General features: G+C 70.6%; 57 protein-coding genes and 1 pseudogene (2 of these 58 only partly in view). 29 read left to right on the top strand and 29 right to left on the bottom strand.

The genetic code is table 11. The features are described from left to right. On the top strand, positions 1-235 hold the final stretch of the coding sequence (gene prfH, locus AB0I38_RS03900; protein WP_358461421.1) for a peptide chain release factor H. The gene continues 422 nt to the left of window position 1, outside the view; the window shows 235 of its 657 coding nt (coding positions 423-657); its start codon lies off the left edge, out of view; it ends in the stop codon at positions 233-235. A gap of 94 nt (positions 236-329) precedes the next feature. After that, the gene (locus AB0I38_RS03905; protein ID WP_358461424.1) at positions 330-605 is read left to right on the top strand and encodes a hypothetical protein; all 276 of its coding nucleotides are present in this window, start codon (positions 330-332) and stop codon (positions 603-605) included. Positions 606-649: 44 nt separating this feature from the next. Here AB0I38_RS03905 and AB0I38_RS03910 read toward each other — a convergent pair whose 3' ends face one another. After that, positions 650-2,215, bottom strand: coding sequence for a cobyric acid synthase (locus AB0I38_RS03910; RefSeq protein ID WP_358461428.1), 1,566 nt, complete (start codon positions 2,213-2,215; stop codon positions 650-652). A 170-nt stretch (positions 2,216-2,385) separates the two neighbouring features. Between AB0I38_RS03910 and AB0I38_RS03915 the strand changes: the two genes are divergently transcribed. Both AB0I38_RS03915 and AB0I38_RS03920 read left to right on the top strand, forming a co-directional pair. After that, entirely contained in the window at positions 2,386-2,829 is a 444-nt protein-coding gene (locus AB0I38_RS03915; protein ID WP_358462272.1) for a helix-turn-helix transcriptional regulator, read from the top strand. A gap of 10 nt (positions 2,830-2,839) precedes the next feature. Then, positions 2,840-3,253, top strand: a complete 414-nt coding sequence (locus tag AB0I38_RS03920) for a VOC family protein (protein WP_358461431.1) — start codon at positions 2,840-2,842, stop codon at positions 3,251-3,253. Positions 3,254-3,305: 52 nt separating this feature from the next. On the opposite strand, the gene AB0I38_RS03925 is transcribed toward AB0I38_RS03920, so the two are convergent. From AB0I38_RS03925 to AB0I38_RS03940, 4 genes are all read right to left on the bottom strand, one after another. After that, positions 3,306-3,797, bottom strand: a complete 492-nt coding sequence (locus AB0I38_RS03925; protein WP_358461434.1) for a (2Fe-2S)-binding protein — start codon at positions 3,795-3,797, stop codon at positions 3,306-3,308. 15 nt (positions 3,798-3,812) lie between these two features. Continuing rightward, positions 3,813-6,131 carry a molybdopterin cofactor-binding domain-containing protein gene (locus AB0I38_RS03930; RefSeq protein WP_358461437.1) on the bottom strand — a complete coding sequence of 773 codons (2,319 nt, stop codon included), beginning with the start codon at positions 6,129-6,131 and terminating at the stop codon, positions 3,813-3,815. Beyond that, on the bottom strand, positions 6,128-7,351 hold the full coding sequence (locus AB0I38_RS03935) for an oxygenase MpaB family protein (protein ID WP_358461440.1): 1,224 nt from the start codon (positions 7,349-7,351) through the stop codon (positions 6,128-6,130). Before AB0I38_RS03935 ends, AB0I38_RS03930 begins: the two co-directional genes overlap by 4 nt. A 175-nt stretch (positions 7,352-7,526) precedes the next feature. Further along, positions 7,527-8,750 carry an oxygenase MpaB family protein gene (locus AB0I38_RS03940; RefSeq protein ID WP_358461443.1) on the bottom strand — a complete coding sequence of 408 codons (1,224 nt, stop codon included), beginning with the start codon at positions 8,748-8,750 and terminating at the stop codon, positions 7,527-7,529. Between the two features lie 164 nt (positions 8,751-8,914). On the opposite strand from AB0I38_RS03940, the gene AB0I38_RS03945 reads away from it, so the two are divergent. Beyond that, the gene (locus tag AB0I38_RS03945; protein WP_358461446.1) at positions 8,915-9,595 is read left to right on the top strand and encodes a TetR/AcrR family transcriptional regulator; all 681 of its coding nucleotides are present in this window, start codon (positions 8,915-8,917) and stop codon (positions 9,593-9,595) included. A gap of 60 nt (positions 9,596-9,655) precedes the next feature. Here the strand turns inward: AB0I38_RS03945 and AB0I38_RS03950 are convergent, their stop codons facing one another. Together AB0I38_RS03950 and AB0I38_RS03955 are read right to left on the bottom strand one after the other, a co-directional pair. Then, complete coding sequence (locus tag AB0I38_RS03950) at positions 9,656-10,291, bottom strand: transcriptional regulator (RefSeq protein WP_358461449.1); 636 nt, start codon at positions 10,289-10,291, stop codon at positions 9,656-9,658. Further along, the gene (locus tag AB0I38_RS03955) at positions 10,288-10,683 is read right to left on the bottom strand and encodes a DNA-binding protein (protein ID WP_358461452.1); all 396 of its coding nucleotides are present in this window, start codon (positions 10,681-10,683) and stop codon (positions 10,288-10,290) included. Before AB0I38_RS03955 ends, AB0I38_RS03950 begins: the two co-directional genes overlap by 4 nt. Before the next feature lie 56 nt (positions 10,684-10,739). On the opposite strand from AB0I38_RS03955, the gene AB0I38_RS03960 reads away from it, so the two are divergent. The 3 genes from AB0I38_RS03960 to AB0I38_RS03970 all read left to right on the top strand — a co-directional run bounded on the left by AB0I38_RS03960 (position 10,740) and on the right by AB0I38_RS03970 (position 13,861). Then, positions 10,740-11,990 carry a PEP/pyruvate-binding domain-containing protein gene (locus AB0I38_RS03960; protein WP_358461454.1) on the top strand — a complete coding sequence of 417 codons (1,251 nt, stop codon included), beginning with the start codon at positions 10,740-10,742 and terminating at the stop codon, positions 11,988-11,990. A gap of 38 nt (positions 11,991-12,028) precedes the next feature. After that, a complete protein-coding gene (locus AB0I38_RS03965; RefSeq protein ID WP_358461457.1) occupies positions 12,029-12,643 on the top strand; it encodes a histidine phosphatase family protein in 615 nt (204 codons plus the stop codon). A gap of 78 nt (positions 12,644-12,721) precedes the next feature. Next, complete coding sequence (locus AB0I38_RS03970) at positions 12,722-13,861, top strand: epoxide hydrolase family protein (protein ID WP_358461460.1); 1,140 nt, start codon at positions 12,722-12,724, stop codon at positions 13,859-13,861. 1,295 nt (positions 13,862-15,156) lie between these two features. Here the strand turns inward: AB0I38_RS03970 and AB0I38_RS03975 are convergent. Next, positions 15,157-15,303: pseudogene (locus AB0I38_RS03975) on the bottom strand (PLP-dependent aminotransferase family protein); the annotation flags it as partial. 71 nt (positions 15,304-15,374) lie between these two features. On the opposite strand from AB0I38_RS03975, the gene AB0I38_RS03980 reads away from it, so the two are divergent. Further along, the gene (locus AB0I38_RS03980; RefSeq protein WP_358461463.1) at positions 15,375-15,998 is read left to right on the top strand and encodes a LysE family translocator; all 624 of its coding nucleotides are present in this window, start codon (positions 15,375-15,377) and stop codon (positions 15,996-15,998) included. A 201-nt stretch (positions 15,999-16,199) separates the two neighbouring features. Here the strand turns inward: AB0I38_RS03980 and AB0I38_RS03985 are convergent, their stop codons facing one another. Then, positions 16,200-16,547, bottom strand: coding sequence for a histone-like nucleoid-structuring protein Lsr2 (locus AB0I38_RS03985; protein ID WP_358461466.1), 348 nt, complete (start codon positions 16,545-16,547; stop codon positions 16,200-16,202). Between the two features lie 906 nt (positions 16,548-17,453). Here AB0I38_RS03985 and AB0I38_RS03990 point away from each other — a divergent pair. After that, complete coding sequence (locus AB0I38_RS03990) at positions 17,454-17,789, top strand: YciI family protein (RefSeq protein ID WP_358461469.1); 336 nt, start codon at positions 17,454-17,456, stop codon at positions 17,787-17,789. A gap of 168 nt (positions 17,790-17,957) precedes the next feature. Here AB0I38_RS03990 and AB0I38_RS03995 read toward each other — a convergent pair whose 3' ends face one another. The 7 genes from AB0I38_RS03995 to AB0I38_RS04025 all read right to left on the bottom strand — a co-directional run bounded on the left by AB0I38_RS03995 (position 17,958) and on the right by AB0I38_RS04025 (position 24,741). Then, positions 17,958-20,453, bottom strand: coding sequence for an ABC transporter permease (locus AB0I38_RS03995; protein ID WP_358461472.1), 2,496 nt, complete (start codon positions 20,451-20,453; stop codon positions 17,958-17,960). Continuing rightward, positions 20,453-21,142, bottom strand: coding sequence for an ABC transporter ATP-binding protein (locus AB0I38_RS04000; protein WP_358461475.1), 690 nt, complete (start codon positions 21,140-21,142; stop codon positions 20,453-20,455). Before AB0I38_RS04000 ends, AB0I38_RS03995 begins: the two co-directional genes overlap by 1 nt. Continuing rightward, positions 21,139-21,648, bottom strand: coding sequence for a PadR family transcriptional regulator (locus AB0I38_RS04005; RefSeq protein WP_358461478.1), 510 nt, complete (start codon positions 21,646-21,648; stop codon positions 21,139-21,141). The genes AB0I38_RS04000 and AB0I38_RS04005 overlap by 4 nt, the downstream gene beginning before the upstream one ends. A gap of 145 nt (positions 21,649-21,793) precedes the next feature. Continuing rightward, positions 21,794-22,777: a CU044_5270 family protein gene (locus tag AB0I38_RS04010; RefSeq protein WP_358461481.1), complete on the bottom strand. Its 984-nt coding sequence runs from the start codon at positions 22,775-22,777 to the stop codon at positions 21,794-21,796. After that, positions 22,777-23,352 carry an RNA polymerase sigma factor gene (locus AB0I38_RS04015; protein WP_358461484.1) on the bottom strand — a complete coding sequence of 192 codons (576 nt, stop codon included), beginning with the start codon at positions 23,350-23,352 and terminating at the stop codon, positions 22,777-22,779. The genes AB0I38_RS04010 and AB0I38_RS04015 overlap by 1 nt, the downstream gene beginning before the upstream one ends. A 343-nt stretch (positions 23,353-23,695) precedes the next feature. Beyond that, positions 23,696-24,157: a VOC family protein gene (locus tag AB0I38_RS04020; protein ID WP_358461488.1), complete on the bottom strand. Its 462-nt coding sequence runs from the start codon at positions 24,155-24,157 to the stop codon at positions 23,696-23,698. After that, on the bottom strand, positions 24,154-24,741 hold the full coding sequence (locus tag AB0I38_RS04025) for a DinB family protein (RefSeq protein ID WP_358461491.1): 588 nt from the start codon (positions 24,739-24,741) through the stop codon (positions 24,154-24,156). The genes AB0I38_RS04020 and AB0I38_RS04025 overlap by 4 nt, the downstream gene beginning before the upstream one ends. 62 nt (positions 24,742-24,803) lie before the next feature. Between AB0I38_RS04025 and AB0I38_RS04030 the strand changes: the two genes are divergently transcribed. The 4 genes from AB0I38_RS04030 (at position 24,804) to AB0I38_RS04045 (ending at position 27,774) form a co-directional block, all read left to right on the top strand. Beyond that, positions 24,804-25,805 (top strand): helix-turn-helix transcriptional regulator, encoded by a 1,002-nt coding sequence (locus tag AB0I38_RS04030; protein ID WP_358461494.1) that lies wholly within the window; start codon positions 24,804-24,806, stop codon positions 25,803-25,805. 130 nt (positions 25,806-25,935) lie between these two features. Further along, positions 25,936-26,481 (top strand): YciI family protein, encoded by a 546-nt coding sequence (locus AB0I38_RS04035; RefSeq protein ID WP_358461497.1) that lies wholly within the window; start codon positions 25,936-25,938, stop codon positions 26,479-26,481. Between the two features lie 39 nt (positions 26,482-26,520). Continuing rightward, positions 26,521-27,063: a GNAT family N-acetyltransferase gene (locus AB0I38_RS04040; protein WP_358461499.1), complete on the top strand. Its 543-nt coding sequence runs from the start codon at positions 26,521-26,523 to the stop codon at positions 27,061-27,063. A gap of 216 nt (positions 27,064-27,279) precedes the next feature. Beyond that, positions 27,280-27,774, top strand: a complete 495-nt coding sequence (locus AB0I38_RS04045; protein ID WP_358461501.1) for a hemerythrin domain-containing protein — start codon at positions 27,280-27,282, stop codon at positions 27,772-27,774. A 63-nt stretch (positions 27,775-27,837) separates the two neighbouring features. Here AB0I38_RS04045 and AB0I38_RS04050 read toward each other — a convergent pair whose 3' ends face one another. After that, complete coding sequence (locus AB0I38_RS04050; protein ID WP_358461504.1) at positions 27,838-28,665, bottom strand: SDR family oxidoreductase; 828 nt, start codon at positions 28,663-28,665, stop codon at positions 27,838-27,840. A 9-nt stretch (positions 28,666-28,674) separates the two neighbouring features. Next, a complete protein-coding gene (locus tag AB0I38_RS04055; protein WP_358461507.1) occupies positions 28,675-29,295 on the bottom strand; it encodes a TetR/AcrR family transcriptional regulator in 621 nt (206 codons plus the stop codon). A gap of 61 nt (positions 29,296-29,356) precedes the next feature. On the opposite strand from AB0I38_RS04055, the gene AB0I38_RS04060 reads away from it, so the two are divergent. Then, positions 29,357-30,511 carry an NADH:flavin oxidoreductase gene (locus tag AB0I38_RS04060; RefSeq protein ID WP_358461510.1) on the top strand — a complete coding sequence of 385 codons (1,155 nt, stop codon included), beginning with the start codon at positions 29,357-29,359 and terminating at the stop codon, positions 30,509-30,511. Between the two features lie 53 nt (positions 30,512-30,564). Here AB0I38_RS04060 and AB0I38_RS04065 read toward each other — a convergent pair whose 3' ends face one another. Next, a complete protein-coding gene (locus tag AB0I38_RS04065) occupies positions 30,565-31,596 on the bottom strand; it encodes a saccharopine dehydrogenase family protein (RefSeq protein WP_358461513.1) in 1,032 nt (343 codons plus the stop codon). Between the two features lie 97 nt (positions 31,597-31,693). Between AB0I38_RS04065 and AB0I38_RS04070 the strand changes: the two genes are divergently transcribed. Further along, the gene (locus tag AB0I38_RS04070) at positions 31,694-32,641 is read left to right on the top strand and encodes a helix-turn-helix domain-containing protein (protein ID WP_358461516.1); all 948 of its coding nucleotides are present in this window, start codon (positions 31,694-31,696) and stop codon (positions 32,639-32,641) included. 62 nt (positions 32,642-32,703) lie between these two features. Next, positions 32,704-33,186 carry a hypothetical protein gene (locus AB0I38_RS04075; RefSeq protein WP_358461518.1) on the top strand — a complete coding sequence of 161 codons (483 nt, stop codon included), beginning with the start codon at positions 32,704-32,706 and terminating at the stop codon, positions 33,184-33,186. Here AB0I38_RS04075 and AB0I38_RS04080 read toward each other — a convergent pair. Further along, entirely contained in the window at positions 33,176-33,391 is a 216-nt protein-coding gene (locus AB0I38_RS04080) for a hypothetical protein (protein ID WP_358461521.1), read from the bottom strand. The two genes, AB0I38_RS04075 and AB0I38_RS04080, sit on opposite strands and share 11 nt — an antisense overlap. A 224-nt stretch (positions 33,392-33,615) precedes the next feature. On the opposite strand from AB0I38_RS04080, the gene modA reads away from it, so the two are divergent. Genes modA through AB0I38_RS04095 form a run of 3 tightly spaced genes read left to right on the top strand, consistent with a single transcriptional unit; the run spans position 33,616 to position 36,311 of the window. Next, entirely contained in the window at positions 33,616-34,413 is a 798-nt protein-coding gene (gene modA / locus AB0I38_RS04085) for a molybdate ABC transporter substrate-binding protein (RefSeq protein WP_358461524.1), read from the top strand. Between the two features lie 6 nt (positions 34,414-34,419). Then, positions 34,420-35,283 carry an ABC transporter permease gene (locus AB0I38_RS04090; RefSeq protein ID WP_436838713.1) on the top strand — a complete coding sequence of 288 codons (864 nt, stop codon included), beginning with the start codon at positions 34,420-34,422 and terminating at the stop codon, positions 35,281-35,283. Continuing rightward, complete coding sequence (locus AB0I38_RS04095) at positions 35,280-36,311, top strand: ABC transporter ATP-binding protein (RefSeq protein WP_358461527.1); 1,032 nt, start codon at positions 35,280-35,282, stop codon at positions 36,309-36,311. Before AB0I38_RS04090 ends, AB0I38_RS04095 begins: the two co-directional genes overlap by 4 nt. Before the next feature lie 21 nt (positions 36,312-36,332). Here the strand turns inward: AB0I38_RS04095 and AB0I38_RS04100 are convergent, their stop codons facing one another. The 5 genes from AB0I38_RS04100 to AB0I38_RS04120 all read right to left on the bottom strand — a co-directional run bounded on the left by AB0I38_RS04100 (position 36,333) and on the right by AB0I38_RS04120 (position 42,626). Further along, positions 36,333-38,297, bottom strand: coding sequence for a hypothetical protein (locus tag AB0I38_RS04100; protein WP_358461530.1), 1,965 nt, complete (start codon positions 38,295-38,297; stop codon positions 36,333-36,335). 264 nt (positions 38,298-38,561) lie between these two features. Further along, the gene (locus tag AB0I38_RS04105; RefSeq protein WP_358461532.1) at positions 38,562-39,053 is read right to left on the bottom strand and encodes a hypothetical protein; all 492 of its coding nucleotides are present in this window, start codon (positions 39,051-39,053) and stop codon (positions 38,562-38,564) included. A 69-nt stretch (positions 39,054-39,122) separates the two neighbouring features. Then, complete coding sequence (locus AB0I38_RS04110; protein ID WP_358461535.1) at positions 39,123-40,202, bottom strand: lipase family protein; 1,080 nt, start codon at positions 40,200-40,202, stop codon at positions 39,123-39,125. A gap of 73 nt (positions 40,203-40,275) precedes the next feature. Beyond that, positions 40,276-41,724, bottom strand: coding sequence for an MFS transporter (locus tag AB0I38_RS04115; protein WP_358461538.1), 1,449 nt, complete (start codon positions 41,722-41,724; stop codon positions 40,276-40,278). A 104-nt stretch (positions 41,725-41,828) separates the two neighbouring features. Continuing rightward, on the bottom strand, positions 41,829-42,626 hold the full coding sequence (locus AB0I38_RS04120) for a class I SAM-dependent methyltransferase (RefSeq protein ID WP_358461541.1): 798 nt from the start codon (positions 42,624-42,626) through the stop codon (positions 41,829-41,831). Between the two features lie 474 nt (positions 42,627-43,100). Between AB0I38_RS04120 and AB0I38_RS04125 the strand changes: the two genes are divergently transcribed. The 3 genes from AB0I38_RS04125 (at position 43,101) to AB0I38_RS04135 (ending at position 45,234) form a co-directional block, all read left to right on the top strand. Continuing rightward, positions 43,101-43,538 carry a cupin domain-containing protein gene (locus AB0I38_RS04125; RefSeq protein ID WP_358461543.1) on the top strand — a complete coding sequence of 146 codons (438 nt, stop codon included), beginning with the start codon at positions 43,101-43,103 and terminating at the stop codon, positions 43,536-43,538. Positions 43,539-43,676: 138 nt separating this feature from the next. Beyond that, entirely contained in the window at positions 43,677-44,444 is a 768-nt protein-coding gene (locus AB0I38_RS04130) for an alpha/beta fold hydrolase (protein WP_358461546.1), read from the top strand. Next, a complete protein-coding gene (locus AB0I38_RS04135; RefSeq protein WP_358461549.1) occupies positions 44,425-45,234 on the top strand; it encodes a MerR family transcriptional regulator in 810 nt (269 codons plus the stop codon). Before AB0I38_RS04130 ends, AB0I38_RS04135 begins: the two co-directional genes overlap by 20 nt. A gap of 12 nt (positions 45,235-45,246) precedes the next feature. Here the strand turns inward: AB0I38_RS04135 and AB0I38_RS04140 are convergent, their stop codons facing one another. Then, complete coding sequence (locus tag AB0I38_RS04140) at positions 45,247-46,635, bottom strand: MFS transporter (RefSeq protein ID WP_358461552.1); 1,389 nt, start codon at positions 46,633-46,635, stop codon at positions 45,247-45,249. 90 nt (positions 46,636-46,725) lie between these two features. Between AB0I38_RS04140 and AB0I38_RS04145 the strand changes: the two genes are divergently transcribed. The 3 genes from AB0I38_RS04145 (at position 46,726) to AB0I38_RS04155 (ending at position 51,487) form a co-directional block, all read left to right on the top strand. Next, the gene (locus AB0I38_RS04145; protein ID WP_358461555.1) at positions 46,726-47,304 is read left to right on the top strand and encodes a TetR/AcrR family transcriptional regulator; all 579 of its coding nucleotides are present in this window, start codon (positions 46,726-46,728) and stop codon (positions 47,302-47,304) included. 130 nt (positions 47,305-47,434) lie between these two features. Next, the gene (locus AB0I38_RS04150; protein ID WP_358461558.1) at positions 47,435-47,863 is read left to right on the top strand and encodes a hypothetical protein; all 429 of its coding nucleotides are present in this window, start codon (positions 47,435-47,437) and stop codon (positions 47,861-47,863) included. A 177-nt stretch (positions 47,864-48,040) separates the two neighbouring features. Continuing rightward, complete coding sequence (locus tag AB0I38_RS04155; protein ID WP_358461561.1) at positions 48,041-51,487, top strand: ATP-binding protein; 3,447 nt, start codon at positions 48,041-48,043, stop codon at positions 51,485-51,487. Here AB0I38_RS04155 and AB0I38_RS04160 read toward each other — a convergent pair. The 3 genes from AB0I38_RS04160 to AB0I38_RS04170 all read right to left on the bottom strand — a co-directional run bounded on the left by AB0I38_RS04160 (position 51,471) and on the right by AB0I38_RS04170 (position 53,969). Further along, entirely contained in the window at positions 51,471-52,142 is a 672-nt protein-coding gene (locus AB0I38_RS04160) for a Crp/Fnr family transcriptional regulator (RefSeq protein WP_358461564.1), read from the bottom strand. The two genes, AB0I38_RS04155 and AB0I38_RS04160, sit on opposite strands and share 17 nt — an antisense overlap. Before the next feature lie 125 nt (positions 52,143-52,267). Further along, entirely contained in the window at positions 52,268-53,413 is a 1,146-nt protein-coding gene (locus AB0I38_RS04165) for a serine hydrolase domain-containing protein (protein WP_358461567.1), read from the bottom strand. A gap of 61 nt (positions 53,414-53,474) precedes the next feature. Beyond that, positions 53,475-53,969 (bottom strand): FBP domain-containing protein, encoded by a 495-nt coding sequence (locus tag AB0I38_RS04170; protein ID WP_358461569.1) that lies wholly within the window; start codon positions 53,967-53,969, stop codon positions 53,475-53,477. A 71-nt stretch (positions 53,970-54,040) separates the two neighbouring features. Here AB0I38_RS04170 and AB0I38_RS04175 point away from each other — a divergent pair, with 71 nt between their 5' ends. The 3 genes from AB0I38_RS04175 to AB0I38_RS04185 form a co-directional block, all read left to right on the top strand. Next, positions 54,041-54,631 (top strand): TetR/AcrR family transcriptional regulator, encoded by a 591-nt coding sequence (locus AB0I38_RS04175; protein ID WP_358461572.1) that lies wholly within the window; start codon positions 54,041-54,043, stop codon positions 54,629-54,631. A 45-nt stretch (positions 54,632-54,676) separates the two neighbouring features. Continuing rightward, on the top strand, positions 54,677-55,180 hold the full coding sequence (locus AB0I38_RS04180; protein WP_358461575.1) for a nuclear transport factor 2 family protein: 504 nt from the start codon (positions 54,677-54,679) through the stop codon (positions 55,178-55,180). A gap of 75 nt (positions 55,181-55,255) precedes the next feature. Further along, positions 55,256-55,288, top strand: the beginning of a protein-coding gene (locus AB0I38_RS04185; protein WP_358461578.1) for a hypothetical protein. The gene runs 1,146 nt beyond the window's last position; 33 of the gene's 1,179 nt are visible here — the first part of the coding sequence; the start codon lies at positions 55,256-55,258; its stop codon lies off the right edge, out of view.

Genomic DNA, 55,288 nt, shown 5'->3' on the forward strand with positions numbered 1-55,288 from the left:
CTCCGGGATCGTCGTCGTGGTCGACACCGAGCGGCAGTTCAGCCTCAATCGCCGCCTCGCCCTGCGGCTGCTGCGGCAGCGCATCGAGGACGGCGACGAGGCGGCGGGCCGCGCCGTCACCACCGCCCGCTGGCGCATCCACGATGAGCTCGTACGCGGCGATCCCACCCGTATCGAACGTCCGGAAGAGCCGAGGCAGGACCCGGCCCCGAAGAGGGGCTCCAGGTCGGTGTAGGCGAAGTCCGGCCGGTGCGGGGAAGGTGCTCAGGGACAGACTCACCTCAAGATGATCCGTCGCGCCCGGGCGAGGTTGGCACCCCCACGGGTGCATGGGCGTCCAGGGCGCCCTGGCCTCCGGCGACTCCGGGCGTGGAGTCCGTGACCTTCTCGTCGCCTGGCGTGACAACGGCTGCTCCCGCGTGCGAGAGCGGTTCCAGCGGGCCGTCGACGAAGGCGAACTTCCTCCGGAGACCAATCCGGGGCTGCTGGCCCGATACGTCACCACCTTGGCATTCGGCATCGCCGTGCAAGCAGCGAGCGGTGTCGGCCGCGACGAACTTCAGGAGGTGGCCGACGCCGCTCTACGCAACTGGCCGCTCCCCTGAGAACCGCCCGGCGTTCGTCTTCGCGAGCACTTGTTGCGGGTCTCTCACGCGTTCCCAAGAGAGGGACCCGCTCCGGGACCCAGCAGGGGAAGCCTCGCCGGAGCGCCCCGCTGGATCAGCCGGGCCAGGCCCTCGGTGTCGGCGTGCCGCTCGACCAGGTCGCCGAGCGCATCCAGCCGGGCCTCGCGGAGCGCGGCGAACGAGGTGTCCGGCACGGGGGTGAAGGCCCGTCCGGCGGTCGCCGCCACCTCCGTGAGAAACGCCCTGCGGAAGTCGTCGTTCTCCAGGGCGCCGTGCCAGGTCGTTCCCCACACGGCTCCCAGACGACAGCCGTCGAGAAAGGGCTCCGCCCCATCTCCGCCGACCCCGCCCGCACCGACCGGCCCGTGGCCGGGCCGGTCGACGGTCACGGTCCCGTGGTGGATCTCGTAGCCGGTCACGCGGCAGCCGTACGCCTCCCCCACCGGACGCCCGAGCCGCTTGTCCGCCGCGAACTCCACGAACGCGGGCAGCAACCCAAGCCCCTCCACCAAGCCGGCGCCCGACTCGACGTCGTCCCTGATCGTCCTGGCCAGCATCTGGTAGCCGCCGCAGATGCCCAGCACCGGCCCGCCCCGAGCCGCCCGCTCCCGTACGGCCCGAGCCAGCCCCGTCGACCTGAGCCATGTCAGATCGGCGACCGTGGCCCGCGAGCCGGGGATGACCACCAGGTCGGCGTCGTCCAGCTCCGCGGCCGAGGTGACGAACCGCACGATCACCCCCGGCTCGCTCGCCAGCGCGTCCATGTCGGTGAAGTTCGAGATCCGCGGCAGCCTGACGACCGCGACCCGCAGGCTCGGCCCGCCCCCCATCGGCACCGGCGCCGGGCGATTGTCCAGCGCGAGCGAGTCCTCCACGTCCATCCAGAGTCCGTCGAGCCACGGCAACACGCCGTAGACCTCCCGGCCCGTCAGCGCGCGCAGCATGTCGAGCCCCGGTTCCAGCAGCTCACGCGCACCCCGGAACTTGTTCACCAGGAAACCGGCGATGAGCGCCTGGTCGGCCGCGTCCAACAGGGCGAGCGTGCCGTACATCGAGGCGAAGACACCGCCGCGGTCGATGTCGCCGACGACGATGACGGGGAGCCCGGCGGCCTGGGCCAGGCCCATGTTGGCGATGTCACCCGCGCGCAGGTTGATCTCGGCCGGGCTGCCCGCGCCCTCGCAGATCACCACGTCGTACTGTGACCGCAACCGCTCAAGCGCCTCCACCGCGACGGCTCGTAAGTGGTCCCTGAGCGCGCCGTACTCCATGGCGTCCACGTCGGCCGTCGGACGGCCCATGACGATGACCTGGCTACGCCGGTCACTGCCCGGTTTGAGGAGGATCGGGTTCATGTCGGCGGTCGGCCGCAGGCCGCAAGCCGCCGCCTGCACCACCTGCGCGCGGCCGATCTCGGCGCCATCGGCGGTCACGAACGAGTTGAGCGACATGTTCTGCGCCTTGAACGGCGCCACCCGCACGCCCTGCCTGGCCAGCCACCGGCAGATTCCCGCCGTTACGACGCTCTTGCCCGCGTCCGACGTGGTCCCCGCGACCAGCAACGCCCCCCGCACCGTTTCCTCCCGCATCCCAAAAGGATGCTCACCCTACCGGGGTGGCCGGGTGTGCGGCTCGGCCCTGCCATCCTGTCGCACCGCCCGAACTCCTGACCGTCATGCGGTCCGAGTGAGCCCGGACATTCATGGTGGCGACGCACCTGTCGCCCGCGCGGCAGGCGCGACGTGGAACGATGGCGCGTATGGGCCTTGGGCGTCTGGAGGCGCGACGTTTGCGCGACATCGCCGTGATCCGCCGTGTCCGGGACCGGATTGATCGTGAGTACGCCAAGCCGCTGAGCCTCGACGCACTGGCCCGTGCGGCGCACATGTCGGTCGGGCACCTGAGTCGAGAGTTCCGCCGCGTCTACGGTGAGTCTCCGTACTCATATCTGATGACCCGGCGCATCGAACGGGCGATGACGCTGCTGCGCCGCGGAGACCTCAGCGTCACGGAAGTGTGTTTCGAGGTGGGCTTCTCCTCGCTGGGCACGTTCAGCACCAGGTTCACCGATCTGGTCGGCGTGCCGCCGAGCGTCTACCGACGCGACCACTCCCAGGCCGCGGCGGGCATTCCGCCGTGTCTGAGCAAGCAGGTGACCAGACCGGTCAAGAATCGAGAAGCCCGGCCGGGTAGTCATGCATAGCGTGATGGGCATGAACATCACCATTCATCAGGCCTTCCTCCCGCACACCGACCCCGAGGCCGCTCTGGGCTTCTATCGTGACACCCTGGGCTTCGAGGTCCGGGCCGATCACGGCTACGAGGACATGCGGTGGATCACCGTCGGACCGGCCGGCCAGCCCGGCACCTCAATCGTGCTGCACCCGCCGGCGGCCGATCCGGGCGTCACCGATGACGAGCGCCGCACCATCTTGGAACTCATCACCAAGGGCGCCTACACCGGCATCACGCTGGCCACCCACGACCTCGACGGGCTTTTCGACCGCCTCCAGGCCGCAGGTGCCGATGTCGTCCAAGAGCCCATCGACCAGGACTACGGAGTCCGCGACTGCGCCTTCCGCGATCCCGCCGGCAACCTCATCCGGATAACCGGCTCACCTGAGTGAGCCGGCCCGCGAATCACCACACCCGCCCGGACGTAGGTCTGACCCCACCGGCCTAAACAGGCCCGCCTCCCATGTTGCCGGCGCCGGCCTTGATCGCCGCGCGGATGCGGGAGTAGGTGCCACAGCGGCAGATGTTGCGCAGGCCGTCGAGGTCGGCCTCGGTGATCGCGCGGCCTTCGGCGGCGGCCCGGCGAACCAGCGCCACGGCGGCCATGATCTGGCCGGGCTGACAGTAGCCGCACTGGGCGACATCGTGGTCGAGCCAGGCCTGCTGCATCGGGTGCAGGTCCCTGCCGACCGTGGCCGGGAGCCCTTCGATGGTGGTGACCTCGTCGGTCGGCTGAAGATCTTCGACGGGGATCGCGCACGGGTTGACCGCTTTGCCGTTGAGGTGGCTGGTGCACGCCTTGCAGACGTTGATGCCGCAGCCGTACTTCGGCCCGGTGATGCCGAGGACGTCGCGCAAGACCCACAGCAGGCGCACATCGCCGGCGACGTCGACGGTGACCTGCTCGCCGTTGACGCGGAAGGTGTACTCAGGCACTCGCAACTCCTTGCTTCAGCGGGCGTGGTCCACGCCGTCGGTGGGGGACGGCGGGACGGGCGGGACGGTCGGCTTGGGAGTGAAGGAGAGCGTGCCGTGGTTGATCGGGAAGCGGGTGGGCATCGTCCCGGTCGCGCGGCCGTAGGCGCAGGCGACCGCGGCCATCGACGCGGAGACGCCCAGCTCGCCGGCGCCGCCGGGCGTCTCGGAAGTGCTCGGCATGACGATGATCCGGAGTTCGGGCGGGGTGTTCCACTGCCTGGTGTAGAAGTAGTTGTCCCAGCTCGCTTCGAGGAAGTAGCCGTCGCGCAGATGCAGGCTGGAGGTCAGGGCCAGTGCGATGCCGTCCATGACGCCGCCCATCATCTGCGCCTCCAGGCCGCGCGGGTTGACGGCGAGACCTACGTCCACCACGAAGACGACCTTGGTGACGCGGGGCCCGCTCACGCCGTCGCGAACGGAACGGTTGACGGTCTCGGGCCGGCAGTCGATCTCCACCAGCGCGGCGCTGACGGCTTTGTACTCGGCGTGGAACGCGATGCCCTGCGCGGTACCGGCCGCCATCGGCCGCCCCCAGCCGCCCGCTTCGGCCGCCTTGGCGAGGACCGCCCGGGAGCGGTCGTCGCGCAGGAAGCCGTGCCGGAACCGGTAGGGATCCTTGCCCATCCTTCCGGCGAGCTGGTCGACGATCAGTTCGCGGGCGCAGGTGACATCGGGCGAGTAGACGTTGCGCATGCTGCCGGTATTGAAGCTCTTGTCCGTCTCGCTGAGCAACTGGCTACTCGCGCCGAAGTCGTAGGACATCGCCTGGCTGAGATGGAAGAACGTCTGGGAGAAACCGATGTCGCCCACCGGGAGCCGCGCGGCCATGGCGGTGATGATCTCGCCGAGCCCGTGGCCGAGGTCGGTGGAGACGCTGGTGTGCCGCTGTTTGTAGCTCAGCACGGTGTCGCCGAGGTAGGCGACCCGTACCCGCGAGGTGGCCATGGGGTGGGTGCGGCCCTGGCGGGCGTCGTCGGCGCGGTGCCACATGAGCTTGACCGGTTTGCCGATCTTCTGGGACACCTCGGCCGCTTCCAGCGCGGCGTCGAAGAACAGCTTGCGCCCGAAGGAGCCGCCGCCTTCGATGACATGCACGGCGACCCTGCTGGGCGCCAGCTTCAGCTTGGTGGCGATGGCCTGCTGGGCGACGATGGGCGATTTCAGCGCCGACCAGATCTCGGCACGGTCGGCCCGCACGTCGGCGATCGCGCAGTTGGGTTCCAGCGCGCTGTTGCTGCGGAAGTAGAAGGTGAACTTGCCTTCGACGGTCGGGGTCGGCGGCCTGAGCCCGAGAGGTAGTTCCGCGGCTTCCAGTTGCCGCAGCACGCTGTCGTCGGATTTGCCCGCCGCGGTGCCGGCTTTCCAGGTGACCTTCAGGGCGCGTACGGCGTCGACGCACTGGCCGAAGGTCTCGGCGCGCACCGCCACCCCGGTGGAGATCACCACGACATCGGTGACGCCCGGCATGGTGCGGACCTCGGCGAGGTTGGCCACCGAGCCGACCTTGCCGTTGATGGTCGGCGGGCGGCACACCATGGTCGGCTTCGCGTTCGGGACGTCGAGGTCCATCGTGAACTTCTTGCGCCCGGTGACCGCGTCCAGAGCGTCGACCCGGTTGTGCGGTTTGCCGATGACGGTGAAGTTCTCGCGTGACGTGAGCTCCACGGACACCTGCCGGGTCCGGGTGCTCGCGGCCTTCTCGGCGAGCGCGCCGATGTCGATGCCGCGACCCGAGCGATCGGTGATCACACCGGCCTTCAGCGTCAGGTCGGTGACCGCCGAGCCCAGTTCGGCTGCCGCGGCCTCCAGCAGCCGGAGCCGGGCGACGGCGGCGGCGACCCGGATCGGGGTGTAGGTCGCGAAGGTCGTGTTCGATCCGCCGGTGAGCTGGTTGAACACGAGCTCAGGCCGGGCGTCGGCCAGCGTGACGCGCACCCGGTCCAGCGGCACGGCCATTTCCTCGGCGATCAGCATGGCCGTCGAGGTGGTGATGCCCTGCCCCACCTCGGCCCGCGGCAACGCGAACGACACCGTGCCGTCCGGCCTGACCTCGACCGAGATGAGGCCCGAGGTGGGCAGCGCCGCCGCGGTCATCAGGTCGTTGAGGTCGAGCAGTTGCGTGAGTTCCGGCGAAGGCAACGGGGCGGCGGCCGCCGATGCCGCGGCCGATGTCGTGGCCGATGCCGCGGGTGTGAGTTCGGCGGCGGCCACCAGGGTCGGACCCGCCAGCACGTACCCGAGGAACCGCCGCCGCCCGATGGCCTCGTCGAGCCCGCCGTTCGATCCGGTCATGAGCCGGGACGGTTGGTCGTCGGGATTTCGATCTTGGTTTCCTTGCCCTTGGTGAGAAAGAACAGGATGTACTGCCGCACGGCCTCATCGATGACCCAGGCGACACTGGGCACCAGGGGCAGCGGGATGAGCCCCTCGCGAAACTTCACCAGCTTCGGCCAGGCGGAGCTGATCAGCGGGCCCCACACCGGTTCGCGTCTGATGCCGTCCCAGTCGGCCACCTGGTCACCGACCAGGTAACGGGCGAGGGCGTTGCACAGGGGACGGCTGATGCTGCCGGGACTGGTCTGCTCGGCGAGCTGGCCCAGCAGGATGTCGGTCAGTTCCACACCCTCGGGCGTCGGGCCCATGTTGCGGGGCAGGATCTGGTCCGACTGGGCGTTGGCCGCGGCCCAGGTGGCGGGGAGGTATTCGTCCTTGATGCCGAGCATGTGCGCGGTCACCTGCCACACGTGCAGGTACGCCTCGGAGTCGGCGGGATTGATCGGGACCTGCCATTCGAGCATCTTGCGCATGGCGAAGGTCGGCAGGGTGTGCCAGGTGACCAGCATGTCCTCCTGGCTGATCGGGATGTCCCCGCCCCAGTGGGGAGACTGCTGCAGCAGGTGGCGCACCGCGGCGTGCACCAGCCGGGTCTTCACGGACTCGACCACGCAGGAGCCGTCGGGCCGGTAGGCGTTGAGGGCTCCGACGGCGAATCCCAGGATGCTGGTCTTGGCGACGCGATCCTCCATGTCCGCGCCGCCTTTGGAGTAGTAGACCGCGCGGGCCTCTTTGGGGATGGCGGTGCTCAGCATGCCGCCGCCCACTCCGTTGAGCAGGTTGAGGTACAGCCCTCTGGACTTGTTGAACTGGGCGGCGGTGTTCAGCTTGCCCTGGTCGGCCCATGACGGCAGCTGCCGTGCCCGCTCCATGAAGGCTTTGAGGTCGCCCGGCAGCCCGTCGGGTAAGGGCTGGTCGTTTCGGGTCCAGTTCCACAGCAGCCGGTTGACCTCGGGCACGGCACCGCGATCGATCAGCGAGGCGACCAGCGGGTCGGCCTCCTCGTCCCACACCCACCGTGGATCGGTTCCGGCGCCGGTGCCGGCCATCGAACCGCTCGGCGCCCAGGTCCAGGCCGCCAGGGCGCGGGCTTCCGCTGGAGACGCCATCCCCAGCGCTCCGAGCGCCCCCAAGGCGCCGCCCGAGATCAGCATCTTGCGTCTGCTCAGCTCCGCCATGCCGTGACTTCCTTTCCCAAGCTTGGTGATGTGCCGGCACATGGCCGGTCTTTGTCCATCTCGACAAAGAACGTCGAGGTTTTCCGTACGCGGCTCTCGAACGGATGGGGGCGCGGCGTGGAAGGTCTCGGCCCGGATATGAAGATTCCGGGCCGAGAATTCAGACCGTCGAGTTTCAGGATGGGCGGTTGGTGTCCGGGATCTCGATGCTGATCGGTCGCGCCTCGGACAGGAAGAGGAGCGCTGCTTTACGAAGGAACTCGTCGAACAGCCAGTAGGCCTCCGGCGCCAGCGGGAAGGGAAGCAGACCTTCGCGGACGGCGATGAAGGGCCCCCAGGACAGCTTGAGCAGCGGGTCCCAGACGGGCTCTCTGCGGATCTTCACCCATCCGGCGATCTGGTCGCCGAGCAGGAAGCGCGTGAACGCGCCGAGTATGGGCTTGCTGAGGATGCCGGCGTCGACGGAGGAGCCGAGGTTGAGAAGGATGTCGGCCAGCTTGATGCCTTCGGGCGTCGGAGCCAGCACCGGTTTCAGGACCTGGTCGGCTTGGCTGTTGGCCTCGGCCCAGGACGCCGGGAGGTACTCGTCCTTGATGCCCAGCATGTGCCCGCCCAGCTGCCACGAGTGCAGGAACGCCTCGGACTCGGCGGCGGGGATGGGCACCTTCCACGCGGTCAGCTTCTGCATGACGGTCGTGGGCAGGCTGTGCCAGGTGACCATCATGTCCCGCTGACTGATCGGGATCTCTTCGTCGGCGACGTCCGGCCAGTACGGGGACTGCGGCAGCAGGTGTCGCACCGCTGCGTGCACCAGGCGGGTCTTGACGCAGGTCACGATCATTTCGCCATCGGCCTGGAAGGCGTTTCGGGTGCCGATGTCATACCCGAGTTTGGCGGTCTTGGAGATGCGGTCCTTCATGTCCGCGCCGCCCTGGGAGTAGTAGACCGCGCGCGCCTCCTTCGGGATGACGGTGCTCATCATGCCGCTCGCCAGCCCGTACAGGACGCCGAGGTAGAGCCCTCGCTTCTCGTTGAACCTGAACGCGGTCGCGAGCTTGCCCTGGTCGGCCCATGAAGGCAGTTGGCGGGCCTGTTCCATGAAGTCCCGGAGGTCGGCCGGCAGTCCGGCCGGTAACGGCTGGCCGTTCTTGGTCCAGGTCCGCAACAGTGTGTTGACCCTGGGCACGTCGCCTCGGTCGAGCAGCGAGGCGACCAGCGGGTCGGCTTGCTCGTCCCACACCCATCGCGGGTCGGTGCCTGCCCCTGCGCCCGCCACCGAGCCTTGGGCCGACCACGTCCAGGGCGGGAGCGCGTGCGCGGGCGTCGCGATGCTCAGCGCACCGAGTGCGCCCAGCGCACCGCCCGCCTTCAGCACGTTGCGCCTGCTGACTTTGTCCATCCCTTCGTTCCTCCTCCTCGTCGGAGCCGGGAGACACTTCCTGATACGATGAAACAAGGAACGATTCTGCGTATCATCGTTCATGACAGCACACTGTTAAGCGCATCACAAGAGTGCGAAGTCGACTGTTGTGGACTGAGGCAGAATCAGGACAGGAGGTGATCGTGGAAAATGCGCTGTCCGGGCTCATCGCACCGGCAGACTCCGAGTCGTTGCTGGAGCGCGCATACTCTGATGCCGTCGAACGCGTCGACGACACGGACGAGATGCGGGCACGCATCCTCGATGCGGCGTACGACCAGTTCTCGCGGATGGGCATCCGCCGTTCCACGATGGAAGACGTGGCCCGCCTGGCGAAGGTTTCGAGGATCACGGTCTACCGGCGGTTCGCGACCAAGGACGTGCTGGTCGAACACGTGGTGCGTCGCGAGTTTCGCCGCTATTTCGATCAGTTTCTCATCGACATAGAGCAGGCCGACACCGCTGCTGATCGGGTGATATTGGGCTTCGTAAGCTCGTTGCGCGCGATTTGGAGCAATCCGCTGATCGGGGGCCTGATCGCCGCCGAACCCGACCTGCTGGTGCCCTCCATGACCAGCGACGGGGGCCGGACCCTCGCCACCGTGCGGCAGTTCGTCGCCGGCCAGCTCCGCCGGGAGCAACACGCCGGCAACGTGTCAAGCGACCTTGACACCGACCTCGTGGCCGAACTTATGGTCCGAGTCTCCGCCTCGTTTCTGGCGATCCCCAGCCTCATCATCGACCTCGACGACGACCGGCAACTGGCCGCGGTGGCCCGGCAGTTTCTCGTCCCCATGCTGCGGCCGACCGGCTCCCCCGGCTGACCGCCGAGACGGACGGCCCGCTGCTGCCGCGGCCGGACGGCCACCGGGGGCATCGTGAGGTCAGGGTTCCGCGTGCCGGTCGAGGCCGAGCGTGGCGATGAGGTCTTCGTGGAGCTCGAACCAGACACGATGGCAGGAGTCGACGTCGGTGCGGTCGACCCAGGCGCCCTCCCCGGCTCGGGCGCGCGCCAAGGCTGCGGTGAATCGTGTGTCGTATCCGCGGAACCGTGTCAAAAGGCTCCCGAGGCGGTCCGCGAGCGGCATCAGGGCGCGGTCGATGCCGGTGAGCTCGTGCAGGATTCTGGCGTCCCAGGCGGGATCGGAGTGATCGTTGACGGCGAGCCGATCGCCGGCGGTGGGCCGGAGTTGCCAGTCGGTGCAGGCTCGTTGCAGGAGGGCGTTCAGCGGGAGGAACTCGCGGTAGAGGTCACGGACCTCGTCGGCACCGCCGATGCCTGCGAGCTCGGCCGCGAGCCGGCGCTCGTTCTCGGCTCGGCCCGCTTCGGTCAGCGACCAGCCTCCGGTGCCGGCGAAGGCGGTGTGCCCGACCCAGCCACGCGCCTCGGCGTCCAGCAGCACCTCTTTCGTCTCGGCCGCATCGAGCCCGTACCGGTGAGCGACCGCCGGGGTGTCCGCGAATCCGGTGATGCGCACGGCGTGCAGGACCAGGAGGTCGAGCGGAGAGTCCCGCGTCACGAGTCGGCGTCCTGTCGTGCCGCCAGGCGGGTGTAGTGCTGCTGGCACGCCTGCGGGGAGTTGAACCCCATCGCGTGCGCCATCTGTGCCCAGGTCAGTCCCGTGCTCCGGGCCATGAACAGCAGGGCGGTTTCGAGTCCTTCGACCTCGGCGCGCGCGGCGGGCAGGAGGGCGAGCGCGCTCAGGATGTCCTGCGGATTCAGCTCGGCGTGGCGCCAGACGGCGAACTGCGCGAGGTCGACCGCCGACGGCGGGGCCGGCGGGGGTCGCCATGGCCGGGCGTCGAGCAGGTCCGCGCCCAGGTTCAGAAGACGCTCACGCGCGTCCTGCTCACGGCGGGCCTGGACGTGGTCAGCGTGCACGGAGTGAACGATGTCCTGCTTGTGCTGCATGCGACTCATGGTGCACAATCAACAAATCGTTGTCAACAATCTGTTGAAAGTAGGGGATGGTGATCGTACCCCTCAAGGAGGCTGTCGCCGATACCTGCGGGGGCAAGGCCGGGGCGCTCGGCGCGTTGCTCCGCGCGGGTCTACCGGTTCCCGACGGCTTCGTCGTCTCGTTCGACGCCTACCTCGCCGCGGTCCGCGACCTGGACCTCGGGCGGATCACCGGCGAGCCGGACGATCTCGACGCGGCGCGGCGGCTGATCGAGGCCCGCCCGGTCCACGCCACCGTGATCGACGCGCTGGGACGCGCACTCGACGCGCTCGGCGATCCCCCCGTGGCGGTCAGATCATCGGCGGCGACCGAAGACACCACTCAGGCATCGGCGGCCGGTCAGCACGAGAGCTTTCTCGCCGTGCACGGAGCCGGCGAGGTCGCCGATGCCGTACGTGCCTGCTGGGCCTCGCTGTTCTCTCCACGTGCCATCGGCTACCGGGGCGCCCTCGGCCGCGACGACCAGCCATCCGCCGATCTGGTGATGGCCGTCATCGTCCAGCGTCATCTGGATGCCGAGGTGTCCGGGGTCATGTTCACACCCGCGGACCCGGACGACGCGACCGAGATCGAGGCGTCCTGGGGCCTCGGCCCCAGGATCGTCGAGGGCAGGGTCACCCCTGACGCCTACCGCGTCGCCGAGAACGGGCCGGTCACCCGCACCGTCGCAGACAAACGGACCCGCCTTGACCGGCGCGGCACGCGACTCGTCATCCGCGACGTGCCCGCCCATACCCGGGGCCGACCGACGATCGACGACGCGATCGCCACGCGGCTGGCCACGCTGGGCAAGGAGATCGCTGCCGTGCTCGGGGGACCGCAGGACATCGAGTGGGCGATCGTCGACGGCCGCATCTGGGTTCTGCAAGCACGGCCGGTCACCGCCGCACCCCCACCGCCGGCACCGCCTGCCGGCGCCTCGGACACCTCAGCCGCCGCACTCACCGGAACACCAGGCAGCCACGGGACCGTGACCGGCACCGCGAGGATCGTCCGCGGTCCCGGAGACTTCGCGCGCGTGCGCCCGGGCGACATCCTCGTCTGCCCCTTCACCGACCCCGCTTGGACGCCGCTGCTGCGCATCGCCGCCGGCGTCGTCACCGAGACCGGCGGTGTGCTCTGCCACGCCGCGATCGTCGCCCGCGAGCACGCCATCCCCGCCGTCCTCGGCATCCCGAACGCGACGAGCAGGCTCCACGACGACACCATCATCACCATCGACGGCACCACCGGCACCGTCACGCCGGCGAACGCGTAACTGATCACTTCCGTCCCCGGCCAAGGAGCCATCTCCGCATGACAACACGACACCTCTACCTGGCACGCCATGGGGCGGCCGACGCGTTCGGGGAGCTCACCGGCATCGGGCACCGGCAAGCGGGCCTGCTGGGCGAACGGCTCGCCGGCGTACCGGTCGACGCCGTGTGGCACTCTCCGCTACCACGCGCCGTGGCAAGCGCGCACGAACTCGCCCGGCATCTACCGAACGTGCCCGTGACCGAGGCCGCCGAACTCGTCGATCACGTGCCCTACATTCCCAGCGCGGCCGAAACGCCCCCGTCCTGGGCCGGCTTCTTCGACGGCTACGACGACACCGAGGCAGCCTCGGGCCAGAGGCTCGCCGAGGCCCTGGTCACCCGGTTCGCGAAGGCCCCCGGCACGACCACGAAAGGGCCCCGGCCCGACACACACGACGTTCTGGTGACGCACTCCTACCAGATCGCGTGGCTGGTGCGGCATGCACTGGACGCGCCGCCATCGCGATGGCTCGGACTGAACAGCGCCAACACCGCGCTGACGGTGATCGAGTACCGCGACGGCCTGCCACCCACGATCGTGATGTTCAACGACATGAGCCACCTCCCGCCCGACCTGCGCTGGACCGGGTTCCCCCACGTCATGAGGCCGTGAGCCTGGACCTGCATTCTGCACGTCCAGCCGGTGCACGGGGCACTATCTGCGGGGACGGATGCGCCTAAGAATGGAGGCATGAGTTCGGAGATCACACCCTTTCGCATTGATGTCCCGCAGGCGCAGCTTGACGATCTGCGCGACCGGCTCGTCGCGACCCGCTGGCCGGACGAACTGCCCGGAGTCGGCTGGTCGTACGGCGTCCCGGCCGGGTACGCGCGGCAGCTGGCCGAGTACTGGCGCACCGGATTCGACTGGCGCGCCGCCGAGGCGCGGTTGAACGCGTTCCCGCAGTTCACGACCCGTATCGACGGGCAGAACATCCACTTCCTGCACGTTCGCTCACCCGAGCCGAACGCACTCCCGCTGATCATTACGCATGGCTGGCCCGGCTCGGTCGCGGAGTTCATGAAGGTCATCGGGCCGCTCACCGACCCTGCCGCGCACGGCGGCCAGGCGGCCGACGCCTTCGACGTGGTCGCCCCGTCGATCCCCGGATTCGGTTTCTCCGGGCCGACCACCGAGCCCGGCTGGGACCTGAACCGGGTCGCCAGGGCGTGGGCCGAGCTGATGCGTCGCCTCGGCTACCACCGCTACGGCGCGCAGGGCGGCGACAGCGGCGCGGTCATCTCACCGATGCTCGGCCGCGCCGACGCCGCGCACGTCGTGGGCGTCCACGTCAACGGCGCCCTCGGCTTCCCCACCGGTGACCCTGCCGAGTTCGAGGGCCTCACCGAGGCCGAGCTCGCCCGGCTCGGCCAGTACCAGGACCAGGACCGCGCCGGCTACGCGATGATCCAGGCGACCCGGCCGCAGACCCTGGCGTTCGGCCTGCACGACTCGCCCGCCGCGCAACTGGCGTGGATCGCCGAGAAGTTCAAGGAGTGGACCGACCCCGCGCGGGAACTGCCCGAGGACGCGGTGGACGTCGACCAGCTGCTCACCGACATCAGCATCTACTGGTTCACCGGGACCGCCGCGTCCTCGGCCCGCCTGTACAAGGAGACGCAGAGTTCATGGGGCGCCGCCGCCGAGTACACGGCGCTGCCGCACGGCGTCGCCGTCTTCCCCGGCGATCCGGGCGTCCGGCGGATCGCCGAACGCGGGCACAACGTCGTGCACTGGTCGGAATTCGACCGGGGCGGCCACTTCGCCGCCATGGAGACGCCGGAACTGCTGGTCGAGGACATCCGGGCCTTCTTCCGCGCGGTGCGGTGAGGCCCGGCGGGACATCCGCTCACTGACGTCCGAGCATGCAGCTCTTCATGCCGGCGTTGCCGTGGTGGCCGGAGTGCGGAACCTGGCGGCCCGAGGTCAATCCGCGATGAGATCGTCCGGCCTGGATCGGGCGAGGTCGGCAAGGGTGGCCAAGGCCCGGGACAGGACCTCCGGGTGAGGTGAGGCAAGCCGAGGCGGATGGCGTTCGGCGCGCTGTTGCGGCCGACGGCGAAGGCCGCCGCGGGGGTCACCGCGATGTCATGTCGAGCGGCGGCCGCCACGAACGTGTCGGCCCGCCAGGGCGGCGGGAGCTCCCACCAGCAGTAGTAGGAACGTGGATCGCTGCGGATCGCGAACCCGTCCAGGTGGCGGGCGGCCATCTCCTGACGCATGGCCGCATCCCGCTGCTTGGCACGGGCCACCGATCGGGCGGTGTCGTCGGTCAGCCACCGCGTGGCCGCCTCCAGCGCGAACCGCATCGGCGTCCACCCACCCGACCGCAGCGCCGCCGCCACACCCGCGACGGCAGGGCCCGGCATGACGGCGAAGCCGAGCGACAGCCCCGGCGCCAGACGCTTGGACAGGCTGTCGACGAGTATCGTGCGCTCGGGCGCGAAGGCGGCCAAAGGCGGCAAATCCTCACGGAGGAAGGACCAGATGGCGTCCTCGATCGCGGGCACGTCCAGGCGCTCCAGGACGCCCGCGAGCTCGGCCCTGCGCTCCACCGGCATGCTGATCGACAGCGGGTTGTGCAACGTCGGCTGGACGTAGATCGCCTTGAGCGGGGCCCTGCGTGCGGCGGCCTCGACGGCCGCGGGATCCAGACCCGCCGCGTCGACCCGCAGCGGGACCAGCGTGACCCCGATCCGGGCCGCGATCCCCTTGAGCACCGGATAGGTGAGCGCCTCCACCCCGAGTCGCGCGCCTGGAGGGACCAACGCGGTGATGGCCGCCGCGATCGCCTGACGGCCGTTGCCCGAAAACAGCAGCCGTTCCGGATCGGGACGCCACTCCCCGCGTGCGAGCAGATCGGCGACGATGCCACGCGCCGGCGGGGTGCCTGCCGCGCCGACCGGCCGCATCGCGGCCTCCAGCACGTCGGCGCGCAGCAACGGACTGATGCCGTCGGCGAGCAGCTTCGACTGCTCGGGCACAACGGGGTAGTTGAGCTCGAGGTCGACTCTGCTGCCCGCGGGCTCGGCCAGCGCCGGCCCCGGCCGTGGGGCGGCGGCCCGCACGAAAGTGCCGCGACCGACCTCTCCGACGATCAGGCCCCGGCGAGCCAGCTCCCCGTAGACGCGGGCGGCGGTGGAGGCGGCAATGCCGTGCCGCCGCGCGAAGACCCGCTGCGGAGGCAGCCGGTCACCCGGTCGCAGCCTCCCCGCCCCGATCTCCGCCGCGACGGAGTCGGCAACGCGCCGATAGTCCTCCATGCCGGTCATCCAAACACAACATTGCTCCGAGTACAATTTCTAATATTGTACCGATATCGCATCGCCGATAGCTTCGTTTCATGATTGAACAGAGCGCGGTGCTCGGTGTCGTGTCCGTGGCGCTCGGAATGGTGCTGTCCCCTGGGCCGAACATGATGTATCTCGTGTCCCGGAGCACCAGTCAGGGACGACGAGCAGGCATCATCTCGCTGGGCGGGGTCGCGGCGGGCTTCCTCGTCTATCTGGTGGCGGCGAACCTCGGCCTGGCGGTGTTGTTCTCCGCGATCCCCGAGCTTCTGACCGCCATCCGGATCGCGGGAGCGTTGTATCTGCTGTGGCTGGCCTGGAAAACGCTCAAGCCCGGCGGGGCGTCCGTCTTCGCGACGCGGGAGGTGCCGCCCGACTCCCCGCTGCGGCTCTTCATGATGGGCCTGATGACCAACCTGCTCAACCCGAAGATCGCGCTCCTCTATGTGGCGATCATTCCGCAGTTCATCGACCTCGACCGGGGAAACATCCTGCTCCAGGGCATCACCCTCGGCTGCGTCCAGATCGCGGTCGCCCTCCTGGTCAACCTCTCGATCGTGCTGGCCGCAGGCGGCATCGCCGGCTTCCTGTCGGCCCACCCCTCCTGGCTCCGCATCCAACGCCTCACCATGGGCTCCCTCCTCGCCGTCCTCGCCGTGACGCTCGCCTTCACCTGAGTACGGCTACGCGGCCTGCGGGCTCGAGGTCCGGAGGGTGGGCTCTTCCCTGCCGCCGCACCAGCGCGGGATCGCCTGGACCAGCGCCTCGTACCGCGAGGAGGTGCGCCATCATCAGGAAGCCGCAGGCGACGTCCGCCTGCGGCACCGGAAACAACGCCCTACCTCTGATCTATCTCACGGCTGTTGGGGGGGTCCCCCCTAGTGGGCAGCCTCGTACTTCTCCACCACCGTGGAGGCGATGCGGCCTCGCTCACTCACCGGCAGGCCGTGCGTCTTGGCCCACTGCCGGATTTCGGCGGACTTCTCCCTGCTCATGGTACGAGCGCTGCCACCGGCTCCGCGTCGGCCTCGGCCGGCCCGCTCACTCCTGACCGCGCGAGCCTTGGTGATGAAGGGCGACAGGGCCTTACGCAGGGCCTCCTCGTTCTTCTCCCCCAAGTCGATCTCATACGCGACGCCGTCGAGACCGAACTTGACGATGTTCTCGGACTCCATCGGGGTTCCGTCGAGGTCGTCAATGAAAATCTCTTGAATCTGCTTGGCCATGCTGGCACTCCATGCTCGATAGGATTGTTGGCTACTGTAGCGGTCTTCAGTAGAACAAGGGCAGCCTAGAGCCTTCGTGCCCACGAAACGAAGTCACCGAACTGTCGCTGCATGAAGTCATTCATCGCAGTCCCCGCGACCAGGCGGGCCCGCCCCGTTGCCAACGGTGCCGGTGAGCGAACATGCGCAACCATCTCCGAACTCCCGCACATCATGCGTCCACCCGAACTCGAGCTTACGGCTCTGTCCATCTCACCTGGCGTTGACCAGCAGTAGTAAGCCACGCCCCGCACTCGGCGAGGCGTAGGCCTCAATCTCTGGCATTGTCGTGACCCCTCCGGTTCCCCGTCGCAGTCCGGACAGACAGGCCACGGCCGCAACGGTCCTGGATGTCATCTCCGCTTGGTCCGGCAAAGGTGCTGGTCGCCGGATTGTCGTCGAGACGATATCCCGTCCGCGCTCATCGTGATGAGGTTCACGCTGTCAAAGTCGAATTCAAACGATTTGCCGCAGCGGCAGCAACATGCGGTTGCGAGCCCCGCAAGCCAATGAACGCACCTGGTAACTCAGCGGAAATCGGCCAACAGATCGCCGTTGGCCGAGCAGGTCGATGTGGCTCTCCTCCGCGAGGTCAGGCGCCCTTCGGGGAGACCCCCGCCTTCAGGCGGGGGAGGAATCGGACTCCTGCGGAGCAGGGCAGGGGCAGGCGATCCGCCGCCAGGCGGACCGCCGTCAAAACGCCGCACGACACCGCACGGTTCGGTAGTGTGTTCGACGGCGGCGACAACCAAGCCACCGGATGAATGATCGGAATCACCCTCGCCGCAGGGCTTGCGGAGAGGCGAAACGCCTGTGGAGCCGGTGTAAGACCTCAACGAGAGTCCTCTCTCGGGCGGGCGACCGGCGGTGAAGCAGGAAGCCCAACCGGCGACGGTTGGAATCCCGGTTCTTCAGAGCCGGGAGGATGTCAAGGAGACCGTCAAGAGGTCCGGGGAGATGATCAGCACCACCGCGCTGGCCGACCCGTCGCAGAGCGCCGTGGTCAAAGTCCGGGGCGGCGTCCCGGCGGTGACGGACGGGCCCTACCTTGAGGCCAAGGAGTACCTCGGCGGCCACTACCTGGTGGAGTGCGACAGCAGGGAGCGTGCCCTGGAGCTGGCCGCGCTCATTCCGGACGCCGGCGTCGAGGGCCTCGGCATCGAGGTGCGGCCAGTGGTCTACGCGGGCGGGGCGGACGGCTGAGCAGGCGGTGACCGAGGGCCCGTAACCCACAGACCTCGGATCATGTCGCCGGCCACCACGTGGTGGCCGGCGAGCGCCGGGTGCGTGCCGTGGAGCCGGCCACCCCGCTATCGAGCGGTCAGGCCGGCGGCGTCGACCAGGTACGCGGCGAGCAGTCCAGGATCCTCGTCATAGGAGCCGGCGGGTGAGGGGCAGTCTGGTCCGGGTGATCAGCGCCGCCACTGTCGCCAGAACGGGCAGCCCGACCACCACGGCGATCACGAACGGCCACGGTATGGCGATCGTCGCGGGGTCTGCGGCGCCGCGCGTCGTCATCGGCCGGCTCAGCGCCACGCCTGTCAGGATGCCCGCGACCAGCCCCACCAGCGCGCCGAGCCCGGAGATGTAGAGGGCCTGGCCGGCCACGACCATCCGCAACGTCCAGGGCGGGGCGCCGATGGCCATCATCGTCGCCCGCTCAGGCCGCATGTCGGCGGCCGCCAGGCGGGTGGCGGCCAGTGTGCCGCCGACGACGAGGACGAGAGCGCCGCCGAGCCAGCCCCACAAGCCGGGGTCGGGCACGTTGCGATAGCCCTCCTCGGAGGCGATCGAGACGCGGGGGGTCACCTTGGCGAGATCGCGCCACAACGTCGAGCCGGCCGGTGGCCGGTGCATGGCGTAGAGCTGGCGCTCCGCCGTCGAGAAACCGGCCTGCTCGACCAGGGCGCGCGGCAGCAGGGCGCCGCCCTGGTGCTCGTCGGCGGGTGTGGCCAGCACCGCCGGCACGTCGAGCGTGCGCGGAGGGCCGGACGTGGAGCTCGCCCGCAGCGTCAACTTGCCGTCCCGCAGCGCGGCCGCGTCGAACACCACGGCCTTACCGCTCGCCAGCGCCGCAGCCGCCTTCGGGTCGTGGCGCCCTTGCAGGAGCCCGAGCAGAGCCTGGTCTCCGATGGCCACCGTGCGACGCGTCCGGGTCCCGTTCCATCGCACCGTGTACCGCAGCGCGTACCGGCGGCCCTGGGCGTCCTGCGCGCGATAGCCGGCGGCCAGCGGCACACCCGGCAACTGGCGGGCCGCTTCGGCGCGAAGCCTGTCCCAGGACGCGTTACTGACAGTGCCGCCCCAGATCGCCAGCATGCCGGTCGGGCGCGCGGAGGTGTAGGCGTCGCGCCGGTCCATGTATTCGCTGTGGGTGCCGATGCCCACCGCCACGACCGTGGCCGTGACCGCCATGACGGCCGCCACGGCGCTCGCCGTCCGGGCTTGGTGACGGACCGCGTCGCGTACGGACACCCGCAGCGGAAGCCGCAACCACGCGGCCGGCCGGCCCGTGAAGCGGACCAGCCATGGCGTCAACACCACCAGCCCGAGCAGGACCAGCACCGCGGAGGCGAGCACCCACACCGATTCCGGCTGGCGCCGCGCCACCACGGTCGCCCCCAGTCCGGCCAGCACCAGCGCAGCGCCTGCCAGAGGCCATCCCGACCGGGCGGCCGCCGCGGGCGCACGGCCGGCCAGCACGGTCGCGGTGTCCTGCCGCGCCGCCTGTACGGCAGGCACCAACGCCGCCACGAGCCCGGCGAGCAGGCCCAGCGCGGCGACGGCCAGAACCGGCGCCCACGGTACCCCCGGCGAACCGACCTGCCCTCCCCAGCGGGCCACGATCGGCGCGCCCAGCACCCCGGCCCCGATGCCCAGCAGCGTCGCCACGAGGGCGGCCGTGCCGCCGAGGACCAGTCCGTCGGCCAGCACGATCGTCCGCAGGTGCCCCGCCGAGCCGCCCTGCGCCGCGATCTCGGCCAGCTCCCGGCGCCGTCTCCGGAGCCCGACCGCGAAGGCGGGCCCGGCCAGCAGCACGGTCTCCAGCACCACCATGATCACCATGATGCCGATGCCGACCGTCTGCTGGATGCCGAAGGAACGAACCTCGAAACGCGACGAGTCCATGATCATGGCGCGGGAGGTGACGTACAGACCGGCCTTGTTCAGCGTGGGCACGTCGGCCCAGGACACGGGTTTCGCGGTGTCGGCGAGCCAGCCGGTGCCGTACCCGAACGGAGCCCACAATTCGTCCGACGGCGTCAACGAAAGGTCCAGACCCACGACCTGCCGAAGCGACGGCCGGTGCGGGTGCTCGACCACGCCCACGACCGTCATCGGCGCCACGCCGGATGGCCGCAGGAGGTCGCCGGGCCGCAGGCCCAACGCGGGTGTCACCGCGACCTCACCGGCGGCGGGAAGCCTGCCCTCGCTCAGCGTCAGCATTCCCCTGGTCAGGGGATCGCGCAGGTCGGTCTCCAGCGCTTCGGCCCGCTCGGTGCCCAGCCGGAGCTCGCCGGCGTTGAAGGGGATCAGCCGGGCGCCCGGTCCGAGCAGCGCCACCACCTCGGCGGCGCCGAGCCTGGGCTCGGCCGCCCCGTCGACGCCCGTGTCCCAGCTCCCCCCGCCGCCCGGCTGCTGCTGGAGCTCCGTACCCTCGGGTGCCTGCACGAGGCGGGCGTCGGCCGCGCCGAGCTCGGCCACCAGTCTCTCCTGCGAAGTGACGGTCATGGTCTCGGTGAGGGTGAGAATCGCAGTGATCACCAAGACCGGCAGACCGATCATCACCATGATGAGCGCGCTCCGTCCCCGGGAACGCCACGCGCTCCGGCGGGCGATGCGCAGCGCGGCGAGAACGGCGCTCATCAGGCGCTCACCAGCGACGAGTTCGTGGAGTCCGTGATCATCCCGTCGCGGAGGAACACCACACGATCGGCCCAGGCGGCGTAGCGCGGCTCGTGGGTGACGAGCAGGACCGCCGCGCCCGCGTCACAGCGAGCCCGTAATAGCTGCAGGATCTCGTCACCGGTGCGCGTGTCGAGCGCGCCGGTCGGTTCGTCGGCCAGCAGCAGGCGCCGCTCGCCGACCAGAGCGCGGGCGATCGCGACCCGCTGGCGCTGGCCACCGGACAGCTCCTCGGGGAAGCGGTCGGCCAGGTCTGCCACGTCGATCTCCGTCAGCACGGCCATGGCCTCCTCACGGGCGAGGCGTGATCGCACGCCGTCGAGCTCGCGCGGCAGCATCACGTTCTCCGCCGCCGTCAGCGACGTGATCAGGTTGAGGTCCTGGAAGACGTAGCCGACGCTGCGGCGGCGCAGTGCCGCCAGGTCGCGCACGCCGGCCAGGTCCTGCTCGTCGATGTGCACGCTCCCCGACGTGGGCCGGTCGAGCCCGCCCGCGAGGTTGAGCAGGGTCGACTTGCCGGACCCGGAAGGCCCCATGACCGCGACCAGCTCTCCCCCGTCGACCTCAAGGCTCACGCCCTTCAGAGCGTGTACGGCTGTCGCCCCCTCGCCATGGACTCTGGCCACCTCGGCCAGTCGTACGACCGTCATCTTTCCTCCTTCAGAACGGCCTCACAGTGGTCCAGCCACCGTTGCTCGGCCTCGGCCTGGAAGATCATGGAGTCGAGCACGAGCCGCTGACCTGCGCCCCCCGTGACGGCTTGCTTGGCCCTGGTCAGCTGCTGGAGGGCGCGCATGGTCGCCGTACGCTGCCTGCGGATGACCTCGGCGACGTCCACCTCCTTGGCGGCGACGGCCATGGCCAGCTTGATGACCAGCTCGTCCCGCGGCCGGTCGGACTGGACGACGGGGGTGCTGAACCATCGCGCCGTCTCCGCCCGGCCGGCCGCGGTGACCGTGTAGACGACCCGGCCCTGCTCGTCCGACTCCCCCGGCTCGACGAGCCCGTCGCGCTCCATGCGGGACAGCGTCGTATAGACCTGGCCGATGTTGAGCGGCCAGGTCGCCCCGGTCGACGCCTCGAATTCCACCCGCAGCTGGTAGCCATATCGGGGCCCCCTGCTGAGCAGGGCAAGCAGCCCGTGCCTGATCGACATGGATACTAAGTATGCATACGCAGTATGCATACTTCAAGTAGGTTCGCCGCATTCCGCCCAGGACGCACGTGCGGTGTCAGAAGTCATGCAGGTCAGCTTGGCGGCCGTGCCCTGCCCTCGTCACGAGCACCGGCCAAGGGCTCGGTTACGGAACGTCCCCCGCGTCGTCAACGATGCCGACGGACACCTGGGCCACCGAGATGATCACCTCACCCTCGGGCAACTCGCTGTACGGGGAGGGCGACTTGGCCCCGCCGACGTAGATGTGGCGTGCCCCGAGCAGGACGAAGGTGTTCGGGTCGATGATGACTTCCTGGCGGATCCCCTCGTCGTCGTGCGTGTAGATCGCCACGCCCTGCCTGCCCAGCAGATCGCGCACCTTCTCCACGCCGACGTCGTCCAGTTGGGAGAGGACGGTGTAGAGAGCGGCTCGCAGGCGAGCCGCCGGAACGCCTTCCTGCAGGATGCTCAGGATCTGACGAGACACCGCCCGCGCTTCGGGCAGAGGGATCACGCTCGTGTCCTTTTTCAGGCGTTCCAGCAGGGCGGACGGTTCCAGCGGGAGCGAGCGCAGATAGGCCGGGTCGAACCGCAGACGGGGGTCCTCCCCGCCTTGGCGCCGCTTGATCGTCTTGCCGCCTTCGTTCCGCCTGGCCCTCTCCTTGCCGTCCCCCCGAGTCCACATTTCGGCGGTGTACCGGGAGCCTGTCTTACCTCCTCCAATCGGTGGAACGACGACTTCGGGCATCAGCTTGGGTGAGGTGTAGTAGTCCCGTTTGACGTAGACCCACTGGTCGGCTCGCGGGTATATGTCCGTCTGGCCGGCCGCCGCCGCCGTCGCGTGCGTGGCCAGGGTCTCCGCGTTCGCCACCGACAGCCATGCCGGAGCGCTGGTGATTCCCCTCTCTCGATCATCCGTACCGAGGCTCTGCACCACCGTGACGCCTGTCATGATCGTGACGCCGAGCGCGCCCATGGTGGCCACGCGCAGCACCATACGCCGGACTGGGCGGACCGGCGGCTCCGAAGCCACCGCGGTCAGCATCCGCCGCCGGGCGCGATGCAGATCGTTTGTTTCGCTCTGCCGCACTTCTGACCGCAGGTCGCGGACCATGTCCAGATCGTTCATCAGGCCTCCTCGATCACGTTGGTGGGGTTGCTGCCGCCCAGTGCGTGGGCGATCTTGCGGCGGGCGCGGGACAGCCGGGACCGCACAGTGCCGATGGGCACATTCAGCGCCTGCGCCGTCTCCTCATAGGTGAGGTCACCCCAGGAGATCAGCAGCAGGACATCGCGCTCGCCCTTGCCCAGCTTGGCCAAGGCGGCCGCGAGCGGTCTGCGGGTCTCCGAGGCGGAGACACGGGCGACCACCCGCTCGTCGAAGGCCACCGCCACGGGGTCCTCCCCGGTTCGGGCGAGCGCCCGGTATCCGCGTATCTCCGCCCTTCGATGGGTACCGATGATGTTCGTGGTGATGCCGTACAGCCATGGCAGGGCGTCCTGGCGATCTAAGGCGTACTTGTGCCGCTTCTCGAACGCCCTGGTGAACGTCTCGGCCACCACGTCCTCCGCCTGGTCGGGACCGAGACGCCGGACGACGTAGCGATGCAGGACGGCGGCATGCCGCTCGAACAGCTCGGCGAAACTCTCTGGCTCGATCAGCGACGCTTCGATGACCGCCGAGTCCTGCATGGGGGCCGACACTTCGGAGACTGTCGAAACCTTTGCCCGGACCGGTTCTGATACGTCCGCCCGAAACGGCGCTCGCGCGTCCGCTGGAGGACCTGCCAGGACTGGCCCATCGTGTGGAATGGATGTCACGACGGTATTTATCCGTATTTGGGAGAAAGGTTCCCTCCAGGATCTCGTAGTCGGCCCGCCACACGGGTCTCGGGCGGCCGTCTGGAGCGCCGTCGTGCTCATCGTGCTCGGCCGGGCCCTGGCCCGGAACTCTCCTCCGACGGCGTTGTCGGCGGCAGGGCCCTCGCCTCTACCCCTGCTCAGAGGAGCTTTGGCGGAGGTCTCCGCAGGTGGGAGCCCCCCTCTCTTAGTCCAGGCAGAACTCGTTGCCCTCGGGATCGGTCATCACGATGAGGCCGGCGTCCATCGGCGGAGCGGGCTCGTCGCGACGCACCCGCGTCGCTCCCAGCGCGACGAGCCGGTCGCACTCGACCTCCAACGCCGCCATCCGCTCCTCTCCCTCCAGCCCGGGAGCGGCACGGACGTCGAGGTGGACGCGGTTCTTGGCGACCTTGCCCTCCGGCACCTGCTGGAAGAACAGCCGCGGGCCGTGCCCGTCCGGGTCCTCGATGGCCGATCTCGTGTTGCGCTGCTCCTGCGGCACGCCGACCTGTGCGAGGAAGTCGTCCCACGCGGCCAGCGGGTCAGCGCCCTCGGGCAGGTCGACTCCGGGCGGGCCGGGGTGCACGTAGCCCAGCACGTCGCGCCAGAAGGACGACAGCGCCCGCGGGTCGTGGGCGTCGAAGGTGACCTGGATGTGGCGGCTCATCGGGTTGCTCCGTTCGCGGCGGGGTTGGTGTGCAGGTAGAGGTCGCGCAGCAGGCAGACCTCGGACAGGTGGTGGATCAGCTCGCGGTGGATGTGCAGCACCAGATCGGCCATGGGCAGTTCGGGGAAGGGCTCCTTGGCGCCGACCGGGACCCGCAGCCCTGCCTCACCGAGACCGCGCACCCCGGCCAGCCAGCCGTCGAGCTGGGCTTCGAGCTGGCCGAGCGCGGTGGCCGCGCTGCCGGCGTACTCCCAGGTCTCGTACGACGCCGCCGGCGCGCCGAAGTGCGCCGCGTTGCGCCCGGCGAGCACGCCGACGATGACGTGACCGAGCCGCCAGGCGATCGTGGTGAAGGCCGCGGGGACCGGCTGGGGGAAGGCGTAGTCCATCGTGAAGTCCCCGGCGCCGGCCTGCACGGGCGCCGTCGAACTGCCGCGCGGCCGCACGCTCCAGGCGTCCGGCACCGGCGACCAGAAATACTCGTCGTCGGTGAGGCCGTCCAGCCGGCCTCGGAGCTGATGGTTCCAATGGAACTCCAGCTGCTCGCGCAGCGTCCGGTTCCAGTCGAGTTCGTTCGCGTCCATGGAGCCACCCTGACACCCCTGGCGGACAGAATCGGTCCGCCATCTCTGACAGGGTGGGCGACATGGACAGGGCGAGCGGTGCCGAACGAGGCACGACCGAGCGGGTGCTCACCCTGCTCGGGCTGCTGCAGCAGCGCCCGGTCTGGACCGGCCCCGAGCTCGCCGACCGGCTCGGGGTCACACCGCGCACCGTGCGGCGTGATGTCGGACGGCTGCGCACGCTCGGCTATCCGGTGCACACCAGACAGGGGGCCGGCGGCGGCTACCAGCTCGGCCCGGGGCAGGACCTGCCGCCACTGCTTCTCGACGACGAGGAGGCGATCGCCACCGCGGTCTCGCTGCTCGCCGGCGCGGGTGGCGCGGTCGCCGGCGCCGGCGACGCCGCGCTCCGGGCGCTGACCAAGCTCGACCAGGTGCTGCCCACCCGGCTGCGGCACGAGGTGCGCGCGCTCTCCGGCTCGGTGGAGTCCTTCGGCGGCGGCGGCCGCACGCCCATCGCTCCCGAGGCGCTCATGACGCTGGCCAGGGCCTGCCGCGACGAGGTCGAGGCCGGCTTCGACTACCCGTCAGGGAGCGAGGTGCGACGGCGGCGGGTCGAGCCCTACCGCCTGGTCGCCTCCGACCGCCGCTGGTACCTCCTCGCCTACGACCTCGATCGCGACGACTGGCGCAGCTTCCGCGTCGACCGGATGACCGACGTGACCGCACGGACCTGGCGCTTCCGGCCGCGCGCGGCACCCGACGCGGCGGCGTACGTGCAGGAAGGGGTGGCGAGCCGGGTCTACCCGCACCAGGCGCGCTTCCTCGTGCACGCGCCGGCCGACACCGTGCGCGCGCAGATTCCGGCGTCGGCGGCCGTCGTACGACGGCGAGGAAGCAAGCTGTGCGAGGTGCTCAGCGGCGCCGCCAGCCTCGACTTCGTGCTCATGCACGTGCTCCTGCTGGGGCACGACTTCGAGGCACTCGACCCTCCGGAACTCGGGGCGCGCTGCCGCGCGCTGGCGGAGAGACTGCTGTCGGCCGGTGCGGCGATCCCGCCGGCGCCGGACATGACGGAGTCATGAGCCGCGACCACGCCGGCGCCGCTCGCGGTCGGCCCGTGCGCGCTCGTACAACGGAACGGCCCGGCCCAGGTCGCAGCCCGTCCCGAGAATCCGTTTCCGGGACGACCGTTGGTGGGTGAAGACTACGGGCATGGAGTTCCTCTGTTACCACCGTGACCGGCCCGATTCCATGGCGCTGCGCAACGAGCTACAGGAAGAGCATTGGTCCTATATGGACCGGTACGAGAAGGAGATGATCGCCCGAGGCCCGACCCTCGACGGCGACACAGCCACCGGCAGCGTGCACATCGTCGACCTGCCCGATCCCGCCGCCGCCCGCGCGTTCGCCTTCGACGAGCCCAACTACCAGGCCGGCGTGTACCGGGACGTGCTGCTGCGACGGTGGAGCAACCTGCTGGGGCGCACCATGTGGGAGTTCCCCGGCGGCCGGACCGGTGGCAACCGATACCTGGTGCTCGGCCTCGGCGCGGGGCAGGCCGCCGACCTCGCCCTGCCGCCCGACCGGGACCCGCTGATCGCGTACGGGCCGCTGTCGTCCGACGACGGCGCCACCTGGCTGGGCACGGCGGCGCTGGTCCGGGCGCCGGACCCGGACACGGCCCGCGCCATCCTGACCCCGGACCGGTACGCCGACATCGAGGTGCACAACTGGCAGTTCGGCGGGCGGCGGTCATGACCCGATGACGCGACCCGCAGCACAGGCAAGGAGCAGCCAGTGACCGGGGCGCTTCCCCTCTTCGAGCAGTTCACCTCACCCAGCCAGGTCTCCGACCAGCGCAGAGACACCCTGGCCGAGTGCTGGGTGGAGGTGACCAACGCGGGCGGAGCGGCCGGATTCCCCTTCCCGCCCGTCGACACCACGCACGTGAGCGCCGCCCTGGCGACCATCATCGACTCTCTCGACCCGCACACCAGCCGCCTGCTGTGCGCGACCCTCGGTGGGGAGCTGGCCGGCTGGCTGAACGTGCGGCGCGACCCCTTCGCCCTGATCGCGCACTGGGGCACCGTCCACCACGTCCAGACCCGCACCCACCTGAGAGGCCAGGGCATCGGCGCGGCCCTGATGACCGAGGCACGACGGATCGCGCGTGACGAGATGAACCTCGAACAACTCCATCTCGCCGCCCGCGGCGGCGTCGGCCTGGAGACCTTCTACGGACGGCTGGACTGGAAGGAGATAGGCCGCTGGCCCGGCGCCCTGCGCCTCGCGGACGGGGAAGACCGCGACGAGATCCTCATGCTCCTCTCGCCGCTGTAACCGGACGCCTCACCCAGATGACCGCCCTCGGACGCGTGGTTTCCTGCCGAGCCACGTGCCCGTTCCAGCGGAGGATCCTCAGATACCGACAGCTGTCCTGTATCGCGGCGGTTGACAGATCATGTACGTGTGGGTAGATCCTTGTGCCAGCGTCGCGGTGCACCCGGCAAAGAGACCGCCGAGGGCATGGAGGCGCCGAAACAACGGACGACCTTGGTGACATCCCATGAACGCCTGGCGGCGTTCGGCAATCAGCTGATCGAAGTACACATCTGGCTCCGCGAGAAGCTCGCGGCGCTGCGTGAAGACATCGACGCCTATCTCGCCGGGGGCGCGCGACACCGCGAGCTGCGGGCCCACTGCCTGACCTTCTGCTCGGCGCTGCATCGGCACCACACCGGCGAGGACGACGGCGCGTTCCCCGAAGTCGCCGAGCAGTTCCCCGAGCTACGCCCGGTGCTGGAAGAGTTGCGCCGCGATCACCGGCTGGTGGAGGACTCCCTGAGACGGCTGGAGGCGCTGGTCGACGAGCTGGACCGGGAGACGGATCCCGTCGCCGTCCGGCGCGAGCTGGACAGTCTCGCCGCGCTGATGGAGACGCACTTCGTCTACGAGGAAAAGCGGATCGTCTCGGCGCTCAACGCGCTGAACGTGCCGGGCTGGGACCGTTCCCCGCCCGCGTTCCTGCTCACCGACGGCGCGGAGCGCTGACCGGCTCCGGCTCCGTGTGCCGGTCCGTCCGCTCTCATGTCACGCCGGGTGCACCTTGAACCTCTACAGCGTCATCGCGGTCGGCTGGGCGTCGGGGCGCATGGCGGCGTCGGTGCCGCCGTCCACGTACAGGACCGCGCCGGTGGTGAAGCGGGCCTCGGGCCGCAGGAACTGCTGCACCCAGAACGCGATGTCCTCGGGCCGGCCGAAGACGCCCAGGGGCATCGGCGTCGGGAACGCGTCCGGGTCGTGGTCGGCCGCGTCGCCGGTCGAGCCGAGCATGAGCGGGGTGAGCACCGCGCCGGGGGCGATGGCGTTGAGCAGCACGCCCTGCCGCGCCCACTCGGAGGTGACGGCGGTGCGGCGGACCCATCGGGCGAGCGCGAACTTCGAGGAGGCGTAGGCGGAGATGCTGGGCGCCATCGCGCGCATCTCGGCGGGCATCGCCTCGGCGGCGGCGCGAGCCCGCTCACGGGCCGCCTGCTCCTCCCCCGCCAGCGCCAGCTCCACCAGACCGTCATCGATCAACGGGACGGTCGACGCGGAGTTCGACCCGATCACGACGGCGCGTCCGATCCCCGAGGCCGCCAGCGCGGGCAGCAGCCGCTCCAGCAGGCGGACCGGGCCGAAGTAGTTGATCGACACGACCGCCGCGGCGTCGGGCAGGTTGGGGCCGACCCCGGCGATGGCGGCCACACCGTCCAGCGTCCCGCCGCAACGGGCCAGGATCTCCTCGGCCGCCAGGTCGCGCCCCTCGGCGGTGCCCAGGTCGGCGAGGATGTCTGCGTCGCGCAGGTCCACGCCGATGACGGTGTGCCCGGCCGCGCTGAGGGCCGCGGCGCTGGCCGCGCCCATGCCCGAGGCCGAACCGGTGACGGCGAACGTTGCCATGCTTGCTCCCTAAGGATGTGAGGGGTGAGGGGGTGCGGTCAGACCAGCGGTGACGAAGGCGATGACGGTCGCGGTCTCCGGCAGCGACACGGCGGCGGCCGGAGCGGGAGCCACTGATCGCCCGTAGACCTCCAGCAGTAGCGTGAACGCCAGCCGCCACCGCTCGGCCACCTGGCGCGCGGGAAGACCGGGCAGTGCCCGGCCGAGCATGACCTCGAACGGCGCGGCGCCGAACCACGTCGAGACGTGGGCCAGCCGCCCGTTGGACAGCGCCGAGCGGGCCAGCAGATGGGACAACATCCGGCCCTTCTCCGTGCGCGACAGCTCCTCGAACGGCTCCACGATGGCCGTCACCAGGTCACGCACGTCGAACGGTTCCCCCTCCCCTCGGGAACGGCGGGCGACGGCGTCCAGCCGGTCGGCCCACAGCGGCGAGAGCTCCTGTTCCAGCAACGCCGCGATGAGCCCCTCGCGGGAGCCGAAGTGGTAGTGCGCGGCTCCCGGGTTGAGCCCGGCCTCGGCGTTGATCGCGCGCACCGACACCTGCTCGTAGCCCTTGTCCAGGAACAGGCGCTCAGCGGCGGCCAGCAGCCGGGCCCGGGTCGGGGCCGGGGGTACGTCTTCCGTCACGTTCCAATCATATTCCAATCAGTGATTGACTGATGTGAGACCCCGACCAGGAGACCCCGACATGGACGTGTTCGACCAGGCCAAGCTCGGCCCACTCACCCTGCGCAACCGCATCATCAAGGCGGCCACGTTCGAGGGCATGACCAAGGGCGCCGTCGCCGGCGACGATCTCGTCGCCTTTCACCGCGCCCATGCCGCCGGCGGTGTCGCCATGACCACCGTCGCCTACTGCGCGGTCGCCCCCGAGGGCCGCACCGAGCGCGACCAGATCTACATGCGCCCCGACGCGCTGCCCGGCCTGCGCCGCCTCACCGACGCCGTGCACGCCGAAGGCGCCGCCGCCTCCGCCCAGATCGGCCACGCGGGACCGGTCGCCAACGGCAGGTCCAACCGGCTCCCCGCCCTGGCCCCGTCGGCCTCGTTCAGCGCGCAGGCCATGGCGATGACCCGGCGCGCCACCGTCGCCGACATCGAGCGCATCACCGCCGCCCACGCCACCGCCGCCAAGCTGGCCATCGAGGCGGGCTTCGACGCCGTCGAGATCCACCTCGGCCACAACTACTTCGCCAGCTCGTTCCTCAGCCCTAAGATCAACAAGCGTAAGGACGGCTACGGCGGCTCACTCGCCAACCGCGCCAAGGTCGCCCTCGGCGCCGCTCGCGCCGTCCGCGACGCCGTCGGCGACCGCATCGCCGTCCTGGCCAAGCTCAACATGGACGACGGCGTGCCCGGAGGGTTCTGGCTGGACGAGAGCCTGCAGGTCGCCCAGTGGCTGGAGCGCGACGGCAGCGTCGACGCCCTCGAACTGACCGCCGGCAGTTCCCTGCTCAACCCCATGTATCTCTTCTGCGGCGACGCCCCGGTCCGCGAGTTCGCCGCCACGTTCAAACAGCCCATGCGCCTGGGCATCAAGCTCGTCGGCGACCGCTTCATCCGCGCCTACCCCTACCAGGAGGCGTACCTGCTCGACAGCGCCCGCCAGTTCCGCGCCGCGCTGAAGACGCCCCTGATCCTGCTGGGCGGCATCAGCCGGCGCGCCACCATGGACCTGGCCATGGCCGAGGGCTTCGAGTTCGTCGCCATGGCCCGCGCCCTGCTGCGTGAGCCTGACCTGATCAACCGCATCCAGCGCGACCCCGCCACCCCGTCGCTGTGCATCCACTGCAACAAGTGCATGCCGACCATCTTCACCGGCACCCACTGCGTTCTGGCCTGACAGGTCGGCCGTGCGCAGATGCGCCCCGTGCTCGGTCATGGCGAAACATCCGCTCAGTGCGGCAGCTCCACCGACAGGTGCGGAGTCAGCGACCGCAGGAAGTCCGCCGCGTCGAACATGGCGCCGGCCGAGGCCACGCCCTCTGCCCGCGTGTGCCCTGCCAGGATGCGCCGGACGGCCTCCACCGCCAGCGGTGCGGTGACCGCGTAGATGTCCTGGCCGCGGGCCGTGGCACGTCGCTCGACGCCGTCCGCGCGCACCACGACGTCGACGACGAAGGTCTGGTCCGAACGTCCCAGAGCGTCGACCGCGGTCGGCTCCGGGGTGTCCTGCCTGGCCAGGTCGCTCGCGGCCGCGACGGTCATGTACGTGCGGACGTCGGGCACGGCCAGGTGGCTGGGGACGGTCACGACATCCGCCATGGTGAACTCCGCGATCACCGCTCGCCGGCCCAGTGGCTCCGGAAAGGACCACTCCTGCTCCGTCAACTGGTCGTCGTGGTACTCCAGCGCCCCGTTCCTGAACCGCACCCGACGCCCCGAACGACGCTGATGGGACACCTGACCCGCCGCCCGGGTCCCCACAGTGGGATGCCAGCCGCTCAATCCGTACGCGACGTGCACCATGTCCGCGGCGGTCGACGTCCCCATGGCCGCGGTCACCAGCAGATCGCCCAGTCCACCGTAGAAGGCCATCGCCGGCACCACGGATGTGCCCGCCTTTCGAGCCGCTTCCGCATAGTCGGCGAACATCGAGGCGTTCGCCTCGATCTCTGCCGCGACGTCGACGTACGGGATCGCCGCCCGCAAGGCCGCCTCAACGACGGGACCTCCCGTCACCGCGAACGGCCCGGCACAGTTGACGACAGCCGCCGCGCCGGCGAGGGCCCGGTCCAACGAGTCCGGATCATCCACCGTGGCCGGCCGGACCGCCACTTCCCCCCACTCCTTCGCCAGCGCCTCCAACCGGCCCGCGTCACGGCCTGAGACGACAGGGGTGAAGCCGCGCCGGAGCAGTTCGGCGACGATGAAACGCCCCGTGTGCCCCGTCGCTCCGTAGACGACCACCGCATCCGATGTGCCCATGATTCTCCCGATCTCGATGTGCTGAGGAGTCCACTCTCGCCGAACAAGGAACCTGATCGTGAGGGTCCGAAACGACATCATGCGTACACTTTCGGACATGCACACCGTCGCACTGGCGACCGCCGGCCACCTGCTGCACTTCGAGCTGGCCGTGGCCTACGAGATCTTCGGCACGCCCCCGCGCGAGGCCACGGCAGGCTGGTACGACGTGCTGCTCTGCGGGCCCGGACCGGTGCGGGTCGGCCCGTTCACGGTCGAGCCGGACCACGGGCTGGAGCGCTTGATCAGCGCCGACACCGTGATCGTGCCCGCGTGCGCGGACATCGACGATCCGCCGCCACCCGAACTGATCGACGCCGTACGCGCGGCCCACGCGTCGGGGGCCCGGGTCGCCTCCCTCTGCACCGGGGCGTTCACGCTCGGCGCGGCAGGCCTGCTGGACGGCCGGCGGGCCACCACCCACTGGGCGCACGCCGCGGAGCTGAGCGCCCGCCATCCGCGGGCCGTCGTGGACCCGGACGTGCTGTACACCGACAGCGGCAGCGTGCTCACCGCCGCGGGGAAGGCCGCCGCCGTCGATCTCTGCCTGCACCTGATCCACCTCGACCACGGCGCCGGCGTCGCCAACTCGGTCGCCCGTCGCCTCGTCACGCCGCCCCATCGGCCCGGCGGCCAGGCCCAGTTCGTGGCCACGCCGATGCGGGTCTCGGGCGACCACCTGCTCGCCGGCCTGCTCGCCTGGGTCCAGCAGCGGCTGGACCAGCCGCTGACGGTGACGGACCTGGCACGGCGAGCGAACACGAGCCCGCGCAACCTCGGACGCCAGTTCCGCGCGGTGACCGGGCAGGCACCGCTGCAGTGGCTCCAGACCCAGCGCGTACGCCGCGCCCAGGAGCTGCTGGAGACCACCGACGAGAGCATCGAGGCGGTCGCCCTCGCCACCGGCATGGGCACCGCCACGACCCTTCGACGCCAGTTCAAACGGATCGTCGGAGTGCCGCCCGACAGCTACCGGCGCTCGTTCCGCAGCGCGAAACCCGCCTGATCGTCAACGCGACCAGACCCCAAGCCCGTCAGCGTACAAAGGCGAGCCGACCTTGGAGAAGCATGACCACGCCTGAGCACATCACGACCTGGCGCGACGCTCGCTACGACATGCCCGTCAGCCAGCAGCTGGAGCGCTACAACGAGCTGGCCGCCAAGGACACATCGGCCCGCGCCCGGATCGAGCTGGTGACCCGGCAAATCTATGACCCCGCCCGGCATGGAGCCGATGACCGTCCTCCCCTCACCGTGGCCGAGCACATCGAACTGCTGGCGCTCGCGGAGTGCGTCGCGCGTACCGTGCGCCATCCCGCCAACATCCACCACGCGTTGCTCGCCGGGGTCACCTGGGCCGATATCGCGCGCGTCGTCGACTCCGACGAGCTCACCCTCCGGCGGGACTACCAGCAGTGGGCCGACGACCAGCACGACCTCAACCGGCACCACCCCGACCTCGGCATGACCACCGACGAGCACGTCGCCGCGACCGCCAGAGCCGCGGCGGATGAGAGCCTCGCGGACGGAGATATCCGGATCAGGCGCTGACGACGTGCTCGGCCTGGTCGCGCCGGGTGTGGAGGTCCCAGTACGCCTGGGCGATGTCGTCGGGGGCGCGGTGCGGGTAGCCCTCGGGCGCCTGCTCGGCGATCATGAGGTTGATGGCCACGGTGGCGGCGTGGACGCCCCGCTCGCCCAGGGTGTTGTGCAGGTTGTGGACCCAGTCGCGCAGCCCGGCCTGAGCGATGTTCATGGTGGCGAGGGCCGAGGATCGCAGGAGTGCTCCGCACTCTCGTGGTTGCCATGGCAGATCGGCGGATCATGCCGCTGTTGCGATGCAAGACGGGTATTCAGCCTGGAATGTGCGGACGGTATCGTGTGGACGTGTGACGACGTTTCGGATCAGCGAGACCGTGGCGCGGCTCGTGGAGATTCCCGGGTACGAGCGCGTGGCCGGTCATGTGTGAGGAGCCCCCCTTGGTGTTCAGGCGACCTTCCCGATGGGCGATCGCCCTGCCCGTCGCGCTCGCGCTGGCGGGCCTGTCCGGTTGCGGCTCCGGCGCGCCGGCCACCTCCACGACCTCGGCGTCGGCCGGCGCAGACGCCACGGAGGTGACGGTGTTCGCGGCGGCGTCGCTGACCGGGACGTTCACCGACCTCGGCAAGACCTTCGAGGCCGCGCACCCGGGCACGACGGTGCGGTTCAACTTCGGCTCCAGCGCGACACTGGCGCAGCAGATCGTCCAGGGCGCTCCCGCGGATGTGTTCGCGGCGGCCAGCCCAGCGACGATGAAGACGGTGACGGACGCGTCGCCGGCCGGTTCGCCGGCCACGTTCGCGCGCAACAAGCTGCAGATCGCCGTACCGGCCGGCAATCCGGCCCAGGTGGAGGAGCTGAAGGACCTGACCGACGCCAAGGTGAAGGTCGCGCTCTGCGCCGAGCAGGTGCCGTGCGGCGCGGCGGCGGCCAAAGCGCTGGACGCGGCCGGGCTGAAGGTCACGCCGGTCACCCTGGAGCAGGACGTCAAGGCCACCCTCACCAAGGTGAAGCTGGGCGAGGTGGACGCCGCGCTGGTCTACAAGACCGACGTGATCGCCTCAGCAGGCAAGGTGACCGGGATCGAGTTCCCCGAGGCGGACCAGGCGATCAACGACTACCCCATCGCCACCCTGGCCCAGGCGCCGGCCGGTGACGCGGCCCGGCGGTTCGTCGACCTGGTGCTGTCACAGCAGGGCAAGGATGTGCTGACCAAGGCCGGCTTCGAGGCTCCCTGACCACCGATGAACTCTTCCGCGCCGAAACGGCTTGACCCGGCGGACCCGCGCGGCGGGCCGGCCGGCCGCCGGTCCGCGAACCGTGAGGTCTCCGGGCGGCCGCCCTGGATGCTGGTGCTGCCCGCGGTGGCAGGGCTGGTGTTCCTGGTGCTGCCGCTGGCCGGGCTGCTGATCCGCGCCCCCTGGTCCACGCTGGTCCAGCGGCTGGCCGAGCCGCACGTGCTGGAGGCATTGCGGCTGTCGCTGGTGTGCGCCACCGTCGCCACCGCCTTCTGCCTGCTGCTCGGGGTGCCGCTGGCCTGGCTGCTGGCCCGGGTGGACTTTCCCGGACGGCGGCTGGTCCGGGCCCTGGTCACCGTGCCGCTGGTGCTGCCCCCTGTGGTGGGCGGGGTGGCGCTGCTGCTCGTGCTCGGCCGGCGCGGGCTGGTCGGGCAGTGGCTGGAGGCCACCTTCGGGATCACGCTGCCGTTCACCACCGCCGGGGTGATCATCGCTGAGGCGTTCGTCGCGATGCCGTTCCTGGTGATCAGCGTCGAGGGCGCGCTGCGCGGCGCCGACCAGCGCTTCGAGGAGGCCGCCGCCACGCTCGGCGCCTCACGCTGGACGGTCTTCCGGCGCGTCACACTCCCGATGATCATGCCGGGTGTGGTGGCCGGCGCGGTGCTGTGCTGGGCGCGGGCGCTGGGTGAGTTCGGCGCCACCATCACCTTCGCCGGCAACTTCCCCGGCACCACCCGCACCATGCCGCTGGCCGTCTACCTGGCGCTGGAAACCGAGCCCGAGGCGGCCATCGTGCTCAGCCTCGTGCTGCTCGCCGTCTCGGTGATCATCCTGGCCAGCCTGCGCGACCGGTGGGTGAGCAGCCCATGACGTTGCAGGCCCGCCTGGTCGTCACCCGGCCCGCGTTCACCCTCGACATCGTCCTGGACGTCGAGCCGGGCGAGGTCGTGGCGCTGCTCGGCCCCAACGGCGCGGGCAAGACCACCGCCCTGCGCGCCCTGGCCGGGCTCACCCGCATGTCCGGCGGGCAGATCGGCCTGCGCGGCCGGCCGCTGCACACCCTGCCGGCCGAGAGCCGCCCGATCGGCATGGTCTTCCAGGACTACCTGCTCTTCCCGCACCTGAACGCGCTGGACAACGTCGCCTTCGGGCCACGCTGCCAGGGGGTGCCCAAGGCCGAGGCCCGCCGCGCCGCCGCCGTCCTGCTGGAACGGGTCGGCCTGGCCGACCGGGCCGCCGCCAAGCCGCGGCAGCTGTCCGGCGGGCAGGCCCAGCGGGTCGCGCTCGCCCGGGCGCTGGCCGTGCGGCCCGAGCTGCTCCTGCTGGACGAGCCGCTGGCCGCCCTCGACGCCCACACCCGGCTGGAGGTCCGCGCCCAGCTGCGCCGCCACCTGAACGACTTCGACGGCGTCACCGTCCTGGTCACCCACGACCCGCTCGACGCCATGGTGCTGGCCGACCGGCTGATCGTCATCGAGAACGGCGCCATCGTCCAGCAAGGTCCCCCCGGCGAGATCGCCCGCCGCCCGCGCACCGACTACGTCGCCCGCCTGGTCGGGCTCAACCTGTACCGGGGCCTGGCCGACGGAACACAGGTCAAGGTGGAGGAGTTGCCGTTCAGCACCGCCGAGCCACTCGACGGGCCCGCGTTCGTCGCCTTCCCGCCCGCCGCCGTCGCCCTCTACCGCTCCCGCCCCGACGGCAGCCCGCGCAACCTGTGGCAGGCCCGCATCGACGGCATCGAACGACACGGCGACAACGTCCGCGTGCACCTCGACGGCCCCATCTCCGCTTTCGCCGACATCACCCCGGCCGCCGTCGCCGACCTCGACCTGACCCCCGGCCAGCAGATCTGGGCCTCGGTCAAGGCCACCGAGACCCACGCCTACCCGGCTTGACCTCCTCTCCACCGAGAAGGATCAAGGAACGCGGCCAGGCACGCGCCTGTCATCCCGAGGTTGATAACAGCACAACCGTCCGGTGTGTACGGTGCCCCGCAATTCCTCACCGAGAATCAGGTCGGCGTCGGCGATTCGCTGAATGGCCCGCCGAATGGCCTTACCGACCGAGATACGGGCGCGCTCCTCATTGCCAGTGAAATTTCGGACTCGCCCCCCTAAACCGGTCGCGGATGCCAGCCCCTCGATCAGCCAGTCACGTTCCGCACGGATCTGCTCGGCCCGGACGAGGTCGTTGGCGGACTCGTAGGCGTCCATTTCCTCCTGCAACAACGACAGCCGTTCGCGGTAGGCCCTGATGGCTGCCTCGTCCAGCGTCGGATGGCCCAGGCCGCCTCTGGCGGTCACGGCCGCCCGCTGATCCGGAACTGGTCCGGCGGCCAGCTCGATGGCCGGGATCTCGTACCGGGGATTGGCCAGTAAAACCGCGAGATAGGCCATGCCCAGGCTGTGCTCCACCCGCACGCTCCTGATGCCCAGCCCGACCCTCCACCAGCGGCCCTCACGCCGGCATTCCAGGAGCGGCCGCCGCCCCCCGGACGCGGCGTCCGCGACCGCGCCGTACAGCTCCCTCTCCCCCGGCACGACCATGCCCAGCCCGGACGCCTCACGCGAGGCGACCTCCAGCTGCCGGGCCGCCTCGTCGACGTCTCCGGCGCCCGCCCGGAGCAGGAGCGCCTGGACCCAGCGCACCCGCGACAGGACCGCCGCCGGCCAGTGCCCCATGGCCAGGTTGCCCCTGACCGCCATCCGCAGATGCTCGTTCGCCCGCTGCGCGTCGCCCATGGTCAGCGCGGCCACGCCGAGCGTGTGCTGGGCGGACCCGAAACAGGCGACGCCGAGGCTGCCCACCAACGGGAGCTGGGCGAACGGCGTGAGCAGCTCGTAGACCGCGCAGGCGGTCTCGGTGTCCCCCAAAAGGTTCGCCGCCTCCACGATGCCGAACATGGCGGCCAGCCAGGTGCTCGACCGGGGCAGCAGGGCCAGGTCGAATCGGCGCAGCCGCGCCAGCGCGCCGCTGGCCTGCCGATGATCACCGGCGGAGGCGGCGGCCACCGCCAGCGCGGCCAGGTAGGAGTTGTCGACCACGCTGAGGTCGGGCGAGTTCACCACCTCGGCCAGCATCGGCACCAGCTCGCCCAGGCGGCCCTGATACCAGCGGATGGCCACCATCTGCCCGCCGTACCAGCTGACGGCGTCCGGGTCGCCGACCACCATGCCCCGTTCGACACAGCGGGCCGCCTCGGCCTCGGCCTGCGCCAACCGGCCCGCGCGGATGCTGAGCATCACGTCGATCGCCTGCAGCACGAACCCGATCGCCTGATGGTCCTGCCGCGCCAACTCGCCGCGTAGTTCGGCCAGGCAGCGTTCGGTGTGCGGATGGGCGTCGAGGATATGGTCGATGGTGCGCCACAACAGACCCAGCAGCAGATCGCCGCGGCACCGGGTCTGGAAACCCGCCGCGAGCAGCTCCCGGGAGACCTCGTGACGCGTCTCGCCGTGGCCGGGACCCAGCAGGCACTGGTGGGCCAGATCGGCCGCCTCGGCCAGGGCGACCGGATCGCCGGCACTCCTGGCCTCCTCCAGCAGGGCGAGGATGGCGGCCTGCTCGCCCGACCGGTAGTCGGCCTCGGCGGCCAGCCGTACCCGGAGCCGGAGAGCGAGCGTCGAGCGCGGGTCCACCGCCGACAACGCGTGCCGCAGCCGCACCTCGATCGACGTGCCGGCCGTCAGGCCGCGGTGGTCGTGCACCCACCGGCCGGCCAGACCCAGCACCGCCAGAGCCGTCGCCCGGCCGTCGCCCTCGTCTTCGGCCGCGCGGTAGGCCGCCTCGAAATGCTCCCGGCTGGAGCGCTGGTCGCCCTCGACGCACCAGGCGTGCAGCCCGCTGAGAAGCATCGACCCGACCCGCTCCGAAACCTCCATGCCCTGGTGCGACGGACAGCCACGGGAAGGGGACGGTTGCCGGATCACGAATCTCTCCAGGCCGGCGAGCGCAGTTTCATAGCGATGATTCTTCAGATTCCGCAGGAGCTCGGATAGCCGGGACTTGGACATTCTTCGCGCCGCCTCTTGTCGTATTCGCTGCGGGCCTCCGCGCGGCGCGAGCGATTCGTACGCGAAACAGCCCTGCCCGCCGGTTTCGAGTTTCGAGCTCGGCGGGCAGGGCTCATACCAACGGCTACGCCACTACCAACGGCCATTCACCACGTTCGAGTTCTTCGCCATGCGGGAATAACCGGGCCCCTCGAAAATGACCTTGGCGTAGATCTCATCGCCCTCGGCGTCGAAGTTCTGGCTCTTGTCCTCGTTGAGGTAGGAGCAAGGAACCTTGGGCTGGGCGGTGACGATGAGCCCGCTGTCGTACTTGCTCGCGGTCAACAGCGCGTTCGGCGCCTTATAGACGCGGTTGTCGTAGACGAGGTCGTCGGCCCAGACCTCGATCCGGACCGTCGCCCCGTTGTCGACCTGGTACTGCGCCTGGGCCTGCGTCATGCCGACGTTGGTGATGACGGTCAGCTGGCACTGGTCGCCGCCCAGCTTGTTGATCGACAGGCGGGGCTTGGCCATGACGCCGGGCGCCGTGTCGGCGTGGGCGGACACCGCCCCCAGGCCGAGGAGCGCCGCTGTGGCGCTGGCGAGCACGGCGGCCGATCGGATGGTTCTCTTGAACAATGACATGATTTCTCCAGTGGTCGGGATGTGGTGCGGCAGCAGGCCCGGATGGCGTGCGTGCCAGATGGACAGAGGTCAGCCGAGCCGTTCCGCCAGCCACTCGACGGCGTCCGGGGCTCCCGCGAACGCGCCGGCGAGGTGCTCCTCGGCCCGCACGTCCGCCCAGGTCACCTTGGCGCCGAGCGCGGCATAGTCGGCGAACAGCTCGCGGCCCTGCACGGTCGGCACCAGCAGGTCGCCGGCGACGTGGTAGAGGTAGACGGGCGCGCCTGGCCTGCGGCGGCCGTTCTTCTCCCGGTCGAGGAGCGTCAGCCAGGCCGGATCGTCCCAGGGCTCCTCGCGGACCGTGTGGTGGTGCAGCGGCTCGGGGAAGTCGACGATGAGGCCGGTCACGTCCAGGGTCGCGGCCCGTGCGGCGGCCTGCTTGCCCCGCTCGCTGAGGACCGCTTCGAGGGCGGGGTCCTGGTGGGCGTGCGCCAGGCCGACGAGGACCGCGAGCCCGAGCCCGGAGAACGGTCCCCCGTCGATGGCCTTCGCGACCGCCAGCAGGTCCGAGGGAACCCCGCCCGCCGCCACCGCCCGCACATCCAGGTCCGGCGCGTAGGAAGGCTGGAGTTCCGCCGCCCAGGCGGCGTTCCGCCCGCCTTCGGAGTAGCCCCAGACCAGGACGGGCCCGCCCGAGGGCAGGTCCGCGCCGAGACCGGGAGCCGCCCTGACGATGTCCAGCATCGTGTGGCCGCCGGGCCGGCCCGCGCCGTAGGTGTGCGGCCCCGGCATCCCGAGGCCCTCCCCGTCGGTGACGGCGACCGCCCAGCCGCGCGCCAGCGCGGACTCGATCATCGTGATCTCGAACTCCGTACCCGACCGCATCAGATAGCTCGGAGCGACATCGCGGCCCAGGCCGTGCACGCCGACGCCGTAGCTGAGAATCGGCCGGACACCGGCGCCCCGCCAGGGCGAGGAAGGAACGAGGACCGTTCCCGAGACCGCGATCGGCCGGTCACGTGAATCGGTCGAGACGTAGACCACCTGCCAGGCGACGGACGCCTCGCCGCTCTTGACGTCGACCTTCCGGAACCGAAGCAGGTCCCCGGGACGGCCCAGCCGGTCGATCGGCGCGTAGAAGGGATCAGCGCTAGGGACAGGAATGTACACAACGACACCTTTCTGGATGGAAGTGGAAGTGGGATTCAGCGCCTCGGGGCGCTGACCACGGTGACGCCGGGGATCAGCGCTTCGGGGCGGTCACCACGGCGACGCCGAACGCGACCACGGCCAGGCCGCCCGCGATGGCGAACCCCTGCACGAACCCCGACATGAGCGCCTCACCGATCACGCTCGGCGGGTGCGCGGCGGCCGTCGGGCCCCGTTCGGCCAGATTCGCCGTGGTCTGCGACGCCGCCAGGGCGGCGAGCACCGCGACGCCGACCGTGCCGCCGACCGCCTGGAAGGTGCTGAGCAGCCCGGACGCGATCCCGGCGTCCGCCTCGGCGACGTCGGTCATGGCCGAGGCGGCGTTGGCCACGAACGTCGTCCCCACCCCGGCGCCGAGCCCGACCAGAGCGGGCAGCAGCAGAGTGAGATAGGAACTGCCGGTGTCGAGCGCCACCAGGGAAAGCGCCGCGACCGCGGTCGCGGCGGTGCCGCCCAGCACCAGCGTCCGGGGCCCGGACACGTGCACGAGCCGCCGGGTGACGATCGCGAAGATGAGCACCCCGATCCCGATCGGCAGGAACCTGAGACCCGCCTCGATCGGATCGTGGCCGAGCACGTCCTGCAGCGCCCGGCTGAGGAAGAAGAAGGACGGGTAGAGGCAGGCGAACAGCAGCCCGGCCACGAGGTACGCCCCCAGCCGCGTGCGATGCGCCAGAAGCCGCAGCGGCAGCATCGGCTCGGCCGTTCTCCGCTCGACCACGACGAAGCCCGCGAACAGCAGCGCGGCCAGGCCGAGGGCGATCGAGGAGGTCAGGCCGCCCCATCCGTCGGCGCCCGCGCGGATCACGCCGTAGACCAGGGCGGCCAGCGCGGCGGTCCCCAGCGCGGCGCCCGGCACGTCCGGCCGGCGCCGCGGCCCGGTCGACTCGGGAAGAACCCGCCGCGCGGTGGCCAGCAGCATGATCCCGATGGGCACGTTCACCAGGAACACCCACCGCCAGGACGCCAGCTCGGTCAGGACCCCGCCGAGGACCAGCCCGAGCGTGATGCCGAGTCCCGCCATACCCCCGTAGGCGACCATCGCCCTGGTGCGCGCCGGCCCCGGCGCGAACAGCGTCGTGATCAGGGAGAGCGTCGTCGGGGTGGCGAGCGCGGCTCCCACCCCCTGCCCGGCACGCGCGGCCAGCAGCAGCCCGGAGTCCTGCGCCAGCCCGCCGAGCAGGGACGAGGCCGTGAACACGAAGATCCCGATCATGAGCGTACGACGATGACCGGCCAGGTCCCCGGCGCGTCCTCCCAGGAGCAGCAGGCCCGCGTAGGCCAGCGTGTAGGCGTCGATCACCCACGCCAGGCCCGAGTTCGACAGGCCGAACTCCCGTTGCACGGCGGGCAGGGCGAGGTTGACGATCGTCACGTCCAGAGTCGCCATCAGCTGCGCCGTGCAGATGAGCGGCAACGCGAACGGGCTGAGCGCTCGCAGGGACGTCGACTCGAAGCGTAAGTGCGTTGTGGAACGTGCCATTCTGAACCCCCCGGTGAAAGCGCTGTGACTAGCGGCTGACCCTCACCGTGTTCCATCCCGTTCCACCGGTGTTCCAGCCTCGTGCCCTCCTGCTTCGCACCGCGTCACAGGCGTCGGCCGATCGTGAGGACGACCGACCAGTGGCGGGTGAGTCGTCCGTCCGGGCGTGCGGCGAGGAGGCGGCGTATCTCCTGGTAGAGGTGCTGCCGCTTGGCCGGCTCCATGGCGATATGGCCGGAGAACGTGTCGAGCAGGGCGAGGTATTCGTCTGCCGCGTAGCGCGAACTCCATACGTAGCGCCGGGTCCCGACCACCGTGAAGCGCCCGGAGGCCTCGAACTCCGTGGCGGTGGGGTCGAACCGCTCCTCGGGCCGGGGCGGGGGCCACGGGGCGCCATCGCCTTCGCCGATCTCGTCGTAGACCTGCTGGATCTCGGTGAAGAAGGGGTCGAAGCCTGCCGGGAACGCGTGGTCGGCGTCCCACACGGCCAGGTGGCCGCCCTCGGTGAGCAACTCGGCTGCTTTCGCGTACTTGACCTCCGGGTCCACCCACTTCCACGCCGTGGCCGCGTAGGCGAGATCGAAGCGGCCCCCCGCCGGCGGCTCCCAGTCTTCGAACGACGACGTGACCACGGAAACGCCGGCGAACGCGGCGAGGCGGCGCCGCGCCTCCGCCGCCAGAGCCTCGCCGAGCTCGACCGCGGTGATCCCGAAGCCCCTCCGGGCCAAGGGCAGGGTGGCCTTCCCCGGCCCGCATCCGACTTCGAGCAGGTGCGCCGGTGGCGTGATCTCCGTGATCGCGAGCAGATCCGCGTACAGCTCGGACGGGTAGTCGGGACGGGCGTTCTGATAGGAGTCGGCCACGCTGTCGAAGGTGGTTCGCAGCCGGAGATGGTGTGCCATGATCCAAGCCTGATCGCGCGGCGGCCCGAGAGCTACTTCACGTCGCTGCGTGGGGCCAAGATTCATTGCGACATATCGCCCCCTGGCCGCGTTGTCCCGGTCCCCCGCCGCATCGAGGTGCGCGATGGCCAATCCTGGGAGTTGATCTGGAGGATTGCCGCGCCCGTCTCCGGGGACTACCGGCTCACCTGCGACGACAACGGTGGCGGATTCTTCGGGATCCGCCGGCCCTGACCAGGTGCCACCGGAAAACAGCGGGTACGGGCCGTGGCGTTCGCAGCGGGCGGAACCTTGCGCCGCCACGCCCCGACACGCACGCGCACTACCTCGGAAGCGAGCTCGGCGAGCGGACACTGGTACCGGGCGACGGCGCCACCCTGGCCGGATCCGCTACCACGACCGGCCGTCACACACCGCAGGCAGGTAGCACGCCCCGCCCGCGCTCCATCACCCAGAGGCAGGAGAGGTAATCCCATGTCCGAGAACGACCCCGCGACCACCGGGCCCAGGCCGAGATCCACCGCGTGGCAGACGGCGCTGACCCTGGTACAGGAGGCCGAGCCGCCGTTCATCCCGCAGGGCGCGCACGCCATGGTCGTGGTGATCGAGTTCCCGCCCGGTGACCCCGGCACCCCGCCGCACCGGCACTCCGGGCCGGCGTTCGGCTACGTGCTGGAAGGCGAGATGCTGCTGGAGCTGGAGGGCGAGCCGGAGCGCGTCGTACGCGCCGGGGAGGCCTTCTGGGAGCCGGGCGGCGACGTCATCCACTACCAGGACGGCAACAACCGCGACGACATCCCCCTGCGGTTCACCGTCACCATGCTGTGCGAGCCCGGCCAGCCGATGCTCACCCTGGTCGACGACGACGAACTCGCCCGGCGCGGGGACCGCCGCGCCCCGCGTCCGGCCTGAGCGGAAAGGGACCATCCCCGGCAGCTGGTAGCACGCGGACACTCGATCGAGTGACGTCACGATCCACCTTGACCTTGACCCAAGGTCAAGGTGAAGACTGATCGCATGACCAGTTCGACCACCTCACCATGGACCGGCATGGTGCCCATCGACGACACGGCCCTGTCGGTCACCGACACCCGCGGCCCCGGTCGTCCCGTTCTCTATCTCAACGGCTCCTACGCCAGCCAGCGTTCCTGGCGGCGTTTGATCGCCGAACTCGGCCCCGAGTGGAGACACGTCACCTACGACGAGCGGGCTCGCGGCAGGTCGAAGCGGTCGGCGGACTATTCCTTCGAAGGGTGTCTTCGTGACGTCGACGCGGTTGTCGAGGCAACTGGGGTTGACCGGCCGCTGCTTGTCGGCTGGTCCTACGGTGCGGCGCTCGCGGTGCACTGGGCCGACCGTAACCCTGACCGGGTCGCCGGCGTGGTCTCGGTCGACGGTGCGGTTCCGTGGGGGCTTACCGGGGAGGAGAACCGGGAACGGATCCGGCGCATCTTCCGCAAGATGCGGATGTTTCTGCCGCTCGCGCGCCCGTTCGGCCTGGCCGCCTCGATGAGTGCCGCTCAGCACGCTGAGGTCAACATCGAGATCAACGAGGTCTGCGCCGCCCTCGAGCCGGTCCTGGACCGGCTGTCCTGCCCGGTGCGTTACATCGTGGCCACGGGTGCGAACCTCGGTGGTGGCGCGGAGGAGATGGAGCAGATGCGCGCCTCTCTCAATCCGGTGCTCCGCCGGAATCCGCATCTGCGGGTCAGCACCAAGGTCGAGAGCAACCACACGCAGATCCTGCGTAAGGACTTCCGGGCAGTCGCCGCTGCCGTACGGGAGACCGCCGCAGCGCATGATCGGCAGGATCGCTGAGTCGATGACCGATGGGGTGACCATCGGCCAGGCGGCCGCCTTCGCCGACATCACGATCAAGACGGTGCGGCACTACCACAAGCTCGGCCTGATCGACGAACCAGCGCGCGACAGCTCGGGTTACCGGCGATACCGGTCGGCTGATCTGTTGCGACTGGTGCAGGTCAGGACTCTGGCCGCCGCAGGGGTGCCGTTGGGCGACATCGGCCCGCTGCTCGACTCCGACGCCGCGTCGTTCGCCGCCACACTCGTCGACGTCGAGCGGCACCTCACCGAGCGGATCGCCGAGTTGACCGCGCGGCGGGACGTGCTCCACCGACTCACCTCCGGCGACCGGACCTTGTTGCCCGACCGCGCCGTGGCGATGCTGGAGGGAATGCCGACTCTCGGCTTCACGCCGTGCGACGTGCGAACCGCCCGCGAATCCTTCGTACTGGCCAAGGCCCTGGTCCCCGAAGGCTTCGACGACTACCTCACCGATATCGAGCACGCGCTGCACGACCCCCGCTTCGTCGAACTGACCAAGCGCAGCGCCGAAGTCACCGGCTGGGAACCGGATGACCCCCGTGTTGCCGAACTGGCCACCGACATGGCCGAGCACTACCTCGCCAACCCCGCGCAGCTGAGGATCGTGACCGGCCTGCAAGCCCGCACCGAGACCGCGACCCGGTACCGGCTGATCGCCCACCACGGCGAAGAACAGGACTCCGCCGCGGCCCGCTTGGCGTCGCTCGTCGAAACGAAGCTTCGCGCCGCCGGGATCGACATCCCCAGACCAGATACACGCTGACCAGTCGGTCCGTCACTTCTGACGGCCGGGTGTGACCAGCGCGGCGACGACGGCGGCGACCGCCGCCGCGACCGCGGCCACGGTGAATCCGCCGGCGAAACCGCTCAACGTGGTCCCGGCCAGGCTCGCGGCCGCGACGCTCGACATGACCGCGGCTCCGATGGAGGCGCCGAACTCGTGGAAGGTGCTCACGATGCCGGAGGAGATCCCGGCCTCGTGCGGCGCCACCTGGCCGAGGGCGGTCGCCGAGGCGATGACGAACAGCGCGCCGGTGCCCGCCGCCGCGACGGCCACGCCGGCCACGACGCTGACCGGGCTCATCGACACCGCCGGGACGGCCATGCCGATCGCCGCGACCGTCAGGCCCGCGACGGCCAGCCCGCGTCCGCCCCATCGGCCGAGCATGCGGCCGGTCAGGTTGGCGCCGAGCATCGTCGCCAGCGCCACCGGCAGGAACAGCAGCCCTGTCCGCAGCGCGCCGTATCCCAGAGCCTGCTGGAAGTAGAAGGTGCCCAGGAAGAACACCGCGATCATCAGCGCCGTCGCCATCAGGATGAGGAAGGCGCCGGTCGCCACGGGCCGCCGGGCCAGCAGCCGGACGTCCATCAGGGGCGAGCGCGTCCGCCTCTGCCACAGCACGAACAGCACGTAACCCACCGCGGCCGCCAGGATCAGCCCCCCGGTGAACGTGGTGAGCCACCCCCTCTCACCCGCGGCGATGAAGGCGTAAATCAGCGATGCGGAGGAGGCCGTCACCAGGATCGCGCCGAGGACGTCGAGCCGGGGCCGGTCGGCGGGCGCGGACGAGCGGGCCGGTAGCAGGGTGGCGAGCACCGCGATGATCACCAGTCCGATGGGCACGTTGACGTGGAAGACCCACGGCCATCCGGGCCCGGCGGTGAGCAGGCCGCCGAGGAGGACGCCGAGAGCCGCGCCGCCGCCGCCGAGCGCGGACCAGACGCCCAGGGCCTTGTTCCGCTCCTCGCCGTCGAACAGGGCCACCACCAGTGACAGGGCCGCCGGAGAGAGCAGCGCCGCCCCGACGCCCTGGCCGATGCGACCGCCCACCAGCATGCCCGCGGATCCGGCCAGGCCGGTCACCAGCGACGCCGCGGTGAACACGAGAAGGCCGGCGAGCACGACCCGCTTGGCTCCCACCAGGTCCGCGAGTCGGCCACCGAGCAGCATCAGGCCGCCGAAGGTGAGCGTGTAGGCGCTGACCGTCCAGGTCAGCACCTCACGGCTGAGCCCGAGGTCCGTCTCGATGTGGGGCAGCGCGATGGCCACGACGGTGACGTCGAGGATCAGCATGAGCTGTGCCACCCCGAGAAAGCCCAGGATGCGCCAGCGTGCCGGATGCGGCTCGTGAGGTGATGTCTGCTGTGCCGGTGCTTGGGTCATCGGACCTCCATGCGACTAACTCGTACGTTCATGTACGAGCTTTTGCCTTCACTATAACCCGTATCCGTCCGTACGAGTTAAGATGTGGGCATGGCCGCGCCCTCCGCCCGCTCCAGACGCCGCGCCGACGCCGAGCGCAGCATCGCCCGCATCGTGTCCGCGGCGCGCACCCTGCTGAGTTCGGATCCGAACGCGACGACCGACGACATCGCGCAGGCCGCCGGGGTCGGGCGGATGACCCTCTACGGACACTTCCGCACGCGGGCCGACCTGGTCGGAGCCGCGCTCACGGACGCGCTGCGGACCGGCGAGGAGACCCTGTCGTCCATCGACCTGACCGGAGACGCGGGCGACGCCATGACCCGCCTGCTGGCGTCGAGCTGGGCGCTCGTGGCCGAGTCCGCGGCCCTGCTGGCCGCCGCCGAGGGGGTGCTCCCCGAGGGACGGGTGCGAGACATGCACGCCGAGCCCGCCCGGCGCATGGCCGAGCTCATCCGACGCGGCCAGGAACAGGGCGCCTTCCGCACCGACCTGCCCACCACCTGGCTGGTCAGCCTGGTCCAGTACATCCTGCACGGCGCGGCGGCCGAGGTGCGCGCCGGACGGCTGCCCTCAGATGAGGCCGCCCACGTGGTGACCAGATCCGTCCAATCGGTCCTGACCGGCTGACCCTCCACCGTGGGTGTCGAAGGACACCGTGCCTGCGTATCGGACGAGACAGACCCCGCATGCGCTTCCGGCTGGAATGGTGACAGCCCGGAAAAGTCCTCGGGCGAGCATCCAAAGGGGAGAAAAGGCCATGCGAAAGGTTCTTCGATGGGCGGTGCTGCCACTCGCCGTGGCCGCGCTCGCGAGCGCGGCGCTGCCGGCGGCGGCGGCGACCACCACCACCACCACCACGTACACGATCGAGCTGATCTCGCTGACGTGCAACAAGAAGCAGACCGCCGTCGGCAAGGACAGGCCGTACCTGAACATCGACGGGACGCGCGAGTTCGGTCCGGTCGAGATGGGCAAGGGCGACACCGAGTCGCTCGTGGGCAGGACGCACGACTTCACCGGCAGCAGCGCCGTCATGGAGCTGTTCGAGGAGGACAGCGGCGTCGACGACTTCCTCGGCAACGTCATCGTCAATGACACCGAGTCCGGCGCGGGCGTTCAGGTCGACGAGTTCGACCACCTGAACGGCGCCAAGTACACCATCGTGTACGAGGTCAACCCGGCCTGACGGTCACGGCATCGACCATCACGGTTACGGACGCTCCGACCCCCGGCGGGTCGGAGCGTCTTCCGCATTCCCCACCCCGATCTCAGGCGACTTATGAGGACAATTGCCTTCTCGTAACTCGGACGGATAATTACGCTCGGGGCCGCCGCACGAGATCGTGCCGACGGGGGACGCCGGATGAACGAGTTGCGCGTACGTGTGCTCGAGATGAGCTCGATCAGCAAGGGAGACGGCCACGCCGTCCCCATCAGGTCCGCCAAGGCGCGGGCGCTGCTGTGCTACCTGATGATCGAAGGCAGGCCGTACACCAGGTCGGCCCTGGCCGGTCTGCTGTGGGGCGAGCGAGCCGAGACCAACGCCCGCGGAAGCCTGCGGCTCGCCCTGATGGAACTGCGCCGCACCGTGGGCGACCACCTGACCATCGCCCCCACCCAGGTCGCCTTCGACCGCACCCTGCCGTACACCCTCGACTGGGAGGACCTCGTCACGGACGGCTCGGTCCCGGACGACTACCGGGGCGGCTTCCTCGACGACCTGGCGCTCCCCGACGCCCCCCGGTTCGACGACTGGGCGGCCGAACGCCGCCGGCAGGCCGGTCGGGCGGCGACGCTGACGCTGCGCGAGCGGGCACGCACCGCGCACCGGCAACGCGACCACGAGGGCGCGGCGCGGCTGGCACGCCGCCTGCTCGAGTTCGACCCGCTCGACGAGAGCGCCCACCGCATGGTCATCGAGACCCTGGCCGCGCTGGGCGACCGCGCCGGCGCGCTCACCCACTACGAGACGTGCCGCCGCGTGCTGGACCAGGAACTCGGCATCCCCCCGGACGCGAGCACCGAAGCGCTGCGGCGGCGGATCCTGGCCGCACCGGGACGGGCCGTGTCCGACAACAGTGCGACAGAAAACGGTGCGACAGGAAAGGGCGCGGCAGACCCTGGCGTGGCGAGTGCCGGCGTGGCGAGTGCCGGCGTGGTGCGCCGGCTGCCCTGCCCGCTGACCGGACTGGTCGGCCGGGACGAAGAGGTCGAACAGGTGACGGCGCGGCTACGCGACCACCACGTCCGCCTGCTGACGCTGACCGGCCCCGGAGGCGTCGGCAAGACCAGACTCGCCATCGCCACCGGCGAGCGCTTCGACGGCGACGTGCTGTTCGTCTCCTTCGCCGGAGTACGCCCACCCGACGGCGACAACCATGCCGGCGCGGCCGAGGAGCGCGGGACCGAGGCCGACGCCGTGGTGCTGACCCTGGCCAAGGCGGCCGGCGTCGACCTGACGCCACCGAAACCGGCACGCGACCTGCTGCTCGCCGCCGTACGCGACCGGCGCACCCTGCTCATCCTGGACAACGTCGAACACCTGCCCACCATGACGGGCCTCGCCGAGGCGATCCTGTCGGCGGCGCCCGGCGTACGGATCCTGGCCACCTCGCGGCGTAGGCTGGGCAGCTGCGCCGAACACGTACACGAGGTGCCCGCCCTGCCGGACGCCCAGGCCCGAGCCCTGTTCGCCGAACTGGCCCGCAGGCTCGATCCCGGCTTCGACGCCGACCCTCGCGCGCTGGCCCGGATCTGCTCGGCCGTCGGCGGACTGCCCCTGGCGATCGAACTGGCCGCCTCACTGACACGCGCGCTGACCTGCGAGGAGATCGCCGACCGGCTGGCGCCGACCGGCGACCCGGGCGGGCGGGCCACGCCCGTGGTCCTGCTGGAGCATCCGGCCCCCGCGACAAGCAGGCACGCCAGCATGAGACAGGTCTTCGACGCCTCCTGGCGGCTCCTCACCGCACCCGAACAGCGAGCCCTGGCCTGCGTGTCGGTCTTCGCCGGCGGGTTCACGCTCGCGGCCGCGCTAAAGGTCGCCGCCACCAGCGCCGTGGTCCTCGCCAGGCTCGCCGACCACTCCCTCGTCCGCCGCGACCGCGACGGCCGCTACCGCGTGCACGAACTCGTCCGCCAGTGCGCGGTCGCCCGGCTCACCGACGACACCCCGCGAGCCCGGCACGCCGCCTGGTACGCGCGCTTCCTCAGCGAACGGGCGCCCAGGCTGCGCGACCACGCCGACACGGCCGTCCTCGACGAACTCGACCCCGACATGGACAACCTCCGGCTCGCGTGGCGTCACATCGGCCCCGGCCGGGCCGTGTTCGCGGAGCACTACTGGACGCTCTGCCTGCGCGGGCACTACTACACCGAGGCCCTGTCGATCACCGCCGACATGATCGCGAGCAGGCCGGCCGCGGACACGGACGAGCAGCGGGCGGAGCTGGCACGCTGGCACCGGCTGGCCGGGATCGCGCACTTCCAGTTCGAGCGGGGCGGCGAGAGCCTGGCGGCCCTGACCGGCGCGCTCGCCGTGGCCGACCGGCCGCTGCCCACCACCCGGCTCGGCATCCTCGCGACCCTGGCCACGACGGTGCTCCGTCAGGCGGCCCACCGCCTGACACCGCTCACCGGAGCGGCCAGGAACGCCCCGCGACGCGCCCTGGCCGCCGAAGCCGCCCACACGCTGTCGATGCTCGGCGAACTCGGCTACCACCGGCAGGACCACACCGCCCTGCTGCTCGCCGTCCTGCGTCACCTGCACGCGGCGGAACGGTCGGGCGGCATCGCCGAACGCGCGGAGGCGTACGCGAACGTCGCGGTCGTGGCCGCCCTCGCCGGGCTCCGGAAGGTGTCACGCCACTACGGCCGCCTGGCCGACGAGGCCGTCGCCACGGTGCCCGACCCGATCACCGTCTCCCGCGCCCGCCTGGCCAGAGGGCTGCTCCTCGCCACGGAGGGCCGGTTCGGCACGGCACGGCAGACCCTGACGGCGGCCCGCCGCCACCCCGCCGACCGGCGCCTCGCCGAACACTGCCACGGGCTGCTCGCCGAACTGGAGGTCCAGCGCGGTCGCTACGCGGACGCCGCCCCGCTGCTGGCGACGGTGGCCGGGATCTCCGTGGCGCGCATGGGCGACGAACTGTCCGGCTACTGGTGCCTGACCGGCCAGGCCGAGGCCCTGCTACGGCTGGCCGACCGCGAACCCGCCGAGGTCGCCCGGGTGCTGAAGGCCGCACGCGCGGCGACGGCGGCGCTCCCCCGGCTCGACGAGACCCACTTCGCCCACGCCGGCGGCAAGATCCAGACGATCCAGCGGCTGCGGCTCGGCACGCTCCAGGCCCAGCTCTGCCTGCTGGACGGTGACGTGGCCACCGCGCGGCGGGCCGTGATCGACGCGCTGCGCGCCGCGGACCGGCCGGACATGCCGCTGCGGGGAACCCTGGAGGCGTGGGCGGGGCTGGCGGAGGTGCTGCGGGCGCTGCGGATGACCGACCCCGCCATCCCCCGGCTGCTGCGCCACATGGGCGAGCTGGCCAGGCGGACCCCGTCGGCCGCCGCCCGGATGGGCTGGGCGGCGGCACTGCTGCTCGACCTCACCGGCCGGACGCCGGCGGCCCGGCGCACCGCCACCCGGGCGCTGGCCGCCGCCCGCGGGCTCGGCATCGCCTTCGACGAGGCCCGGTCGTACGAGGCACTGGGCGAGACCGAACACGCCGCGCGGCTGCACGCCGACCTGGGCACCGCTCCCCTCACCTCGTCCCCGCACGCGCCCGCTCCCGTGCCCCTCACCCGGCGGCGCTGAACTCCACCGGGAAGGAGAGCCCTCCGGCGCGGCGCCGCAGGGCGGCCAGATCCCGGATGACGATCTCCCGGCGGCCGGTCTCGATCCACCCCCGGTCACGCAACGTACGCAACGCCCGCGCGGTGGCGATCCTGGACGACCCGGTCCAGCCGGCGAGCTCCTGCTGGGACAGCGGAAGGCTGATCCGCAGCCCCGCCGGGCAGTCGTCGCCGAACCGGTCCGCCAGCTCGACCAGCCGCTTGGTCACCCGGCCGAGCGTGTCGAGCGAACCGAACTCGACCAGCTTGTCCTCGGCCTCCCGCAGCTGCCTGCCGAGCAACCGCAACAGCGCTACCACCACGGCGGGGCTGTCGCGCAGCAGCCCGTCGAACGCCGAGGACGGCAGCGACAGCCCGGTCACCGGCTCAAGCGCGGTCGCCGACATGGCCCGCTCCCCCTCACCCAGCACCGACAACCCGCCGAGCACCTCCCCCGGACCGAGCACCCACAGCACCGTCTCGCTGCCCGCCTCGGTCGAGCAGGTGACCTTCACCCGGCCCGCCCTGATCAGCAGCATCCAGTCCGAACGGTCTCCCTCCCGGAACAGAACCGCCCCCGCCGGCCAGCGACGCACCCGCCCCCGCAGGTCCGCCAGCCCCTCTTCCCACCGTTCCACGGCCACCTCCATCACGTTGGGCCGAGTATGGCGACCGTGCCGTCAGTGCGTTGTTTGCGTGGTGTTAGTGCTCTTTCTGTGCTGCTCAGGGAGGTACCACTGGCCAGCGCCTTTACAATGTAGATTCATATCTTCAGTGACTTCCGCACCGCCGCGACGAGCCGGTCGGCGCGCCCGTCGCCGTGGCCGATCATGCGGTTGGCGACATAGCCGAAGCCCACGCCGAACTCGTCGTCGCCGAAGCCGAACTGCCCGCCCGCGCCGTCGTTGCCGAAGCCGCGCGGGCCGAGCATGGACCGGAACCGGGGCGCGTGCAGCAGGAAGCCGCTCCCCCACCGGGCGCCCACGTCCGGCAGGCCCGACCAGGAGGCCCCGGCCGACACCTCGCGCACCAGGTCGGTGACGGTGTCGTGGGTGAGCAGGCGGTCCGAGCCGTCCACCCCGGTCGCGGCCGCGGCGTACAGGCCGGCCAGGCCGCTCGCGGACGAGACCGCGCCCGCCCCGGGAAGCTCCGCCCGGAGCAGCGCGGGATCGTTCCAGCCGTGGGGCTCGTCCAGGCCGGGGAAGGCGAGCGCGCCGTTCATCGTCACCATGCGCGTGATCAGCGATTCGGGGCCGGGCATCGCGGGGCGGCCCTCGGCCTCGACGAGCCTGGCCAGCCGCGCGTCCTCGTCCCGCGGCAGGCCGATCCAGGTGCGCAGCCCCAGCGCGTCACCGACGGCCTGGCGGAAGAACCCGCCGGGAGTGAGTCCGGTGATCCGGCGGATCACCTCGCCGATGAGGAAGCCGAAGACATGGCCGTGGTACTCGTAGGCGTCCCCCGGCTTCCACAGCGGCTCCTGCTCCTCGATCGCGCGAACCACCGGCGCCCACCGGGTGATCTCCGCGAAGCTCAGCACGCGGTCGAGGACGGGCAGCCCGGCGCGGTGCCCGAGCACCATGCGCGGCGTGATCGCCCCCTTGCGGTGCCGGGCGAACTCCGGCCAGTAGCGGCTCACCGGGGCGTCGAGATCCAGCCGACCCTGCTGCGCGAGGAGGTGGGCGCAGACGCTGACGACGCCCTTGGCGCAGGAGAAGACCGGCACGACCGTGTCCTCCGCCCACGGGCGGCCGTCGCGCGGGTCGGCGATCCCGCCCCACAGGTCGACGACCTTGCGTCCGCCGGCGTACACGGTGACGGCCGCGCCGAGCTCACCGTGGTCGGTGAAGTTCCGGGAGAACGCGTCAGCGACCGCCCCGAACCGCTCGTCGGCCCACCCACTGCTCTTCAAGGTGATCCTCTCTCTCCTGACGCGTGGTCAACGGATGCGATGTGTTCCCGGTCATGCCGGTTCAGGCCAGGACCTTGTCCAGGAAGGCCGACAGCTTGCTCCTGGTGCGATCGATCTGCTCCTCGACCGTCAGGGACTCCTCAAGCCGCCCGCCCAGGTCGGGGATCTTCCTGCCGCGCACGTACAGGGAGCAGTCGAGGTCGCTGCACACGTACACGCCGACGGAGTTGCCGTCCCGGCCGGCCTGACCCGCTCGCCGGGCGGCCAAGAGGGAGACGCCGTTGCCGGGGTGTGTGGTCAGGCACAGGGAGCACATGCCACGGTGGAGGTGCCCGCGTTGCTGGGCGGCCAGGCGGAGCGCCACGCCGACGACATCGCCGCCGTGCTCGGTGACGAGGTAGCCGCGGTCGGGCGCGCCGGGGTCGCGCCAGCCCAGGAAGTCAAGGTCGTCCCAGGGCTGCTCGGCCAGGCCCCGCGGCAGCGTCAGCCGCTTGGCCTCCCCCTTGGAGCAGTTGACGAACGATGCGCGGATCTGCTGTTCAGTGACTGCTTGCATGGCGCGGAACGCTACAGTTCCTAGATATATTAGGCAAACACTTATTTAGCCTAGGAAAACAGAGGTGGCGGATGGCCCGTGCGGGGCTGACAGCCGAGCGCGTGACGAGGGCGGCCGCGGATCTCGCGGACGCCGTCGGCTTCGAGAACATCACCGTGTCCGCGCTGGCGCGGAGCTTCGGGGTCAAGGACGCGAGCCTTTACTCGCACGTCAGGAACCTTCGGGAGCTGCGCGAACGGGTCGCGCTGCTGGCCGCGGAAGAGCTGGCCGACCGCATCGCCGCGGCGGTCGCGGGCCGGGCCGGCAAGGACGCCATGGTCGCGTTCGCCAACGCCTACCGCGACTACGCGCTGGCCCACCCCGGCCGCTACACCGCGACCCAGGCGGTGCAGCCGAGCCCCGCCGTCCTCGCGGGATCCACCGTCCACGTCCGCACCGTCGAGCTCACCCACGCGATGCTCCGCGCGTACGACCTGGTCGAGCCGGACCTGACCGATGCGGGCCGCCTGCTGCGCAGCGCCTTCCACGGCTACGTCACCCTGGAGGCCAACGGCGGGTTCAGGCATCCGCGCGACGTGCGGAGATCCTGGGAACGATCCCTCGACGGCCTGCACATCGCGCTGGCCAACTGGCCCGCGAAGGATCCACGCCCCCTGCACTAGAACACGTTCTTGTCAGCGGCGCGGCAGGGGCGCATGCTGGGGCGCATGGACCTGATCGCGCTGGAGGAGATCCGCCTGGCGAAGGCGCGCTACCTGCGCTCCGTCGACCTGAAGCTCTGGGACGAGCTCGCCGACACGCTCACCGAGGACGCGGTGGCCGACTACGACGCCCCGGTCGTCGGCCACCCGCTGCACCTGGACGGCCGCGCGGACATCGTCGGCTACCTGCGCCGCGAGCTCGGCCCCGAGATGATCACCACGCACGTCGTCAGCCATCCCGAGATCGAGGTCGACGGCGACCACGCCACCGGCACGTGGTGCCTGGACGACACCGTGATCGCCATGGCGTACCGGCTGCTGATCCGGGGGTCGGCCTACTACAGCGACACCTACCGCCGCTGCTCCGACGGGCGGTGGCGGATCGCCGCCACCAGCCACCGCCGCACGTACGAGTACACCGTCTCCCTCGACGATCTGCCCAGCCTGAAGTTCACCGCGAACCGCTGGTCTGATCCCGCCGCGGGCCGATCGCCCATTGACCCCTCCTAGAACGGGTTCTACTCTCACCTGGAAGGAAGCCGACCGCTCCGGTACCCGGGTGTACCGCGACCACGAGGGAGTCCGGTGGCCACGCAGTCATTCGCCGAGGCGATCGCC

Source organism: Nonomuraea cavernae (assembly GCF_040655715.1).
GTDB lineage: Bacteria > Actinomycetota > Actinomycetes > Streptosporangiales > Streptosporangiaceae > Nonomuraea > Nonomuraea cavernae_A.

Coding starts and splice junctions, on each gene's coding strand:
- AB0I38_RS03905 (WP_358461424.1), top strand. CDS start 330: ATGGGCGTCCAGGGCGCCCTGGCCTCCGGCGACTCCGGGCGTGGAGTC.
- AB0I38_RS03910 (WP_358461428.1), bottom strand. CDS start 2,215: ATGCGGGAGGAAACGGTGCGGGGGGCGTTGCTGGTCGCGGGGACCACG.
- AB0I38_RS03915 (WP_358462272.1), top strand. CDS start 2,386: ATGGGCCTTGGGCGTCTGGAGGCGCGACGTTTGCGCGACATCGCCGTG.
- AB0I38_RS03920 (WP_358461431.1), top strand. CDS start 2,840: ATGAACATCACCATTCATCAGGCCTTCCTCCCGCACACCGACCCCGAG.
- AB0I38_RS03930 (WP_358461437.1), bottom strand. CDS start 6,131: ATGACCGGATCGAACGGCGGGCTCGACGAGGCCATCGGGCGGCGGCGG.
- AB0I38_RS03935 (WP_358461440.1), bottom strand. CDS start 7,351: ATGGCGGAGCTGAGCAGACGCAAGATGCTGATCTCGGGCGGCGCCTTG.
- AB0I38_RS03940 (WP_358461443.1), bottom strand. CDS start 8,750: ATGGACAAAGTCAGCAGGCGCAACGTGCTGAAGGCGGGCGGTGCGCTG.
- AB0I38_RS03955 (WP_358461452.1), bottom strand. CDS start 10,683: ATGCAGCACAAGCAGGACATCGTTCACTCCGTGCACGCTGACCACGTC.
- AB0I38_RS03960 (WP_358461454.1), top strand. CDS start 10,740: ATGGTGATCGTACCCCTCAAGGAGGCTGTCGCCGATACCTGCGGGGGC.
- AB0I38_RS03965 (WP_358461457.1), top strand. CDS start 12,029: ATGACAACACGACACCTCTACCTGGCACGCCATGGGGCGGCCGACGCG.
- AB0I38_RS03970 (WP_358461460.1), top strand. CDS start 12,722: ATGAGTTCGGAGATCACACCCTTTCGCATTGATGTCCCGCAGGCGCAG.
- AB0I38_RS03980 (WP_358461463.1), top strand. CDS start 15,375: ATGATTGAACAGAGCGCGGTGCTCGGTGTCGTGTCCGTGGCGCTCGGA.
- AB0I38_RS03985 (WP_358461466.1), bottom strand. CDS start 16,547: ATGGCCAAGCAGATTCAAGAGATTTTCATTGACGACCTCGACGGAACC.
- AB0I38_RS03995 (WP_358461472.1), bottom strand. CDS start 20,453: ATGAGCGCCGTTCTCGCCGCGCTGCGCATCGCCCGCCGGAGCGCGTGG.
- AB0I38_RS04000 (WP_358461475.1), bottom strand. CDS start 21,142: ATGACGGTCGTACGACTGGCCGAGGTGGCCAGAGTCCATGGCGAGGGG.
- AB0I38_RS04005 (WP_358461478.1), bottom strand. CDS start 21,648: ATGTCGATCAGGCACGGGCTGCTTGCCCTGCTCAGCAGGGGGCCCCGA.
- AB0I38_RS04010 (WP_358461481.1), bottom strand. CDS start 22,777: ATGAACGATCTGGACATGGTCCGCGACCTGCGGTCAGAAGTGCGGCAG.
- AB0I38_RS04020 (WP_358461488.1), bottom strand. CDS start 24,157: ATGAGCCGCCACATCCAGGTCACCTTCGACGCCCACGACCCGCGGGCG.
- AB0I38_RS04025 (WP_358461491.1), bottom strand. CDS start 24,741: ATGGACGCGAACGAACTCGACTGGAACCGGACGCTGCGCGAGCAGCTG.
- AB0I38_RS04030 (WP_358461494.1), top strand. CDS start 24,804: ATGGACAGGGCGAGCGGTGCCGAACGAGGCACGACCGAGCGGGTGCTC.
- AB0I38_RS04035 (WP_358461497.1), top strand. CDS start 25,936: ATGGAGTTCCTCTGTTACCACCGTGACCGGCCCGATTCCATGGCGCTG.
- AB0I38_RS04050 (WP_358461504.1), bottom strand. CDS start 28,665: ATGGCAACGTTCGCCGTCACCGGTTCGGCCTCGGGCATGGGCGCGGCC.
- AB0I38_RS04060 (WP_358461510.1), top strand. CDS start 29,357: ATGGACGTGTTCGACCAGGCCAAGCTCGGCCCACTCACCCTGCGCAAC.
- AB0I38_RS04065 (WP_358461513.1), bottom strand. CDS start 31,596: ATGGGCACATCGGATGCGGTGGTCGTCTACGGAGCGACGGGGCACACG.
- AB0I38_RS04070 (WP_358461516.1), top strand. CDS start 31,694: ATGCACACCGTCGCACTGGCGACCGCCGGCCACCTGCTGCACTTCGAG.
- AB0I38_RS04075 (WP_358461518.1), top strand. CDS start 32,704: ATGACCACGCCTGAGCACATCACGACCTGGCGCGACGCTCGCTACGAC.
- AB0I38_RS04080 (WP_358461521.1), bottom strand. CDS start 33,391: ATGAACATCGCTCAGGCCGGGCTGCGCGACTGGGTCCACAACCTGCAC.
- AB0I38_RS04090 (WP_436838713.1), top strand. CDS start 34,420: ATGAACTCTTCCGCGCCGAAACGGCTTGACCCGGCGGACCCGCGCGGC.
- AB0I38_RS04095 (WP_358461527.1), top strand. CDS start 35,280: ATGACGTTGCAGGCCCGCCTGGTCGTCACCCGGCCCGCGTTCACCCTC.
- AB0I38_RS04100 (WP_358461530.1), bottom strand. CDS start 38,297: ATGGAGGTTTCGGAGCGGGTCGGGTCGATGCTTCTCAGCGGGCTGCAC.
- AB0I38_RS04105 (WP_358461532.1), bottom strand. CDS start 39,053: ATGTCATTGTTCAAGAGAACCATCCGATCGGCCGCCGTGCTCGCCAGC.
- AB0I38_RS04115 (WP_358461538.1), bottom strand. CDS start 41,724: ATGGCACGTTCCACAACGCACTTACGCTTCGAGTCGACGTCCCTGCGA.
- AB0I38_RS04120 (WP_358461541.1), bottom strand. CDS start 42,626: ATGGCACACCATCTCCGGCTGCGAACCACCTTCGACAGCGTGGCCGAC.
- AB0I38_RS04125 (WP_358461543.1), top strand. CDS start 43,101: ATGTCCGAGAACGACCCCGCGACCACCGGGCCCAGGCCGAGATCCACC.
- AB0I38_RS04130 (WP_358461546.1), top strand. CDS start 43,677: ATGGTGCCCATCGACGACACGGCCCTGTCGGTCACCGACACCCGCGGC.
- AB0I38_RS04135 (WP_358461549.1), top strand. CDS start 44,425: ATGATCGGCAGGATCGCTGAGTCGATGACCGATGGGGTGACCATCGGC.
- AB0I38_RS04140 (WP_358461552.1), bottom strand. CDS start 46,635: ATGACCCAAGCACCGGCACAGCAGACATCACCTCACGAGCCGCATCCG.
- AB0I38_RS04145 (WP_358461555.1), top strand. CDS start 46,726: ATGGCCGCGCCCTCCGCCCGCTCCAGACGCCGCGCCGACGCCGAGCGC.
- AB0I38_RS04150 (WP_358461558.1), top strand. CDS start 47,435: ATGCGAAAGGTTCTTCGATGGGCGGTGCTGCCACTCGCCGTGGCCGCG.
- AB0I38_RS04155 (WP_358461561.1), top strand. CDS start 48,041: ATGAACGAGTTGCGCGTACGTGTGCTCGAGATGAGCTCGATCAGCAAG.
- AB0I38_RS04170 (WP_358461569.1), bottom strand. CDS start 53,969: ATGCAAGCAGTCACTGAACAGCAGATCCGCGCATCGTTCGTCAACTGC.
- AB0I38_RS04175 (WP_358461572.1), top strand. CDS start 54,041: ATGGCCCGTGCGGGGCTGACAGCCGAGCGCGTGACGAGGGCGGCCGCG.
- AB0I38_RS04180 (WP_358461575.1), top strand. CDS start 54,677: ATGGACCTGATCGCGCTGGAGGAGATCCGCCTGGCGAAGGCGCGCTAC.